Here is a 57,671-nt window from a genome sequence, read left to right as displayed (position 1 = left end):
AGGTTTGGCTTTCAATCGGAAGCGGAGTTGATTGGCAAAACGGACTTCGACCTTTTCCCGGTCCAGCTCGCCCGCAACTACCGGGTAGATGATGAGGAAGTCCTCACCACTGGAGAGCCCAAAAGACGCATCGTGGAGCCGTTTTTTAACCAGCAGGGGCTGCCGGACTGGTTCTTCACCAACAAGCTGCCGATGCGCTGCCCGCAGGGCCACATCATCGGTCTCATGGGGATTATTGAAAACTACGCTGCCGCCAGTGCGGTGAAGACGCCCTACTTCCAGCTCGACCGGGCCGTGAACCACATCCGGGAGCATTTTCGTGAACCCATCGCCATCACAGATCTCGCCACGCTGGCGGGGCTTTCCGTGCGCCAGTTCAACCGTCTCTTCCAGCAGGTCTTCCAGAGCAGCCCGCGTGATTTTCTGATCAAGACCCGCATCCAGGCGGCGTGTCAGGAACTGCGGCGAGGTGACCGGGACATCCGCGAGATCGCCCTGCACGCGGGCTTTTGTGACCAGAGCGCGCTGACCCTGCATTTCCGTCATCACATGGGCACGACGCCATCCCGCTACCGCAAGGAGCACCGACAGCGTGCCTCAGAAGCCGCAGATGACTGAGCCGCCGTTCGGTTGCACAAGCCATTGGTTATGCGATTTCGGCCATGAAGTGAAAGATGCCACGGCTTTGCGGTTGTCGCCCGAGGCCCTTGCTCCAGCATCGCCACCATGAACCACGGCGAATTTTTTCCCAACATCCCGCGTATTGCCTTCGAAGGCCCCAAGTCCCGCAACCCGCTGGCTTTCAAACACTACGACGCCGCTGAGCTGGTAGGTGGCAAGTCAATGAAGGAGCACCTGCGCTTTGCCTGTGCCTACTGGCACACCATGCGCAACGGTCTCTCGGACCCCTTCGGTGGCGCGACTGCCCAGCGCCCCTGGGATGATGGCACGGAATCTGTGGCGAATGCGCAAAAGCGCGTCTGGGCCATGTTTGAATTCATGCAGAAGACCGGCATCGAATACTACTGCTTCCATGACCGCGACGTGGCCCCGGAGCTGAATGATCTGGCCAGATCCAATGCCGCTTTTGATGCCGTGGCGGACGAGCTGGAGAAAGCGCAGAAGCAGACCGGCTGCAAGCTGCTGTGGGGCACGGCCTGCCTGTTCTCCCACCCACGGTATAACCAGGGGGCGGGCACCTCCCCATATGCGGATGTGTTTGCCTACGGCGCTGCCCAGATCAAAAAGGCCATTGATGTCACCCATCGCCTGGGTGGGGAAGGTTACACTTTTTGGGGCGGCCGTGAAGGTTATGCCACGCTGTGGAACACGAACATGAAGCGCGAACTGGATCATCTGGCCCGGCTCCTGCACATGGCCGTGGACTATAAAAAGAAGATCGGGTTTAAAGGGGCCTTCTACATTGAACCCAAGCCGCGCGAGCCCTCGACGCACCAGTATGATTCCGATGCTGCCGCCTGCCTCAATTTCCTTCGTGAGTATGGTTTGTTGGGTGAGCTTTCCCTGAATCTGGAAACCAACCACGCCACCCTGGCCGGTCACAGCATGATGCATGAGATGCGCGTGGCGAGAGAGGCCGGCGCGCTCGGCTCGGTGGATGCGAACACGGGGGATGAACTCATCGGCTGGGATACGGACCAGTTCCCGACGGACATCTACCTGACCACGCAGATCATGATCGAAGTCCTGAAAATGGGCGGCTTCACCACCGGCGGCCTGAACTTTGATGCCAAAACGCGTCGGGAATCCTTTGAGCCAGAAGACCTTTTTCACGCCCACATCGGCGGCATGGACGCCTTCGCCCGGGGGCTCAAGATCGCCCACGCCATCGTCAGCGACGGGCGGATGGATGACTTTGTGAAATCCCGTTACGAGAGCTTTGATTCCGGCATTGGTGCCCGCATTGAGGCAGGAGCGGTCACGTTGGAGGAACTGGAGGCTTACACGCTCGGCAAAGGCGAACCCGCCACCCGTAGCGGCCGCCAGGAGATGCTGGAGAATCTGATTAACGACTTCATCTGAGCCGGAATGTGATGATGCCACAGGCTGCGGCCGCCATCGATAGCGGCCGCAGCATTTTTTTGTCTTGGGCCCTGAGATGCATGGGGGGGGCGAAGTGGCTGGCTGCCTGGGTGATCATGAAAAATCACCAGACATCCAAAAAAGAGCAGGGGGACGATGTGTGGGTGTCCAGCCCCATGCTGCTGCCTTGAGAGCAGGATGCAGCGGGCGAGATTCCTTTATCTCCTCATTGAACGATCATGCCCACCTCTTCCAAAGCCGCTTCAACACCTGCGCCCAAATGTCCATATACCGGACAGGCCCCCGCAGAAACGCACCAGACTGCCAGTGACTTGAAACAGACGCTCACCACCAACCACGGCGTCCCCATCTCCGACAACCAAAACTCCCTGAAGGCAGGGCTGCGCGGCCCTACCTTGCTGGAGGACTTTGTGCTGCGCGAAAAGATCACCCACTTCGACCACGAGCGAATCCCGGAGCGCATTGTCCATGCGCGGGGTTCAGGGGCGCATGGTTACTTCCAGGTGTATGAATCTCTGGCTGACATCACCAAGGCGGCTTTTTTGCAAAATCCGAAGGTGAAGACAGAGGTCTTTGTCCGCTTTTCCACCGTGGCCGGTGGTGCAGGATCGGGTGACCTGCCGCGTGATGTGCGCGGTTTTGCGGTGAAGTTTTATACGACTGAGGGTAATTATGACCTGGTGGGTAACAACATCCCGGTCTTCTTCATTCAGGACGCGATGAAGTTTCCGGATCTGGTCCACTCTGTGAAAATGGAGCCTGATCGCGGCTTCCCGCAGGCGGCTTCCGCGCATGATAACTTTTGGGACTTCGCCTCCCTCAGCCCGGAGACCATGCACATGCTCATGTGGACCATGTCAGACCGCGCCATCCCGCGCTCCCTGCGCATGATTGAGGGATTCGGCGTGCACACCTTCCGCCTGGTCAATGCCGAGGGCGTTTCCAGATTCGTCAAATTCCACTGGCGGCCCAAGCTGGGGGCCGCCTTTGTCCTGTGGGATGAAGCGGTGAAAATCAACGGGGCGGATCCTGACTTCCATCGTCGTGACCTTTGGGACTCCATTGAAAAAGGCGACTTCCCGGAGTGGGAGCTGGGACTGCAAGTCTTTGATGAGGAAACAGCCGCCACGTTGGACTTCGATGTCCTGGATGCCACCAAGCTCATCCCGGAAGAAATCGTCCCCCTGCGCATGGTGGGCAAGCTGGTTCTGAACCGCAATGCGGACAACTTTTTTGCGGAGACGGAGCAGGTGGCCTTCCTGCCTTCCAACATTGTGCCAGGCATTGAATTCTCCAATGATCCTCTCCTGCAGGGCCGCCTGTTCTCCTACCAGGACACGCAGCTCTCGCGGCTGGGCGGGCCGAACTTTCACCAAATTCCTGTCAATGCACCGCGCTGCCCGATGCGCAATTTCCAGCGTGATGGTCTGCGGCAGATGGAGGTGCCGAAAGGCCGGGTGAACTACGAACCGAACAGTTTCGATGGCGGTGCTCCTCGTGAAAATCCCACGCACGGATTTGTCACATATCCGGAAGAAATGGATGGGGCCAAACTGCGTAAACGATCCGAAACATTCGCGGACCACTATTCCCAGGCACGCCAATTTTACCGTTCCATGACTGCTCCAGAGCAAACCCACATCATCAGCGCTTTCGCCTTTGAGCTGGCGAAAGTGGAAACCAAACCCATCCGCCTGCGGATGCTGGGGCACCTAGCCAATATTGATTCCGAGCTTCATGACGGAGTCGCCGAGGCCCTCGGGATGAGCGAAGAAGCCGAGGCCATCACACCCGCTGTGGCCTCCCGCGATCTGGATCCATCTCCGAGTCTGAGTCTGATTCACAAAGCACCCGTGACGCTTCAGGGACGCAAGATCGGCGTGTTGGTCACGGAAGGATTTGATTCCACTATGCTGATGTCCTTGCAGCAGCGGGCGAAAAAGGAAAAGGCTTCTGTAGCCGTCATTGCCCCTAAAGTGGGCGGGGCCATGGACAGTGAAGGAACGCTCTTTGAGGCCGATTTCCCCATCTCCGGCGGGCCGTCCATTTTCTTTGATGCCGTGGTCATCCTCGCGTCCGAAGAAGGTGCGCAGGATCTCGCCACCCAGGCTGCGGCGGTAGACTGGGTGAGCAATGCCTTTGCTCACTTGAAAGTCATCGGCCACACACCTGAAGCCCAGCCCTTGCTAGATCGCGCTGGGGTGAAGCCCGATGAAGGCATCCTGCCTTTGCCGACTGAAACCGCCCTTTCCAAATACATCACCACCGCCAAAAAAGGCCGCCTTTGGGAGCGCGAGTGTGCGCTTAGAAGGCCGGGTTAATTGAGTGACAGCCAAGCTGGTAACACTCGTCTCATTGCCGGGAGGTCCCTGGCAATGAGACTTTTTTATGATGCGTTCCTTTTGGTTAGTCGCCCTGCTTCATTACCTCCTCCGCCATCTTTTCAAACTCCGCTTCCTTCTCCGTGCCAATGGCCTGATAAGCCTCCCAGCCCAGCTTGTGCTCCCCGGTTTCGGTGATGATGCCCAGGCGCAGGCCGCCTTCCTGGACGGGCATGTCCTGATAACGGTGCAGGTGATAGGCCTCGATGGTCTTCAGCGGCTGCAGTTTGCGGAACATGTAAATGAGGCCGGCCACCTGGCGGCGCTGGTCCTCCAGGCTGAGTGTGGGTGTATTAAAACCCTGCTCTGACAACAGGATGCCGCGCGGTTTCCCCGCGAACAAAAAGCGTGACTGCTCAAGGAAGGCGGGCAGCACTTCGATATTTTTTGGTGTAATGTAAGGGGTGTCGAAATCCTGCGTCAGGTCCGCGTCTTTCCAGGTGTCCGGATTGCGCAGATCCCGAGGATACGGGTGGTAGGCCACACCCCATTCGAAGTCCCCCTCGGCACGGGCCATTTCGGCGAACAGCTCCAGCATGTCCCTCACGATGTAGGTGCCGCTGCCGCTGCTCTTTTTCGCCCAATGATGCGTGAGCGAGATGAACACACGTGCATGCGGATCAAACAGCCGCGCCGTGTGATGCATGAGCCTGGCGGAGCGCATATAGGTTTCCAAATAACGTGCCAGCGGCTGCGCGCCCATGTTGGTCCATGTGGCACCCTGATCAATTTCATTGTGCATGATCCAGTTGCTTACCCGGCCACAGGAACCGTCCGCTCGTGTCCATCGCTCCGCCATGAGATGCAGCGCGGCACGGTAAAATTGCGCCGGTTCCTCCGCTGTCAGATTGGGGATGGAATAGATACCGCGTAATTCCGCTTCTGGATGAGTGAGAGACATCCCAGGTTTTCCATCGGCACCACGCCCATTGCCCACCAGCAGGATGGCGCTGACGATGATCTTCTTCTCCGCCATGAGGCGCAGCGAGATGTCATGACCTTCGATCTGCTTTTCGTTCAAGTAATAGGTGCGGCCTTCAAACTTCCAGGGCGTCCATCCTGGAGCCGCCGTTTCACGGATAAGCGCATGCAGAACGACGTTCATGGTCGCATGGCGTACGCCGAGGTTGAAGATGTCATGATCCGCATTCCGTACCGGTGGCATGCCGATGCCCTTCTGGTGCGGAGCGGTCAGCTTCGGTATGTTGCGCCCCACCGCCGGGCCGTAAGCCGTCGGCCACATGGCTCGCGAGGCCCATTGACCGTCAGGGCCCAGCAGGCGCCAGCGCCACAGAGCGCGGTCCTTTTGGCTGCCCTCCACCACCCTCGCGATGGTCAGCTTGAAGGCACCTTTGGCATCCGGTTTTGCGTCTGCGTCCACCGCACCTTTATCCGCCTGAAAGGAAACCATTTCCGGCGGAATTCCCACCACTTTCACCGGTCCCGCAGCGCGGCCGATCAGCGTGATTTCCTTTGCACCTACATGCACTGTTTGGAGCGTGGCTTCCGTGTTCAACCGGATATCAGCCAGGATGGCAGCGGCCTGCGCCTCCCTTTCAGCCATGATTTTTTCGCGGTTCGCAGCCAGGGTTTTCTCTTCCGCATTTGTCTCACGCAGCCGGATGCGGCGCAGTTGTACCTCTGTGCCTGCGGCTCCGTTCAGCGCAAAATGAAACCGCATCTCCGGATGTCCCGCCGCCGGTTTCACTTCCAGTTGTCCCAGGTCAAACGCCAGCGGCTGCCAGGTCTCCGCCAGTGGCACGGGCAGCTGCTCCGCCACCGCCATCTCCCCGCTGGCGACGCGGTATCTTAACACCACCGATTCCAGGCCCGAGGGCGCAAAATATTCCAGGGCGAGGACGGTGTGCTCATCCACTTTGTAATCGCCTGACACGATCCCTGTCCAGAAATGCGGATGGCCCTCGCCCAGTTTAAGTTCCAGCACTGTCTCCGGCTGCACACGCACCTCCACATCCTTGTGGGGTCCCAGCCCCAAAGGAATCTCCCCACCCAGTGCGGCTGCCGCATGGAACAAAATCATTACCCTGCCCAAAAATCGAATCATGGCCGCAAACAACGTGTTGCCTGGACCCAATCTCCCCAGCTGCTTTTAATAAAATAGCATTTATCAGGTGGGAAATGAAAGCTCCTCATGAGCCTCGAGGAGCCCTTGATTGCCGGATTTAAACACAAAGGTACAATCTCACGCCAGCGCCATCCCCTCATACCCGCCGGACCTCTCCGCCTCACTGGCCGCAAAGCCCGGATTTTCGATCCGCCAGTGCCGGGGCACCTCCCAGGGGGCCAGCGCTGCGCAGGCTTTGGATTTAAATTCACAGGTGAGCTGCTCAGGCGTCACGCCCAGGCAGGCGACCACGTCCTGCACGCGTTCGGCATCGCGGCTCGGCTGGCCGTGGATGCGCACGTGGCGCACACCTGTGGCGGTGCGGATCTTTTCGGCGATGACTGCCGGGCTCAGCTTACGGCTGGCGACATTGATTCCCGGCCCCTCGCAGGCGTCATACGTCAGTGCATTCCCGCGTAGGGTGATGCGGTCCCAGGTTCGGTGACGGCCCAGGGAAAAAAGCTCCCCGGGCTGGACCGTGTCATAACCCAGGCCCACGGCATCACTGGCCACCACGAGGCGTCCATTTTCGACTGCTGCCTGCACGCCCGGCAGGAGGGTGCCCAGATCCCCCGCCTCTGTTCGCGGCTCATTGCCTGTATCATAGCTGATAGCCCCCGTCTCGCTGGTGCCGTAAAGATTGTGCAGCTTCAGATGAAAAGTTTCCCGCACCTTGGCCTCCAGTTCCAGTGTCAGCGGAGATCCGGCGGAGACGGCCAGCTTCACGCGGGAAAGGTCCAGCCCGGAGAGCAGCCAGGCCTTCCACATCGCCGGCACACCGGGTAAAAACACCCGCTCATGCTGGCCCAGCGCCTCGGTCATGCCGCAGGGAAAGGGGGTGGGCAGCCAGTGCGTGGGCAGGCCGTTTAGCAGCGTCTGCAAAACCGTTGTCGTCAGGCCGAAGCTGTGAGCCACGCTCAGAGGGGCCAGAGCCACATCGCAGCTGTTCAGTCCCATCGCATCGTGCAGCCGGTCCACATCCGCCGCCACTTGCGCAAAGGTAAAGAACTGGCATCGGCGCACGCCTGAGCTGCCCACTGTCTGCTTCACCAGGGCCGCATTCCGTGGCACACAGCAGGCAGGCACCCGGCGGGAGCGGTCCTTTTCCACCAGTTGCACGGGCCGTCCGGTCAAAAAACCCGCCAGCAGCGCCGTGGTAATCTCCGGGCCGTCCCCCTGGGCCAGGTAATGCCGTCCCAGCCGCCCGCAGATCTTTGACGGCAGCGCCCGCGCTGCCGTCTCCAGGGCACGAAAAGACAGGGCACCCCCAGGGTGCCAGAGCGCTACATCATCGCCGCGCAAGTTAAGGATTTGTTTCCAACGGTCAGCAAACATTTGAACTCTCCGCTGCGCACGGCTAAACCAGACAGCACAGGGATTGAGCCAGGACTGTGCCAGCCCGTCCCTGTCAGTTCAAGCCCAGGAATCCATTCCCTGGCCATCAGCGTTCTTTTTCCCGTGGTCTCAGTTCCTTCCCAGCGCATTCTCATCACCGGAGCCGGCATCGTCTCGCCCCTCGGGCTGGACTGGCAGGAAAACGAAACCTCTTTTCGGGCAAACCGCACGGCCTTTCGCCCTGTGACGATGTTTGATGTCAGCCAGCGCATCGCCAAGACCGCCGCGCATGTGGACCTGCCCACCGAGCGCCTCTTTTTTAAAACCCCACGTCGCCGCGAGGCGCTCATTGACCGTGGCACCAAAATGCTCCTCCTGGCCCTGCGGGAAACCTTAGCCATGGCCAAAATGTCCGGCCTGGAAGGCGTGGATGCCATCATCATCGGCACCTCCGCCGGGGCCATGGGCATCGGGCAGGATTACTTCCGCCACGCCACCAGCAGTCCGGCCAAGATCCCCGGCCAGATCTCGCGGCTGGAGTTTTACCAGCCGCAGCGCCAGCTCAATGCCATCGCCCAGGAATTTGGGTGGCATGGCCCCATGATTATCGTTTCCAATGCCTGCGCCAGCGGGGCCAATGCCATCGGCGATGCCATGGCCATGATCCAGACGGGGAAGGCCCGGCGCGTCATCGCCGGCGGTTACGATGCCCTGGCCGAGCTTGTCTATGCGGGGTTCGATACCCTCCGCGCCCTCGCCCCCAGCGGCATTCCCCGGCCCTTCGATGCCGCCCGCGACGGCCTTGCCCTGGGCGAAGGTGCCGCCCTCGTCCTCCTGGAAAGCGAATCCGCCGCTGCCGAGCGCCGTGCCGAGGCCATCGCCGTCGCCGCCGGATATGCCACCGCCACCGACCTCCACCACCTCACCCAGCCAGATCCCGCCGGCAAGGCCGCCATCCGCACCATGACAGGTGCCTGCGCCATGGCGGGCATCACTCCGGGTGAAGTCAGCTACATCAATTCCCACGGCACCGGCACTCCTTATAATGATGTGGCGGAAGCCAGCGCCATCCAGGCCTGGGCCGGAGCGGATGCCGCCAAAATATCCCTCAGCTCCACCAAGTCCGCCATGGGCCACCTCCTGGGCGGAGCCGGAGCTGTGGAGGCCGTCATCTGCCTCATGGCCATGCGTGGCCAGTGGATGCCCGGCAGCCTGAACATCCGCGAAACCGACCCTGCTGTCAGCTTTGACCTCGTCCACAGCTTCCGCGAAGCCCCCGTACCCATCGCCCTCACCAACAGCTTCGGCTTCGGTGGGACCAATGCCACCCTTGTTTTTACCCAATGCGAGGCCGCCCCCGGCAAGGCCAGGAATGACGAATGCAGAATGACGAATGACGAATCTGAGGCGCTGGCGGTTCCTCATTCGTCATTCTCCCCCCTCCGCATCTCCGGCGTTGGTGCCGTCTCACCTGCCGGTTGGGGCACCGCCTCTCTCGCTGCCACCATGCAGGAGCGCACCGCCCTTCCCAGCACCAACTGTGCCCGCACCGTCGGTAAGCGTGACTGGGACTGCCCCGTCCGCCTGGCCCCCGCTTCGCCTCCAGACCGCCTGCCAAAATTTCCCCGACTCCGCCGCGCCAGCCCCATCACCAAATTCACCATGGCCGCCGCGCTGGAGGCCCTGGAGCAGGCGGGTTTCCCGCAAGGCCAGGGCGCGGGCCGCCTCGGCATCGTCCAGCTCATGTTCAACGGCTGCGTGCAGTTCAGCGGCAAATTTTACCATGAGGTCATTGAGACCCCCGCCCTGGCCAGTCCCCTCATCTTCCCTGAGACCGTCTATAACGCCCCCGCCTCCCATGTAGCCGCCTTCCTGGGTGTGGACGGCCCTGCCACCACCCTCATCGGGGAATCCAGCGCCATCATCGAGGCGGTCTCCATGGCCCACACCTGGCTGCTTCAGGAGCTTGTGGATCACGTCCTTGTCATCGGATCGGAGGAGTGTGACTGGCTCGGAGCCGAGGCCGTCCACTATTACCACCCGGATCTCCATGCCACAGAAGGTGCCGCCGCCCTCCTTCTCAGTCTCAATGGCCCCGGCTTAAAGCTCATCCACACTTCTGCTCTCCCCTTTCATAGCGAGGCCGAAAGAGCCGCCCACCTCCTCGCCCTCGCCCAGCAGCCGCAGTTTAACCAGGCCCACCACCTCACCGGCCTCTCTGGTATTTCCCTCCTGGACCAATCTGAATCTGCCGCCCAAGCAGCGGGGATAGACTGCTCACCGCCCGCCACCACCCATCATCTCCGCCAGGTTTTGGGTGAAAGCATGGGTGCCTTCGGTGCCCTTCAGCTTGCTCTCGCCGCCACCCTCGCCCGCCAGACGGGTGACTCTGTATCCATCACTCTTCCCGGCACCCTCTGTGCCGCCTATGGGGCCGTTGTGGAGGTGCCGTAGACAGTCAGTCGTGCCTGCGCCATCCGCTTGCCAAGATAACGACAGGATAAAAAAACCGCAGCCCCTTTCTCGGTAAAGGGCTGCGGTGATACAAGAGACCTTCAAGCCTGCCTGGTCAGTCTGCCGCTGGCAGATCAAAACGGACATCGCCGGATTGGATCTCCTTGGTCGGGTCTGTCGGCAGGGCAGGCAGGAGGAACCGGCCACGGCCGATGATGCCGGTGAGGTCCGTGCTGGGTGCCTGCCGAAGGACGCCCGTGAAGTTAACTTTCCGGGTCTTGGCATCTGCCAGGGAGAAGGAACCTGTGAAGGCGCCGGTTGAGGCATTGAACTTCACTTTCCATTGGGTCGGGTTTGCAGCCGGGTCCGTCACGGTGACGCTGTTCTTGACGACATCCATGGCCAGTGCCACTGGCAGATCCGAATCCGACGGGCTGGCGATGCTGCTGTGCGATACCGTGAATGCACCGGTCTGATCCAGGCCCAATAGGGCTGCCAGGGTGATGGCGGGCAGGTCCTTCTTCGCTTTGGTGGGCTTGATCCAGGGGTCGAGAGTGACCTGGGTATCCAGAACACCAAATCCGCCGATGTAGGATTTGTCTTTCGGACCAGCGGCTTTGGCCCAGGCGAGCTGGGTAGCCGACTGCACGGAAATAAAGCTGCGCTCTGGCATGTCGGGATGGATCGCCAGATCCAGTCCGCCGGCGATATAGCTCTCCGCCCGCTTGTAAGGCTGCGCAAACAGACGGTAACCGGCCTGGCTGTCCGGGGCCAGGGAGGCAGTGAAGGAGGTGCCATCGGCAAGGCGGCCAACGACTTTCATCACCGCTTTTTTATCCACGGTGACGATGCCATGACCGGAACCTTCTGGCAAAGGCAGCTCTGTGTCCGCTGCGGGCACCCCCGGTGCGAGAACCAGTGTATGCGCCCCGGCAAACTCAATGACGTCACCGCGAGCCGGTATGTAAATCAACTGGCCGTTCAGTGTGCCGGCAAAAGCCACATCATCCACGGCGAGCTGAGCACTGAAGGCTTCCTTAAGCGGCAGCGCCAGGGCCAGATCATAAACCAGACCGGTTTTTTTCGAGGTGATGCTGATCTCCGCCGTCGCATCTTCCAGTCCGGGATCCACCGTCAGGCTGCCTTTGAAAGGCAGTGCCGCAGCCTCCTGGGGGACCGTCAGCTTGCCGGTGAAAGAGCTGCCGTTTTTCGCCACGGTGAGTTCCACTTTGGCACCGGGACGGGAGTCAGAGATTTTGGCCAGCAGCGCTTCATAGCGCCCGCCAAAGCTTTCCACAGTCATGATCCCGTTCACATAGGTCAGGGCATAATTCACGGACGCGGCCCCGCTGGCCTTGATGGGGTAGCTGCCGCCAGGGCTCTTCAGTTTGGCCGTGGTGGTGATCTTGGGCTGTTTGGTCAGCGCGGTTTCAGCGGTGTCTCCGTTCACAAAACCCGAGTAGCTGAAAGTCAGTTCCGGGTTCTCCTGGCCCATGAACCGCTGCTTGTTATCCACCGTTAGTGTCAAGGGTGCTTTCGCGATGACCAGCTTGCCAGTTTTTTTGGTCTTCGTGCCCTCAACCGTGGCCACCACGCTGTAGCTGCCCGCATTCGTCGGCGGAGTTGTCTCTCCCTTGTAGGTGACGATGATGGTGCTGCCGTCAGGCCCGCCGGTGACCGTGACCGGCCGTGGGGTTCCGGTATAAGTCTGCTGCAAATTTTCCAAGACCAAGGGGCCGCCGCCGCCTGTTGCGGGAGCTGTCACCTGAAAGGACTGGTCCACAAATGGGGCAGCAGCATAGGTGGCATTACCGGCCTGGCTGGCACGCACAATGACTGTGCCGGGTTCTCCCGTCAGAGTGATGGTGCTGCCGGAGATGCTCGCCGGACCAGAAAAGATGCTGAAACTCACGGGCAGTTCGGAGGAGGCCGTTGCCGCCACATCAAAAGCCCCGTCCGTGGTCAGCTTCGCGGGCAGCGGATCAAAGGTGATCGTTTGAGAGAGCAATCCTGGCAGCCCGGTGCCAGTCAGCGTGACGCTGAAGCTCGGTGTCAGAGGATCATCACTCAGGATGTTCAGCGTCGCCGTGCGCACCCCTTCCGCAGTTGGGGTAAACTTCAGGGACAGAAAGGAGGTCTGGTCCGGATTCCGGCTGTCGGGAAGGTTCACGGTATTGATGCTAAAATCATCCTCATGGGTCCCTGTGATCGTGGCCGAGATACCTCCCAGAACCTCCAGACCGCCATTCTGAAGAACCAAGGAGCGATCATCTGAGGCTCCAATGGCACGGTTTTGGAAAAGCAGCGCATCCCCAGGAGCAAGCTGTCCGCCGACGGAAAAATTAAAGACCGTCATCAGTCCGTCCTCCGGCAGGTCCAAGGGCTCAGGCAGCTCAATGACCCAGCCTTCAGACTGGTTGATGCCATTGGTGGAAGTGCCAACGAGGACGCGCCGGTCGGGGGAGATGCTTGTGACCTGCCTCAAGATATGCCCGGGTGTTTCCAGGCCATATTTGTTTTTTAAATAGACAGCAAGCGGTACGCGGGTGCCATTGGGCAGCCAGACCACGGCCTCCTGCAAGGAAAAAACACTGGCCTGCCCCATGAACCCACCCGCAGTGCCGTCATCGTTCACGGTGAAGGCATCCGCCGCCGTCATGCCATATGAGCGTGTGAAAGGAGCGGGTACGGGCGCGCCCAGGGATTCCCCCCGGTCCCAGCGCTGGCTGGTCGTGCCTGAGAAGCCCTGCCCGTTGATCGCCGAGGAGAGGCCCACGATGTAACGTCCGCTGGGGGAGATGGCCCGGACGTCTCCGAGAGCCGCAAAGGCGGCCGAATCTGGCAGCACGGTAAATCCATTCTCTTCGGTCCAGATGAAAGGACCATTAAATAGTCCCGTGCGCTCGTAACCCGCCACCGTCGTTCCATCCGCAGACAAGCCGACAGGATTGCTGGCGATGTCTCCATTCGGCAGGGTTCCCAGCAGGGTGTAGGTCTCCGTCTCAGCGTTGTAAAAGATGCCACGGTTCTGGCCATTCTGGTCCTGGATCTGGCCCACGAAATTGCCGTTGTCCGCAAAGGCGACTCCATGAAAGAAATTGATCCCGGTGATCTCTCCCCATGGAAACGAAGGAAGGGCCGGATAGGCCGTGCTCTCGCCGGTGGCGATTGTGTATATTCGCGGAGGATGGTTCCCTGAGCCAGCACTGATCAAAGCCAGCGTTCCGTCATCACTCAGGTCCGCCAGTTTGCTGTAGAGAACCCCGCTGACAAAGGTGTTTTCCAAATAAACTGGCCCTGTTCCCGGCACAAAATAGCTTGTGGATTCGCCAATGCCAACCCGGACCGGACTCGCCTCTGGCGCAAGTGAACCACCAAAGGAATTGTTGATGCCAAAAGGGTAATACGTCGCCCCGCCAGCCGTGGCGGTCAGCTTGACGTCAACGATGTTGCTGTAGGCAATCGTGCCATTGTTCGCCAGCAACTGATACTGGCCGGCATCGGCCAAGGTGGCATTGGTGATCGTCAGTTCGGGCGTGGCGGCCCCGGAGATACGCTCATTATCGGTCACCGGCACTCTGTTGGAGTTCACAATCTTGTTCCACTCCAGGGTCGGAGCCGGATCTCCTGTCGCTGCAGCGGTCAGAATGATCGTCTGGCCCGTGGTGGTGGTCACCGGCAGGGGCTGCAGGGTAAAACTGGGGGCGCTTTGCGCGAGGATGGGCTGGGCAGAACCCATCAGCATCAAAGCCAGAACAGAAGTGAGTTTGGTGTATTTGTTCATGAGCATGGGTAGGGCAGGGAACAGCTATCTTTCGAGGCTGACCGCATCGCAATAAGCAATCAGCTTAGCTGGCACCCCTTTCATCACCCCCTTGGGGCGGAAAGGTTACAGTTTGGACCGATATAAATTCCGGGAGACCGGCTCCTGCGACTATTGCTTGACGCTTTCGCGCCCTGAGCCATCGAAAGGGGATGTCAGCCCAGCCTGTTTCCAACCGCCGCATCCTCCACACCGAATGGTCCCTCGGCTGGGGAGGCCAGGAGATCCGCATCCTGCGGGAGATGGAGGCTTTTCGTGATCGCGGCTGGCACATGCAGCTTGTTTGCCGGGAAGCGTCCACCATCTCCAAACGCGCGCAGGAGGCCGGGTTCCAAGTCTCCCACCTGCCTTTTAAATCCGCCGTCCACCTGCCGACGGTCTTTCAACTGGCCCGTCTGATCCGTCGTGAGAAGATTGATCTGGTACATAGCCACAGTTCCGTGGATGGCTGGGTGGGCGGCATGGGGGCCAAGCTGGCGGGCGTGCCCATGGTGCGCAGCCGCCACCTTTCCTCCCCGGTACGGCCAGGACTGAACTCCAAACTGCTCTATGATCTGCTGCCGGAAGCGGTGATCTCCAGCGGTCATCACATCCGCGACCACCTCATCCAGGTGGGCGGTTGCCATCCGGCCCGTCAGTATTCGGTTCCCGCTGGGGCGGACACCTCGGTGTTTCATCCGGAGGTGTCCATTGACGGCCTGCGTGCTTCGCTTGGCTTTGCGGAAGACGACCAGGTCATCGGCATCGTGGCCGTGCTGCGGAGCTGGAAGGGGCATGACGTTCTGCTGGAGTCCTTCACCAGTTTGGCGAAGGACATGCCAAAACTGCGCCTGCTCATCGTGGGTGCCGGACCACGCCGCCCGGCACTGGAAAAGCAGATCAAGGACACCGGGCTGGAAACCCGAGTTGTGCTCACCGGCCATCGCACGGATGTGGCCAGTCTGATGCGAATCATGGATGTCTGCGTGCTTCCTTCGCTAAAAAACGAGGCTACGTCCCAGGTGCTGCCCCAGGCCATGCTGGTGGGCACCCCGGTCATCTCGTCCTCCGCCGGCGGCCTGACGGAGGTGGTGGAGGATGGAGTCCGTGGCCGCGTGGTCCCGCCTGGGGATGCCGTGGCCCTGGCAGGGGCATTGCGGGCCGTTTTTACCGAACCTGAAGCGACGAAAAAAATGGCCGTTGAAGCCCGTGCCCACGCCCTGCGTGAACTGACCTTCGAGACCCAAATTGACCGCACGGAGGCGGTCTATATCAAGCTGCTGAGCTGACCGCTCAGAGCTTGGCCGGTGCTGGTATCGTCGAGGTATCCTTTGGCGGATTGCGCCCGATGAAGGGATGCTGCTCCAGGTCCATGACCTGGCCGCTGATGGGGCCGCTTTCATCCGCCAGCCAATAGACCGCCGCCGCGGCGATCTCTTCCGGCCAGAGGATGCGCCCGGCTGGCGCATAGATCTTCGGCAGGTCCTGATACCACGTTTCATGCAGGCCATGCTCGCGCTTGCGCTTGGCTTCATTTTCCGTCAGCACCCAGCCGGGGTTGATCTGGTTAACCCGCACGCCGTCCTCTTGCATCAGAGTGTCTCCCAGGTTACGCGTCAAAGTCATCAGCGCACCTTTGGAGACGCTGTAGGGCAGCAGGTTTGGCTCGCCGCACCAGGCGTTCACGCTGCCGATGTTCAGTGCACAGCCGCGCACTTTCCGCAGTTCCGGCAGGGCTGCCTGGATCAGCAGGAAAGGCACCACGGCATTCACATGCAGCATCTTGGAAAAGAAGTCCGCCGTCGTGGTGTGGATGTTGCCCTGGCCAACCATGGCGGCATTGTTCACCACGGCATCCAGGCGGCCAAAACTTTTCACCGCCACCTCCACCAGCCGCTGCGGGCAGCCTTCGGCATTCAGATCCTCAATATGCGACACCGCCTTGTCCGCTCCCAGCTCGGCCACTACGGCCGCAGCCAGATCCGCCTCCAGCCCGTGGATGACCACGCGTGCGCCTTCCGCGACGCAGCGTCTGGCGATGGCGCAGCCAATGCCGGTGGCGCTTCCAGTGATGAGGATGACTTTGTTTTCGAGGCGCATGGGAGGATAAAAGATGACCGCCATTAAACCCTGGCGCAGGGTTGCTGCCACGTCAGTTTCTATGCGATTTACGACGTGGCCATCGGCCACAACAGATCTCAGGGTTTGGCCACGCCTTTGATGCTGAAGTCATCATACTCCACATCCACGGCGTTCGTGGTCAGGCTGATGAGGGACTTCGTTTCATGGGCGATGCCTTCGGACTTGAAGCTGCCCGCTTTTTTTCCATTGATGGTGACTTCGATCTCATCGCCCTTCGTCTGCACCACTAGCGTGTGCCATTTCTCCAGGCTCAGCTTCACTGGCTCGCGCTTGGCTTTGGCGGCCAGCATTTTCTTTTCATCATCGGTGAGCTGGTTGGCCTTCTTGCGATCATAAAGTCCGCCTTCCAGGGTGAAGGCTCCAGTCTTGGCATCCGCCATGTTCACACTCGTGGGGGAGACTGTCACCTGGCAGATGTGCCCGGCGTGGGAGCCCTTGTAGCCTTTGTCATCGAACCAGACATTGAAGCTTTTCGCCTTGTCAGAAACGAAACGAAACTTCACCGAAACCTCCAGATCCTTCTCCCCATCAATGCGGATGTTATCCACGGCGGAGTGGTCAGAAGTCGGGGCCGTGATGCCCACCAGCACGCCGTCCTTCACCACGCTGGAGCTTTTATAGTGCCCCCAGCGCGGCCCGAAACCCTCGGCAGAAAAATCATCCGCAAAGATGACGCGTGTATAGTCAGCGGCAAAAGCACCGGTGGCAAAAAGGGAGGCAAGGAGGAGTGGCTGGATGAGTTTCATGGGGATTGGGTGGAAGATAACGTATGGTGCGGCAGCAAATAGCGAATACCCGGCAGAAAACCATCACGAAAGCGAGGAGGTCAGATCTCCTGCTGGGCACACTGAGATATGAGAATGCTAAAATAGGTCTCGCCGAGGAACCGGGGGAACTTATGCTATCTGGATGAAGCCCCACGCCCTGGTGATTGCCCTTGTTATCCTTGCCACAGGTGTGCTGGGGGCAGTGTTTTGGTACTTGAACCTGGGCCCGGCAGCAGCGCCGTCCCAGCTTGCCATCAGCCCCACCTCCCAGGTGCCAAACCCTGCCACTCCGATGCCCGTTCCCCAGGAAGACTGGGAGGTGAGGCTGGAGAAGATTGTCCATTCTGCTCTTGAGATGGAGGACATTGCGGACCGCCTCATTGTGCTCTTCCCCACCCTTCCAGTCAGGGGCAAGGAGGATGCCGCCCAGCACATTTGTGACAACGTTTCCGATGAAACTTATGCCAAGATGCGCCCGCTGACGGTGGATGCCGGGCTGGGGGAAGAAGTGCTGGATGTCTTCTATACTGACCTGGGCAACCGGGATGAAAGGGTCCGGCTTCCGGTGCTGCTTGAGATCGCCAAGAATACCCGTCATCCCTTTCGCACGGAAGCGGCTGAGGAATTGACCTTCATTCTGGACACTGACCCGGGAAAAGATTTTGCCCGGATGGAGGCCGCCATGATTTCCTATCTGAAAGAGCTGGAGGATGAGATGTAGGATATGAGTCCCGGTCCATAATCCGGGATGTCCTTTCTCACACCGGCCTCAACACGCTCTTCACCACCTCGCCTTTGTGCATTTTTTCAAAGGCCTGATGCCATTCGGTGACGGGCCATACACCGCCGATAATGGGTTTCACATCAAACTGGCCGCTGGCCAGCAGGGCGATGACACGCTCCCAGATGGGCCAGTTGTGGCTGAAGCTGCCTTGCAGGGTGATGTTCTTCTGCACCAGCGGGTCCATGTTAAAACCCAGCGGTTGTGGCCCCCAACCCACTTTGCTGATCCACCCGGCGGGCCGGACAATGTCCAGGGCGATCTTCAGCGTGATGCTGGCGCCGGCGGCATCAATGACGCCATCGCAGCCCAGGCCGTCGCGCTGCAATGCCCAGGGTTTGGCATCGCCGATGATGACTTCGCAGCCGTAACCTTTGGCGATCTCCAGCCGGTGCGCATCCTGTGGCAGGCCGACGATGGCCACCTCCGCCCCGCACAGGCGGGCCATGGCGGCGCAGAGGATGCCGATGGTTCCAGGGCCAAGCACAACGACGCGGTCCCCTGGCTCAATGCGGGCATTTTTCACCACGGCATTATACGCCACACAGCAGGGCTCCGTGAGGCAGGCCTGCTCAAAGGGCAGTTGATCCGGCACGTGGTGGAGGATACGTGAGGGCACACGCACATACTTGGTCATGGCTCCGTTAACGCCGTATCCGAAACCTTTGCGGGTATTGTCCAGGTTATAAAGGCCCCGGCGGGTCATGGGGTTGTCCTTGGAGATGATGGCGGCGGTTTCAGACACGACGCGGTCGCCCTCCTGCCAGCCTTCCACGTCTTTGCCCACCTGGACAATACGCCCTCCAAACTCGTGGCCGAGCACCACGGGATAGTTCACCGGCCAGGAATGGTCTGCGGTCCATTGGTGAAGGTCGCTGCCGCAGACGCCGACATTGGCCACCTCCAGCAGCACATCCTCCGCACCGATTTCGGGTTTCTCGATTTCACGGATTTCGACCGAGCCCTTTTCCGGGGCATAATTGACAACGGCAGCGGATTTCATGGTTAGGTTTAAGCCAGCATACGTCAAAGCCCGGCGGCTTGACCACGACAAAGAGTATGCGATTTACGACAAGGCGGACGAATACCTGCACCCGAGGCTATACACGCGGCAGCGTTGCGTTTTATAACTTACTCATGCCCACCTTGTCACCATTACCCTCCTTTTGGCGGACAGCCCTTTGCCTCGCAGTCCTCTTATTGACCTCATTCGGAGCCCACGCCGCAGGCCCGAATGTGCTCTTCATTGCCGTGGATGATCTGGGCAATGTGCTGGGCTCCGCCGGCCATCCGGTGGCGAAGACGCCGCACCTGGACCGCCTGGCGGCCAGCGGGGTGAGGTTTGACCGTGCCTACTGCCAGATCCCGCTGTGCAATCCCAGCCGCGCCTCCGTGCTCACCGGTCTGCGGCCGGATGCCATCCGCGTCTATGATCTGGACCGGCATTTCCGCGAGGAAAAGCCGGACCTGGCGACGCTGCCGCAATATTTCCGGCAAAACGGCTGGTTCTCCGCGCGCGTGGGCAAGCTGTATCATTACGATGTGCCCAAAGGCATCGGCACCGACGGTCTGGATGACAAACCCTCCTGGGATCTCGTCATCAATCCCAAAGGCCGCGACGTGACGGATGAAGCCCTCATCATCAATCCCACACCGGCAAAACCCGTGAGCGCGGCCCTGAGCTGGCTGGCGGCAGACGGGAGCGATGAGGAGCAAACGGACGGCATGATCGCCACCGAGGCCATCCGCCTTTTGGAACAGCAGCAGACGACTGACAAAGCCTTCTTCCTGGGGGTCGGTTTCTTCCGGCCGCACACACCCTTTGTGGCTCCGAAACGTTACTTTGATCTGCATCCTTTAGAGGAAATGCGTCTGCCCACTGCCCCGCCGGATGACCGTGAGGACATGCCGGCTGCCGCCTTTGCCCATAACAATCCCACCCCGCATTACGGCCTGGATGAAACCACCTGCCGGCAGGCATTGCAAGCTTACCACGCGAGCGTTTCCTTTGTAGATGCTCAGATTGGCCGGGTGCTGGAGGCGCTGGACCGGCTTAAGCTTGCAGAGAATACCATCGTCGTTCTCTGGAGCGACCACGGTTATCATCTGGGCGAGCATCTGGGCATGTGGCAGAAGCGCAGCCTGATGGAGGAATCCGCACGCACACCGCTCATCATTCGTGCACCCGGCACCCGTGGCCAGGGCCGTGCCTGCAATCGCATCGTCGAACTGGTGGACCTTTACCCCACTCTCACAGCCCTGTGCGGACTCGATACCCCGCCGCAACTTAGCGGGCGGAACTTGCAGCCCTTGCTGGACGATCCCGCCGCTGAATGGGACTGCCACGCCCTCACCCAGATCCTCCGGCCTGCTGATGCCCGGTTCCCAAAACCCGTTATGGGCCGCAGCCTGCGCACCGCCCGCTGGCGCTATACCGAATGGAATGAAGGCCGCGAAGGCCTGGAGCTATACGACCACGAAAAAGACCCCGACGAATTTACCAATCTGGCGAACACCCCGGAAGGCAAAGAGGTCATCCAAACACTCAAGCCTCTATTCTCCCCCAAAGCCGAAGGCAAGGTGCCAGATTCGCCCATCGTGCCAGCAAGGCTGTGACAAAATTTCCTGAAAGCGCCTTTCTGAAAGCGTTTGTTGGAGATGCTTCCGATGCGCACCTCCCTAGTCGCCCTCGTATCCGCTATGGCCCTGCCCTTGTGGGCCCAGGAGCCGCTGCCAATCGGCAGCCGACGTGAGCTCTTCGTGGATGACCACCTCATCAGTGAGTTCAAAGGCCAGGCCACGCAGCGGCTGCACCATCCGCAGCCTCAGGAGATCGCCATCGTCCACGATGCACCGTGGGAGGGCAGCGGCAGCGGTTATCACAGTGTCTTCAAAGATGGCGGCCTCTACCGCATGTATTACAAAGCCTGGCAGCTGGAGGTGAAGGAGGGGAAAATTGATACCAGCACCCATCCGCTTTATACTTGTTATGCCGAAAGCGACGATGGCATTCATTGGCGCAAACCAGAAGTCGGCCAGCATGAATTCAACGGCTCCAAGGCCAACAACATCGTCATCCCCTACGGCATGATGGGAAAGGTGAATCCGGATGGCGGGCACCCCGCAGTCTTCAAGGATGAAAACCCGGCCGCGCCTGCGGATGCGAAGTACAAGGCCATCGTGCGCTCGCACAAACCCACCGGCCTGCTGGCCCTCAAATCTGCCGATGGCCTGCGCTGGTCTCCCATGGCCGATGCCCCCGTCATTACTGACGGCGCGTTCGACTCGCAGAACCTGGCGTTTTGGGATGCAGAAAGCGGGGTCTATCGGGCCTACTGGCGCTATTTCAGCGCCGATGAAAAGGAGGGCAAAAAAGGCAAATATCAGGGCATCCGCTCCATCCGCACCGCCACGTCCAAGGACTTTCTCCACTGGGAAAATGATGAGAATTTGAGCTATGAAGACAGCCCGGAGGAGCAGCTTTATACCAACCAGATCAAGCCATACCATCGCGCCCCGCATCTGCTGATTGGCTTCCCGACCCGCTACATCGAACGCGACTGGAACTCCGCCAGCATGAAGGCCCTGCCCGAGCGCGAGCACCGCGAGGCAAGGGCCACCGGCAGCCAGCGATACGGCAGCGCCATCACCGAGGGGCTTCTCATGGTCAGCCGGAATGGGGTGAAATTTAAACGCTGGAACGAGGCTTTCCTGCGCCCCGGCATTGAGCGCGAGGGCTCCTGGAACTACGGGCATCAATACCTCGCCTGGCATGCGGTGGAAACCAAGTCCACCATCGAAGGTGCGCCTGACGAGCTTTCCTTCTATGCCACGGAAAGTTATTGGACCGGCAACAGCAGCGCTCTGCGCCGGTACACCCTGCGCCTGGATGGATTCGTTTCCATCCATGCCCCCATGAAGGGCGGTGAGCTGATCACCCGCCCGCTTACTTTCACCGGCAAGAAACTGACGCTGAATTTCGCCTCTTCTGCCGCAGGCGATATCCAGGTGGAGATCCAGGATGCAAAGGGTCAGCCCATCCCCGGCTTTGCCCTTGCCGATTCCGAACCTCAGTTTGGCGATTCCCATGCCCGCATCGTCACCTGGAAAGGCGGCAGCGATGTCAGCGCCCTGTCAGGAAAGCCTGTCCGCCTGCGTTTCATGCTTCGGGATGCGGACCTTTATTCGCTAAAGTTTGAGTGACCCTTGGTTAAACCCAGCCTGCCGCACGGGTCAGCTCCAGAGATTGCGGTCTAACGAACGATAGTTCACGGCTTCCAGGACGCTGTCTGAATCAATTTTTTCCAAGCCTTTCAGATCTGCCAGGGTGCGGGCCACTTTCAGGATGCGGTCATGGGCACGGGCGCTGAAGTTCATCTCGCCCATGTTATGCTCCAGAAAGGCGCTGCCTTCAGCATCCAGCTCACAATGTTTTTTAATGAGCCGGGAGGACATGTCGCTGTTGGTGTGGATGCCTTTGAAGCCTTTAAAACGGGCCGACTGGATGGCGCGGGCCTGTTCCACCCGCTTGCGAATGACTGCGGAAGATTCGCCTGGCTCCGTGCGCGTCAGGGCTTTGAAGTCCACAAGCGGCACTTCGACATGCAGGTCAATGCGGTCCAGAAGAGGCCCGCTGATGCGCTGCCGGTAACGCTGCACCATGGGCGATCCGCAGCGGCACGCTCTTTTCGTATCGCCGAAATAACCACAAGGGCAGGGATTCATGGCGGCGACCATGAGAAAAGAAGCCGGAAATGTGACGGTGCCTGCCGCGCGGGAAATCGTCACACGTCCGTCTTCCAATGGCTGGCGCAATACTTCCAAAGTGCTGCGGCGGAATTCCGGCAGTTCGTCGAGAAAGAGCACTCCATTATGGGACAGGCTCACTTCACCTGGCCCAGGATTGGTGCCTCCGCCCAGCAATCCTGCATCGCTGATGGTATGGTGGGGGGAACGAAAAGGGCGTGTGGCCACGAAGGCCTGCTGCTCCGTCAGCAGGCCTCCCACGCTGTGAATCTTGGTCGTCTCGATGGCCTCTTCCTCTGTCATTCCGGGCATGATGGTGCCCACGCGTTTGGCGATCATGGACTTGCCGGTTCCCGGCGGGCCGACCATGAGGATGTTATGCCCGCCGGCGACAGCCACCTCAATGGCATGCTTGGCATCGCCCTGGCCTTTGACGTCGGCAAAGTCGATGTCGTAGTGGGCAGCGGCGGCAAAGAACTCAGTCGCCCGGCAGGGTTCAGGCGTGAGTTCAATGTCCCCTTTGAGATATTCCACGACTTCACGCAGATGGCTGACGCCGATGATGTCAATGCCTGCCACCACGCTGGCCTCGATGGCGGCGCGTTTCGGCACCAGCAGCCTTTTCCGGCCCCTGGCCCGCGCTTCCAGGGCCACGGCCAGCAGTCCCCGCACAGGACGCAGTTCCCCGTTCAAGGCCAGTTCGCCGATCATCGCCGTCTCCGCCAGGATGGGAATGGGGATCTTCACCCGGTGGGCGATGAGGGAGATGGCGATGGGCAGGTCAAAACCCGGACCCTCTTTTTTCAGATCCGCCGGTGCCAGGTTAACCGTCGTCACGCCATCATTCATCGCAAACCCGCAGGAGGAAATGGCCGCCGTCACCCTCTCCCGGCTCTCCTTCACGGACGCATCTGGCAACCCCACAATGAACATCTTTTGTGTGCCGCCACTGTCGTAAGATTCGATTTCCACCTCGATCGCATTAACGCCGAGGAGGGTGGCTGAGTAGGTACGGGCGACCATGAATGGTCAGTATAAAAATGGACCCTCAGGCTGCAAGCTTCGTTTTGGTGCGCATAAAACCAAAAGTCTTGTGAAGGGATGGAAAGCCCGCCAGCAATAGCCCAGCCATGCGCAGAGGCGCATTGCCGTCTTCGGGGTCAACACAGCAGACAGAATGTCTCAGGGCCTGCGCTCTGGCAAGGCTGTCCGGAGTTGAGGCCGGAGGGATTATTCCAGCCAGGGAATGACCCGGAAATCACCGGCCGCCTCAAGGGTTCGGAAGAAACCTCCCATGGACTGGCTGCCCTGGTTGACGACGCCTTCCAGGAGCAGCCGCTTGCCTGTGCCAGTGTCCACAAAGGACCCGGTGACCTTGCCGGTCGTGCGGTTGAGCGTCATTTTGATCTTCGCCTCCGTCACGGGGTCTATGACGGCCTTGTTCGGAGGTGTCAGCCGCAGCCAGCGGGAAATGTCTCCACCCGCCAGAGGCCCCTGAATGGACAGCGCATACAGTTCGGCTCCTGAGGGGAGGGTGAGCACAGGCAGCCCAGCGGCAGGCCGTACAAACAGGGAGCCTTCAGCCTCCAGCACAGCGATAAACGGTTCTGGCAGCAAGGGGGAATTCACCTTCGGCAGGTGGCGCCAGGCCAGTTCCCCCTGCACAAGAGGCACCTCATGATTCAGGTCAATGGACAGCCTGCCGCACACATCGCCAAAGAGCTTGCCCAGCATCCGGTGGAAAGGCAGTCTTCCGGTGTCATGAATGAATCCTGAGCTGGTCAAAACGGCTCCGTTGGGAAGCTTTCCAGCGAGGGTGACTTTGCCGTCGGGCTTGACCTGGGCGGTCAGATAACCCGGTGCGGATGGGGCACCCACAATTCCCTCTTCCGGCTCCAGCAGGACCGTATAGCGTCCCTCCTGGGGAGCGGGGTTGATTTTTTTCACATACACATGCTTTGGCAGCAGTCCGCTGCTCTGCACCAGGCCCGTGGCATCCGTCAGTGAAAGCGACGCATCAATGGTGTGATCCAGTGTATCGAGCTGGATGCGTACCGCCAGCGGGACGCGTTTCCCACGGGAAATGCTGCGCTCAATCACGAGCTGCGAATCCAGCTTGCCTGCGAACCGGTGGGTGCTCCCGTCATACGTCAGCACAGCAGTTGCACTGCCCAGACCCGTCAGTGTCACCGTCAGCCTGGCGGGGTAGGGGGAGGCATCCACAGGTGCATCCGGCCGTTCCAGCACGTCCTGATAAATCCCGCGTACATCCAGCCAGGACAGCACCTGCAGCTCCGCAGGCTCGCTCTCTGCCGTAGCCCAGCCATTGCTGACCCTCACGGTATATTGGCCCATGGTTTCTTCCGTCAGGTCATCAATGACCAGGATGGCAGCGGTGGCGCCCGGGACTGCGGAGCCGTTTTTGTACCACTGGTAGGTAAAGGGTCCCGCACCCTCCACGGTCACCTCAAAAGTGGCGGGGCGCAGCTTTTGAATGCCGATGGATACAGGGTTGGAGGTAATGCGCGGAGCCAGCCTCACTGTCAGATCAATGGGGGCTGATGGCTCTGGCCCGACGATGTTGGTCACCACGCAATGATAGATGGCACTGTCACTGTCCTCGAGATCCTCCAGGTGCAACTCGGGAAAGGTTTCATCCTGCATGACTTCTTCGTCTTTATACCATTGGTAATCCAGACGGCCGGTGCCCGTGGCAGTGACGGATAACGTAATCTCTCCGCCTTCATTCGCCGATGTGTCTCCCGTCTGGCCGGTGATGGTGACCGGATCGTTCACACTGACAAAAGCGGTCCCGCTGGGCTTCGAATCAGCGGTGTTGGTGATCACGACATCATAAGTGTTTTCATCATCTTCCGTGACCGAAGGCAGAGTGTAGCTTGCCTCCCTGGCATTGGGGATGTCCTGGCCTCCTTTGCGCCACTGGTAGTCCAGTTCCAGGGAACTGACTGCGATGACCGTCAAGGTCACCGGGCTGCCGGGATTCACCGTCACCGGCTGGGGGTCTTCAGCAATGACGATCTGCGGCAGCGGGCCGAGGATGTTAAGGGTCACGGTCGCGACTTCCGAATCGGCAAAGAAATTACGGGCCGTGTATTGGAACGACCAGGTGCCGGTGCTGTCGGCAACGGGTTCATACGTCAGGCTGTCCAGCCCGTCCGCAGGAATGACCGTATTCAAAACAACCGGTTCTCCGGCAAGCTTGAGCACGCCGGCAGCAGGCAGTTGTACAACGGTGATCTCCGTCAGAAAACCTCCGTCCGGATCAGTGTACGCTGCTGCAAAGCCGGCACGGGTAAACTGGATGGGATAATTCTCCGGAGCAGATTTTGAAAAGGAGCCGGCGATGGGGAACAGCCTGTCGGTCGCCAGGATGGAAATGTCATCAAGGGCCACGCCCGCATACTGGTAGGCCTCGTCACTTTGCAGCCGGAAGCGCAGCCGGAAGGTCGAAGTCGCAAAACTGGACGGGATGATGACATGCTGCGGCATCCAGCCGTCAGTACTCAGCGCACCGCTGCTGGTGCTGGCAGGCGTCCATTCCGTGCCGCCATCGGCGGATATTTCGACGGTCACCAGGTCATAGTTTTCCTCGGTTTCGAAAAACTGCTGCCAGCTGAGGGCCAGCAGCTTTCCTGCAGCACTGGAGAGATCCAGTGCCGGGGAGGTGAGGGTGCTGTCCTCATCGGCATTGTAGAAGCCGTTCAGGTTCGTGGCCCAGGCAGCAGCCCCGGAAAAGGCACCGCCAGGGGCAGATACAGGCGTGCCATATTCCCAGGAGGAATTCACGCCGTCCGCCACATAGCCGCCATCATCGGTCTCAAAGTCCTGAACGGCAGTCGCCGGCTCAAATTCCGCCGTTGCGATGCGGATGTCATCAATGAAAAAACCGCCTTCAGCCGTGCTGTGGTCGGTGACCAGAATGAAACGGATCTGGAACTGCGCCGTCGCATAGGAAGGGTCCAGCAGAACCGTCTGCTGCTGCCACTCCGCGCTGACCGCTCCATCCCGCGGCCCGGCCACGGTCTGCCACGTCCCACCACCGTCCTTGGAGACCTGCACCTCGGCATAATCATAGATCTCTTCAGTGACAAGGAACTGCCACCAATGCAGGATCACATGCTGGCCCGCCGCCGCGCTGAGGTCATACATGGGGGAAAGCAGGTCCGCATTGAGATCGGCTGCATAGCTTCCAGTCAGATTCGTGCCCCACACCTGTGTGCCCGAGTGCGCCTGCCCAGGTCCTTCAGGTGAGGTGGTCGCACCCCACTTCCAGGAGTTCAGGCTGCTGGTCGTAAAGCCGCCCGCATTCGATTCAAAATCCTCACGCACGTTGACCCCTGCCGCCGTGGCCGGCAGCAGGTGGCACATCCCGGCGAGGATGAGGAGAAACAGTTTCATGGATACGCTCATGGAATGGATGGAGGGGTTTTTTCGGCAATGGCCGCATGGAGGCCTTGGAGCCGCTCTGGGTGAATCTCGACAGTCAGCCCCTCACGGAGGCCGGTCTCAAAATGGGTCTGCACTTGGGCTTTTTTCTTCTCGGTCAGCTGATGCGTGAGCGTCGGCGTGGCCTGCGCCAGCGGCACCGGGGCGGCCGGCTTCCGGTCCAAAAGTTTCACCACATAAAACCCTGCACGGCCGATGATGACATCACTGTACTGGCCGGGCTCTGTGAGGGCGAACCCGGTCTCGATCACCACCGGGTCCAGCCGTGCCGGAAAACGCTCCCGCTCCACCCAGCCGATGTCCCCGCCACGATACCGGGTTTCCTGGTCCTCGGAAAAAGAGGCAGCCAGGGCGCCGAAGTCCTTGCGTGCACCGGCCTTGGCCTCGGGTTCAGCCTGTCTGGCCATGTCCAGGGCGGATTGCAACCGCCTGCGGGGGGCCAAAGCATCCTCACCTTCGGCCCGGGAAGAGGAGCTTAAAAACAGGATCGCCAGCCTCACCCGTTCAGGCATGATGAATTGGTTTTGTTGTTCTTCGTAAGCAGCCTTGATCTCCTCTTCGGTCACCGTCACGGCCTCCAGCTCAGGCACGAGCTGCCGCTGCTTGTATTCGGCGATCAGCAGGTCGCGGATCATTTCCTGCACTTTGGGATCCTCCCTCACGCCTGCCTTGACGGCATTTTGCACCAGCACTTCACGGTCCACCCATTCCTGCAGCACCGCTTTCGGATCGGCCTCGGTCTCATTGGGGCGGATGCGTTCCTGAAGCTGGAGCAGCTGTTTGAAATCCCCATCACTCAACGACACATCGCCCACGCGCGCCAGCACGGCCCCCTCTTCATGGGCCTGCCGGGAGCAGCCGGTAAGCACCACCAGTCCCGCACCTGCGGCAAAGGCCAGAACCCTTGTCATTGGAATCACCCGGCACATCATTTGGGGAGCAGTTTCACAGAGCCCGAGGAGGGCGCGTTGAGGAAGAAGCCATACCCGGCATTGGCATTTTGAAGAATCACCCCCTGAACCGGATACGAGGCCCCGTCCACGAGGGCAGTACCTGTGAACAGGCCGCTGGGCCGTTTGATGGCCAGCTTTTTCACCGGGAGCACCGGCGTGACACGGTCACTGTTGCCAAGGGTCAACACTTGCTCAACAGGCAGCAACAATCCTCCGTCCTGCATCTCAAAGTCCACCTTCCGGTCAGTGCCATTGGGGAAATCGAAAACGCTGACGGTGGTCGCAGTCGGCGGCAAGTATAGGCTGATTTGCGCAGGCAGAGCGGCGACAAAGGCGGGCTCAGCACCGTCCGGTTTGGACCACTTCAGTGCAGCCGTGGGTTCCTGCCCGCCGCTGTCAGCCACCGACATCTGGCCCAGCACCCAGCCGCCACCTTTATACAGTTTGCGGGTCCAGTGGATGCCGCCCGTCTTGTCCTGTTTGCTGGACGCCGTGAAGGCTGTGCCATCGGCCAGCCTGCCTGCGATCTTGGCGATGTAGGTCTTGGAGACGGTCATCGTCGCGATGCTGTGCCCTCGCAACGCCGTGTCACCCTCCGGTGGCTGCGCCATGACGGTATATCGCTTGATCACCGTCGGAGCCAGCCTGGCATTGGCAGTGGCAAACGAGACGGCCAGCGTGCCTGCGAGAGTCCCACCCGTCACAGTGCCCGTGAGCGGATACTCCGGGTCGCCCAGGTCAATGGTGAGCGCCACATCCACCGTCCCTTTGCCGCCTTTCAGCGTCACCAAGGCAGCGCCGCTGGCACCGAAGACGCCTTTGCCCGCGTAGTTGATTCCGCCGAAGTTAAGCTTCGCAGAAAAATGACCCGTGCGCAGCAGCGTCAGTGTCAGCTGACCGATGGGTGCGCCTTCAGTGTCAAACGCCAGAGTGATGTAGGTGCCTGCGGCAGCAGGATACGGATACGAGATGGCCACCTTGCCGGTGGCCGTTCCATTGCGTCCGTCGTTCACCGTATAGGTAAATGAATCCGAGCCTGCAAATCCAGGTCCTGGCTGATAGACCACAACGCTGTTGAGAATCTGCACTGTGCCTGCGGTTCCCTGGGTGACACCGGACAGGGTCAGGGAATCACCGTCTGGATCATAGTCATTGGCCAGCACGGAGATGGAGACCGGCTGGCCTGCAACGACATAACCCTCATCGGCCACCGCCTCTGGAGAACGGTTGGTCGCCAGCGCAGCCCCGGCCTGCGCACCGCTGAAGAAGCGGCCCTTCTTCCGGAGAGCCTCCACCTGCTTGGCCGTGAGATTGAGGCCTTTCAGAATGACCACTGCCTCATCCTCATCCGACAGGGCGAAGGTCAGCCAGGTGTTGCCGGCATTCAGACTGATCTCCATCTTTTCATCCAGCGGTCCGGGCCATCCCTTCAGGATGCGGCTCAGATCCAGGAGATCCCCTTCAGCAGACTTGTAGTCTTCAATCGTCGTCTGGTTTTCCGAGACCACAAAAATGTCCGCCCCGGCGTTGCCTTTCAGGGCAGTTTTCAGGTTGCCGGCGATGAGCACATCATCATTCATGCCGCCCTCGATCCGGCTTTCGCCATGACCCGCAAAAAGCACGTGCTTGCGTGCCGGGCCAAAGCTCTTGACGAAGGACTTTTTATAATCCGCAGCCGACATCCCGGCACTCGGCACGGCGATGTTGCGCGCAGGCATTTCCGCTGTGCCGTCCCAGACGGTGTAGCCATGCCAGCGCGCCAGAAGAAAAGCGGCGATCCAGTCCTGCTGCAGCGCGCCCCCGGTCCAGTCATCGGCAAAGGCCTCCGTGGCACGCCGCGTCCAGATGCCCAGGACACTGTCATTCTTCCGCAAAGAAAAGGTTTCACTCAACCAGGCTTCACCCCCGCGCCCTTCGGCTGCAACAGGCCGGTAAACATTAAAAGCCACCTCTCCCTCCACAGGCTCCATCTCCGGGTCACTGCTGCTGATGGCCACTTCCAGCGCGGTGGTGCTCACCGTAGGATCCTCATGAATAAACTCCACCAGCCCGGCATCAAGATCGGCCTGGGAAAAGGATTCCCCTTCCAGCAGCTTCCGGTGGGAGCGCACAGGATCCGGCCGGGCATTGCGCAAAACCAGATCTCCGCCATCCGGCAGACTGGTGATGCGATAGACGATCTGGGCCGGCGTGCTGGTGGAGGCGACGGTGCGCAACAGCAGCCCGGTGGCGCCGTTTTCCATGATCAGCACTTCGGAAGTCAGCAGAGCCGGCACACGATCATCCGTCAGGGGATTCAGCCCCAGATCATAGGCTTGACGATACGTATAAAAATTGTCACCCCACCGTTCGGCGGCGTCCAGCGGGTCCTGTTTGTCCAGGCCATAAAGCTCCTCCCACCAGTCCGGGATGCCGTCTTCATCGGTATCCTCCAGGTCAGTGAAGACCTCCAGATCCAGGCGGTGGGCCTCCCCACGCTTGGGCTGGGAGGCAGTAAACAAAGTGCTGTTGCTGCCCAGCGGGCGGGCCACCTGGCCATCCACCCGGATGCTGATGTTTTCAAAACCCCGGTCGGAAGTGTGCAGCGGCAGCTGCCCGGCTTCCACGTTCAGGTCCAGGGACTTCGCCTGGTGCGGCATCTTCAGCACATACGAGTATTTGCCATCCGCATGCGGCTGGATCTGGGAGGTCAGCTCCACCGCCGGGATACCTTCCCCCGCCACCGTCACTTGCAGGGTGCCGCTGGTCACCTGATACATCTGCCCTGAACTGCGGTTGACGATCTTCCCGTAGAAGACGGTTTCCGGTTCGGGGACCTCTGCATGGAGAGGCTGCAGAGCCATGGCCCCCAGCATCGCGGCGACGAAGAGCCTGGGGGATTTAGTTTCCGGAGTAGCCATAGGTGTCGAGGTGAAGCTTGATGTCAGTGACGCGGTTGATGAACTGGTCGAGGGCCTTGTTCCCGTCATTCAGCATGGAGCCGCCAGGAATGATGAGCAGCCATTTGGTGTTCCAGACCGAGCGTCCCGCCAGCCGGGTGTCATACGCCAGGGGAGGCTCTGCCGCGGTGATCCCCGCGCGGAAACTGGAGAAGCGGCGGATGGCGGCCATGGGCCCGGTGAGGCCGTCCGTGACCGGTATCCAGTCGGTGCTGGCCAGATTGCTGCTGTTCACCGGATAGGGAACCGGCAGCGCCTGGTCCACCACGGTCCAGGAGCGGGTCTGCAGGTCCGGGCTGTTAGGCACCGTCATCACATCCAGCCCGGCAGGCACCAGATAGACCTGCGGGGTCGCGGCCAGGGAGGCCACAGGATAACCGTCAAAGGAAATGCCCGCTGCCATGATCTTGTTGGCAAAGTTGGTCGGGTTAAACGCCGTGTCACCAGCACCCAAGGGACGCCCGAAGAAGTTGCGGCCAAAGAGGGTTTCCGAACTGAACTCAAGGACGATGCCCGGCAGCTTCCCGAGGCTGCGTGCCTGCGGCGGGCGGCAGAACCGCCGGAACTCCGGCACCTCCCAAAGATCCGTCTTGCGGCTGTTCTCCAGCAGCTGCTTCCAGCCGGTGGCATTGGTGCGCGCCTGCTCATTGCGCAGGGAGAAGCCGCTAGATTCCGTCTGCGGGTTGTTCAGCCCCATGCGGCCTTTCAGCACATCGTAGTTGGCCCGCAGTTTCACCAGTTGCTCTGCCACCCCGCCCCTGGCTGGCGTGATGCCAAAGTACCATTCACCGATCATGCGGGACCGCACGATTTCCTGGAGCATCGGCTGTGAGGAACCGGGATCATCAGGTGCCAGATTCGTCTCATAGTCATAGGCTTTGGCCGCCAGGTAAGTGTACCTTTGAGCCAGGTCAAAAGCCGCCCGGTATTTCTGCAGGGAGTCATTGCGGAAAACCCGGAAGCCCATGTCCTGATAGCGGAGCTGCTGCACCGCCCCCGCCGCCTGGCGGTTGAAGTCTGCACGCTCATCCACCAGGGCCAGGCCTTTTTGCAGCACAGAACGGTAGCGGTCGGAAATTTGCCTCATCGCTTCCAGTTTGGCGAAGACATCCACCCGGAGTGCCGCCTCATTCCACATCATCATTTCGATCTCCTTCAACTTCTGCTGGATCTCCAGTTCGTAACCGAGCTTCTCAATCGCGATGTCAGACTGGGTGGCCAGGTCATCCCGCGCGATCCCGATCCCCTCAATGATCGTATCTGTGGCGATCTTGAGAGCCGTGAAACCGGTGGACGAGATGAAACCGCCCGTCTTGGCGGCACCACGTGCGGCCGAGGTGGCATCTGTTGCCACGCCTACGACTTTTGGAAAGAACTCGGCAAGTGCATCGCTAAAATCACTGGTGAGGCTGATTTGCGTCTCAAAGGAAGACGATACCACGTTCAGGCCGGCGATGACCAGATTGAGGGCCAAGGTCACGTCCCTCACGTAGTTCTTCACCTGGATGCTTGCCGAACTCAGACCGTGCTGGGCTCTCAGTGCCTGCGCAGCCGCCTGGATGTCCAGAATCAGATAATCATAATCACCCACAGCATAGCCGAGGGCCGCCTGGGCCTGCACCAGTTCTGAAATGACCGCCTGGAGCTCCCCCGGAGCCTGGCGGAATCCCCAGCCCTCAGGCGCCCTGAAGGTGTACCCGGCGGCGCTGATGGGCAGGTTCATCTCCAGTGACATGCCGTTAAAGTAACTCGTCACTCCCGTGATGTTCCCATACGCCGTTTCCCTGGAGGCATTGCTGAAGGCATCCGAGATCTTGTTGCCAAATCCGTCAGCTTTTGCCTCGATCACATCCGCCAGGAAGTAATGGCTGAACACATCTTTGAACTGCTCCTCAATGGTCAGGTTGGTGACGCCCAGTTGGAAGGACCGGGGATCAATTTCCACCATTTGCGGGAAGGAAGCCCAGACATCCTTAAACATCTCGTTCGGAGGAGGGACGGTTTCATCACTCAGGTCATTGACGTCCACATACATGTGGAGGGCCAGGTCCGGCCCGGTGTATCCGGTCGGATAGGCCTTTCCAGGCCCGATCTGCCCGGTATAAGGTGTGCCAAAGATCTCGATGAGCCGGTTTCGGTAATCCCGGTCCTGCTCATAAGTTTGCTTGGCAAAGTCATGCGCCTCCACCCCCTGCATCCGTAGCCGGTTGGAATGCTCATTGGCATGATTAAAGATGTGGAAGGCATTGGTGATGGCCTGTTCCGCACGTGCCGCAATCTGCTCAAAATGCGTCTGCCCACCCGGCCCAGCGATCACGGGATCAAAATCAAACGGCACCGCATCCGGAGAGATCCCTAGCGGATTAAGCCCGGCGCTGGAGTTGTCCTCCGTCGCCTGGATCCTGGCCAGTTGGGCGGATACGTTATGAATGGCGGTGACCGTGCTCCGGTCCACCTTTTGGATACCGGTCTTCACCGTGTCTTCAGCCGGGATCAGCGCATTCGCGGTGACCCAGTCCAGATACGCACCCTGCCCGGCTCTTTTCGCCCAGCCGTCCACACCCCAGGCGCGGTCGGCGTCCGTATCGCTATACCCCTGCCACTGGCCGTCCGGATCCTCCACATAGCGGGAGCGGTACGTCATGTCCACGATCTCCGCACCGGCCTTGGCGCGGGCAGAGGCGGCATCGGCAAACTTGCGTTCATCGTAATAATCCACCGCGACCACGACATCCAGCAGGTTATAAAACTCTGATCTGGACACCCAGTTGAAGTAAGGATGCTTCAGCAGGTTATACTGGCTCTTGATCGCGCTTAGATAATGCCCCCAGGCGTCTCCATGGCCTTGCGGGAAGAAGATCATCGCATCGCTTTCGTTGATGAACCCGTCCTTGTTGATGTCGGTCAGGTTGTAGTTCATCGCGTAGGCCACCTCGCCCTCGCTCTTGGTGAAGTTCCAGAACAGCCGGTTATAGACGGGTCGCCCATAGCTCTGTGGAATGCCGCGCAGCAGGGCCAGCTCCTCATCCAGCAGGCTAGGAAGCTGGTTCTGGAAGGAGAAGATGTTCGTCACCGCCTGGCCATACTCCGTGCTGTTGGAGCCAAAGCCGATGGTGGGGTCCAGAGAGTCCGCATAGGCTTCATTCCCCAGCAGCAGGTAAAGATCCGTCACCCGTGTGGCTGCCAGGAGGAGCGCGTTGTTAATGCCGCCCGTGACCACCGGCGTGCTCAGGTTGATGCTGAGGTCGGAGGCACGGTCCAATACCGTGCCGTAGAGCTCGATCAGCCCGACGTTCTCCACCACATTCTTGTCCGGATTCAGCGCCACCGGCCCTTCATAACGCTGCCCGGCCTGAAGGATCATGCTCACATAAGTGGAAGGGGCGCTGTTGTTGCGGAAGTCGTTAAACCGCGCCTCATAGGGGTTGATGCGGTCCAGCACACGCTTCACCCAGCCCATGGCCAGTTGCGGCTGGTAGGCACCCGGACGGGAGTTGGCTGCCCCGGCCCATTCAGAGCCGTACTCTTCCCATTGCGTGCCTGCCCAGTTGGTGGAGTTTGGACCTCCGGCAGGGTCTTCATTCTTGTGACGGTAGCGCAGGAAGAAAAGCTGGTCGGCCAGCAGCAGGATGGGATTCCCCTTCAGCTCGATCTGATACATGCCCAGACCGCGCGGCTCATTGTCACTGTCGTCCGCATACAGGTTCCAGGCGGCGGCCGGCGGCAGCGGGGCCTCCGTACCGTCTTCCTCCCGGTAGTACCACTGGTACACCAGGTCATCAGCATTCCCGCCAAAGTCGCCGCTGTGTCGCATGGTGAGCTGCTCAGAAAAGACATTGTCCGAGGTGATGGTCTTGATGGCTCCGCGGAAGCGGCTGTTCTTCACCACCTTCACCACCCGCAGCGTCACCGGGCCGCCAATGTCCTCGTCGTTGTTTTCGACCAGGGTCACATAACTCTCAGGCAGGAGCCGGTCCGGATCCATGAATGCCGGTCCGGGCACCAGGGCCAGGCCGGGGCCAAAGGTTTTGGCCGGCATGGCCGAATTGGGTTCCATCACAGGCTCTCCCTCTGCATCATAAACAATCTCCCCGGTGCTGCTGTCACGCTGATAGGCCTGCGTCAGTCCCGCATAATAAGGAGTTTGTCCGATGTCAGCCGCGCCCTGGGTCACCTCGTTCGGGTTGCGGCTGAAAGCATAGAGCTCATTCACCGCCGCCCGCCACGCGGCGTTCGTCTCCAGTTCCGGGATGGCCAGCATGGCCGCCCGTTCCGCAGGAGTGATGATGTTCGGCTCCAGCACATACACCGGCGGTGGGGCCGCTGTCAGCGTGCTGTCGCCCAGCGTCTTGTCATTCACATAACCGACCATCCCCAGCTCTTTGGACAGCGGATCATAAAACAGCCGCCGGGCCAGCGAGGCCGGCAAGGTGGTGAATTTCCACTTTGTACCTGCGGCTTCCGTAAGGCCGGAGGCTGGCTGGATGATTGCGGAGATCTCCAGCGCATCTTCATCTTCAATCGTTACTGCGCGGGTCTCAAGCGGCGAGATCAAACGCGCCGTATAGTCCCTGAAGACACTGGGCAGCCCGCCGCTTGCCGTGCTGCGCATGGTCGGGTTCATCGAGTCGAAAATGACCTCGCCCACCCCCCATCCGATGACGCCCGGAAGCCCCGGATACGTCGGATTGTCTGCGCGATATTCCCCGCCGGCGAAGGTGAGTGTCTCCCCAGCTTTCAAGATGGGCGGGTTCGTCGGCCATTGGGCAAAGTAACGCACCTCCTGCACTTCAAAGTGGGTCTTCGGCGTGATGCCGGCGATGGCCAGGGGGCTGCCGGTACCATCGGTCAGGGTCAGCGCCGGGAGGTCATTCCCCCGGATGATCATGTGATTGTCCGCATCCACCGTGGCGGTCACCTCACCGCCAGGAAAGGCCGCATTCACCGCCTGGACAAAATGCGCGGCCGTGGAACCGGCGAGGGTGATGGTCACCGTGTTGTTTCCAACAGGAAGCCCCGTGTCGATTTCAAAGCTGCTGCCTGGAGCAAAGGCCAGCGGCCGGGTGGTCGTGGAGGTCACTGTCCGGGTGATGTCATCGTCGGAAAAGCTCAGCGGCAGAATGCCCGCCTGCTCCATTACGAACCCGCCGTTGCCGTCCCTAAAGTCAGTGACGGTGATGGTATCGCTGCCAAACACCAGCAGCTCCAGCCGGCTCTGCGCCACATTATACACAGCGAAGACCTGCCCGTCCGGGAAGGCCGTCGCCACACTCTGCACAAAATCCTCCGGTCCTGGACCCGCCATCGTCACCGTCACCACCTCCGTAGCCGCACCCACCTGGATGTCAAAACGGTCCCCCACATTGAAGGTCGGGGCATTGCTGCTCCCGTCAAAGTCAGGCTCGCCTTCAAACGCGTAAGCAAGGCCCGCCGTCTGATCAATGCGGCCTTTGATTTGGATCAGCGGCTCATCGCTGGCGAAGCCGAACGGGATCGGCGTACCTGCAGGCACCGCGTCCTCCCCTTCGCCGTGCCAGAAGGTATCGTTCATCCGGTAATAGTAAAAGCTGCTGAAGGCACCCTTGCCCGCTGCATAGGGCACCCCGTTATAGTCCTCCCAGTAAATGCGCGACGGGCTGGTATTCACCCCGAAGGTATCCGGCGGCGGGTTCAGACCGATGACCCGGGCCAGCGGATACGGCGGCTGCACAGGCTCCGCCACCGTCATGGTATAATCGAACGTATAGTTATACGCACGCTGGTTGCGCGGGTCTATCCACGGGTTCAGCTCCCGCGATGCATCCTCTCCCTGGATGGTATAGACCTGCATTTTATCCTCATCCGCTTCCACATCCTTATACTGCACCAGGACATACGGGTGCGAGGTATAGGTCTCATCCGTCGCCAGCACGTTCAGCGCCCCGGTCTGCAGGGCATAGGCGGCAGGCGGTGGATTCGCCTCATCCTGGAGTTTCAAAGAGGGGGCGATGAGGGCATGCTCCTCATTCGGGTTATAACCGGGCAGCTCACGGTCCGGCTGGTTGTAGATGATGACATTGGCGTGCTTGTCCTGGGTGAAGACCAGCTGGTCATCCCCGTCCGCATCCTTGCCTTCGGATCCGAGGCGGCTGGCCATCACGATTCGCGGCGGATCCAGCGGCCACTGCGGCTCAAAGCGCTGGATGCTGTGCGTCCAGGAAATGCCCGTGGCCGCATCCGGCTTGTCAAACCAGATGACCACCAGCTCGTCTTCCGGGAAGGTGGTGAACTGCTGGTTCACCGGAATGATCGGCCCGGAGCCGACGGTCAGCGTGCGGTCATAAATGGCCGCGTTATACCGCGCGTTTTTATGCACCACAAACCCTGTGTCCAGGACATCATTCGTCGGTGGTGGCAGGAGGCGCGTCAGCCTTTTGCCGATCTCGGCGCTGACCGCAGGCGTCGTGCCAAGCACCTCGTCCCACTGCCGGGTTTCCACGACTTTCACCACCAGGGTTTCCTTCTCCAGATTGCCATTGGCGGAGCTGGGGTCCAGGCTGTCCCGCTGGGAGAAGAGGATGACCGCCTTCCCCGTCTGCCGGGAGATGAACTGGCCGCCTTCGGCCGTGGCATCACCGGAGCTGTAGGCGAGCTGCTGCCAGGCGATCTTGTCGGTGCTGTTCGGGTCCAGGTTGATGCCCGGAAGATCCGGATGGGTGATGTGCGAAATAAACGTCGCTGGATATTCGCTGGACACCTCCACAATCACCGGGTCCTCCTCGCTGCCGTATTCATAGAGGGTCTTGCCCGGCCGCAAGGGATACATTTTCTTGGCCAGAGCGTCCCAGATGAACATCTGGTCAGGCGAGCTTCCCGAGGGCCCTTCCACCACCCGGCCGCGGTCCGGAGGGAAATTCAGCGCCACATTCAGCGGGGTTCCCACGGTGGTGCCAGGCCCCGTGAGCGGAGGAGCCGTGGAATCAAAGGAGACTGCATTGCCGATCTGCGTGAGCACGCGGTGAATGGTGCCGCCGTAGTCCCATAGCACCCGGATGGGGAACTCCAGGCTGTCCACCGGCACATAAAAGAAGGCACCCGGGCTCCCGCGCGTGCCGCCGGAGGGGATGGCCACGTTGGGATCCGTGGCGAAGTTGAAGGCTCCCTTGTCCGTTGAAAACGGCGGTGTGGTGGCGTTTAGCCAGCCCTTCAGCTCGCGGGAGTTGGTGCCGCCGCCAAACCTGCCGCCAATATTGACCCGTGAGCCAATGTCAAACCAGTGCTCCCCGGCGCCATATCCCGGCTGGTCCGCCGGCACAGGCACTTCCGGGTCCTGCCGCACTTCAGGCAGGTTTTGCGCCGTCGTCACGGAGGTGCTCACCATCACATGAAACTGGGTGATCCAGCGGTAGGTCACCGTAGCGGGCCCGCTCATGATCCACTGAGGCACCTGCTGGCGCGCATTCTGATCGTAAAACGCATAGCTGCCGTAGTTGGAGAAAAAGGTGATCTGCGGGGTGGGATTGAAGAAATCCAGCATGAAGGAGCCCGTCTGGGTTGGTGCCTGGGAGATCAGAATCGTACTGGGTGCCTGCACGCTGCTGACCACTGTGCCGGCTGGGATGCCGGGTCCGCTCACCTGCATCTGCGGCACAATGCCTTCCACGCTGCTCAGGCGCACCGTCGTGGCCGTGCCATCCGGCGGAAAAGCGTACACCAGCGGCTCAGCCGTGTTGGCCACCGCCCCGCCCAATGCCGCCTGGCTCAGGGTCAGCGTCCGGGTCAGAATGTAGGAGAGGGTCGGCGTTGCCGTGCTCGTCGCTGCATTGGACAGAGTCAGCTTCAGCGTGGTGATGAAATTCAGGTCCTGCTGGCCGGTCACTGTTGCAGACGCCGAAAGCGTCAGGATCTTGGCCAGGGTGAAAGTCAATGACGCGTCTGTGCTGGGGGTGCCGGCTAACGCCGCATTGCTCATCGTGAGCTGGATGTAGGAAAAAGTAAGGCTTGCTCCCGTGCCGGCCGCAGTCGTGAGATTGGACAGAGTGATGATACTCCCCGTGATGGAGGTCACTGTCGTGTTGGCAGGAATGCCGGTCCCCGTCACCACATCTCCAATGCGGAGGGGGTTGGCATCCGGAACCAAAGTAATGGAGTTGATCCCAGAGGCATAAGTGGCCGTCCTTGTATTCTGGATGGTCTGTTTGTTTGTGACGGCCGTTCCGGCCAGGAAAAACGCGCTGCTGTTGAGCACGGCTCCGACCGTAATGGGGGTGCCTGCACTCACCGTGGTGCGGACATTGGCATTGCCTCCCAGGATCAATCCATTGAGACTGGTGTTGTCATCGGCGCTGCTGACCAGTGTGGTCCCCGACGGGATGCCCGGGCCCGTCACAGGGATGCCGGAGACCAGAACGTGAGTTGGGGGGATACGCACCTCATCGTTGCCGCTGCTGAGAGTCGAATTGATCGTCACGCCCGTTCCTTCCGTCGCCAGCAGGATCGTATTGGTGGGAATGAACGAGCCGCTCACCGGCGTGCCTTCCGGCAGGAAATCGCGATATGGCACGGTCGCTTCCGCACTCCCGTTGGTCAATGTTGTTGAAATGGTGGTCACATCGTCCGTGACCGCATTCACCAGCGTTCCCGCACCGATCTTGTTGGCGACGGGTGTGATCTGCATGCCCACCGCTACCTGGGAAACACCCTCGATGGTGGCGCTCGTGGTGCCTGCTTGCAGCACGGTGGGAACCGTCAGTTCCGGCATTTGCTGGGGGGCGGTTGTCCGCGCCGTCCGCCTCAGTGGCACCGTGGGTTTGGAAAGGGTGAGCTGGGTCGAGCTGGCCACCGTGGACACCAGGGTGCCTTCTGCGATGCCGGGACCGGACACCTGCCATCCGGGCTGCACCCCCGTCGGAACCGCCAGCGTCGCCGATGTCGTGTTCTGGACCAGGGTGGAACCCACCGTGACCTGGATCTTGGTGTTTTCAAAAGTCAGCTTCACATCCGTCCCCGGCGTGGCAGACTTGGACAGCTCAAAGCTGGTAGCATTGTCCCCCAGTAGCACGATGGACACAATCGTGGTGTCTGCGGCCACCCCAGGACCCTTCACCACCCAGCCTTTTTGCAATGGCACCGGCTGTGTGGGTGTGACCGTTGTGCCGTTCGCCCCGATGGTCCCGACGATGGTCCTCAGCACCCGCCCTGGCGGCAGCGGCGGCAGCGCACCGCCGGAGTCTCTTTTCAGGATGGAACCGGTCGCATCAAATCCGGTCACCCGGTAGCGTTTCCCATAAACCGAATAGTCCATTGCCGCATTGTCAATGAAAGCAGTCACGGGCTCATTGGCCGGATACCAGTGCTTGTTGACCGTGGGCTGCGGATCTCCCAGCGCCGCTGTCGAGCCTGGCAGCCCCAGGTCACTGGTGACGGAGGAGAACACCTGCAGCGCGTGCTCGCTCTGCCAGTTGAAGATCACTTTGGTATCCGTGCTGACGGCGAAGGTGTAGGTGTTTGTCGCCCCGGTGGTGGCTTCGCCTGAAACGGAAAAGCCCGTGCACTTGTGGCGGGACACCGCCTCCGGCGGGGCGACCTCGTTGCCATTCTGAAACTCGGGAAACACCTGGGCTCCCTGGGCATTCATATACACGTTCTGTGGCACCGTGATGGTCACGGCGGCACCGGCAGCATCACTCAGCAGACCGACCGTGCCTTCTCGCGTCACCGGGTCAAAGTTGGTCAGCGGGATGGCCGGGTTGTCACCCAGCCGGGTCAGAATCTGGCTGCCCAGGACAAACTCGGACCGGACCACCACGTTGATCTGGTTGATCAGCTCCCCGTCCGCGCCTGCCAGCGCGTAGTAGTTCACGTCTCCAGCCACAGCCCCTGTGGGCACCAGGGCAGGACGGCTGGGATTACCCAAACTGAGCTGGCCTGTGGTAAAAGTACCCACCACCTGCGCATGATTGGATTCCGGATTCCATCTCAGGATGGCTGGCCGCAGCGCAGCAGGCGCGGGCGAATTGGACTTTTTCACACTCGTCCACCCGAGGTTGCTGTTGAGCTGGCCAATGAAGATGCCCCGTCCGCCCAGAGTGATGTCTGTCGTCGTTCCGTCCGTGTCGGTGAAAAGTGTCGAGCTATCTTCGGTGACGCCGGTCACATACACCTTCCCGTCCGGGGCCACATCCAGGGAATACGCCGGGTGCGTCGAGCCCGTCGCGGTTGCTTTGGCACGTTTATCCAGCACCAGGCTGGAATTGAACTTCAGCACATGAATGTTGGACGATGTCCCGACGGTCTGCTCATTGCCATAGTCGCTGTATCCCTGCCAGTTGCCCGTGGCATACAAAAAACCGTCCGCCCCAAAACGCAGGTCTGTCATCTGGGAGACGTTGGACGCAAAGTTTCCAACCGCCCAGAAATCACGGAACGGAACCTGCCCGGTGGTGTGGGTATATCTTGACGGGGCCAGGGAAGAATTAAACTTCACCACGTAACCCGTCCGGTTTTCTGCATCTGCGCCGATGTTGTAAGTCTGCGAATAGAGAGGGATGCCGATGAAGAAAATGGTTCGGGAGTACTGGCCGATGGATGTCTGCACCGTGGGAGCCCCCGCCACCCCGGCGAGGCCGACAGCAGAATCCGTGACACCCCAGATGGATGAGCGGGTGTAGAAGTCAAAAAAGTTGACGATCTGGGTGGACCTGACGGAGGGCCACTGGGCGGAGACATAGACATTGCCGTCCGGATCCGCCGTGATGGCATGGACCTTGTTCTCCCCGCTGGATACCCGGGTGCCTGCCGCAAAAGACGTCGGCACACCCCATTCGCGCGTGGAACCCTGCTGCACCAGGGAGGTGTCGAACTTCATCAAAAAGGCTCTTTGGGCCAGCGGCGCGCCAACCGTCCCGGCCTTCTTATGTCCGCTGACGAAGATCCCTCCGGCCACCCCTCCGGTGCCGTTGGGTGCCACCGTAATGGCGACCGGCTCATGAACCGGGCTGGTGGGAAAGGGAAAGCTGAACAGCACAAGCGGGGAGAGCTCCCGCGTCTCCGTGTTGTAACTGACCTTGTTCACCGCCGTGTCAGTGATGACATAAAGATCCACCATCGTGTCATCAAACTCACCGGACGGCGAGGTGGCGATCCCGCGCGGATTGGCCAGCGCCTGATGCTCAATCGGAGCACGGACGATCTGGTCCGGACCGGCCACGATGAGCTGGCCGCTGGAAAGCAGCATGAAGGTGTGGCCATTGCGGGCCACCGTCACGCCCCGGACCGCTTCATCGGTGCCGAGCTGTTGCAAATACGGTCGCGGACCGCTTTGTGCCAGGATCGCACCCGAGGAGGCGAACAGGCACAGCCCGGTCAGAAGCTGCAGGAGCATCCGGGGTTTCCGGAGGAGGGGAGTCAGTTGGCAGAGCATGATTACGGAGCGTTCAAAGTGGGCACGGTGCTGATCCGGTTCAGGGTTACAATTCCCTCGGTCTTCAGCGTGATTTTATGCAGTCCGGCGATGGATTCCCGGTACACACCGGTGATGCGGTCCACCCCGTATCCAGGGGCCGCCTTCAACGGGTCCGCAGGCACGCCGTCAAATTCCAGGCTGAACACGCGGATGATGTCAAAGCCCTCTCCATGGTCCGGATGGAACTTGTGCCGGTAAGGGTTCGTCGGCGCGTTTTTGGCGATGTCAATCCGTCCGCCACAGGCCGCTCCAGGCCCAATGCCGCCAATCATCGTCATTTCGAATCCAGGGAAGTCAAAAGCCACGGTGGAATAGCGCAGCCCCACCCTCTTGCCGCTCCTGCGCACTACCCCTTCATACAGATGGATTTTGGACGGGTCCGTCACAAGCACCGGCCTAGCCGGAGGGAGCGGAACCCCCTGCGCCTGGGTCTGCATTACGATGAGATCCTTCAAAAGCCGCACTTGGCCGGAGGCGTCCACATGCAGCAAGATGCGGATGGTCGCTTCCTTGCCCGTTGGCGAGACCGCCTCCGCAGCACCGTTCACCGCCTTTTGCACTTCATTGACATGGCTCAGGACCACCTCGCCGATCCACAGACCGGCGGCCCGGGGATTCTGGGTCAGGTTCAGTCCTTCAGGCAGCGTGGTCACCTGTGGGAAAATCGGCCCGGCTTTCCACACACTTCCCGTTAGTCCGGAGAGCGTGGCGGTTTTGTTACCGGCATTGTCAGCCACCGTGCTGCCGCTGCCTTCCGTGAATGACCAGTGTCCCGCCAGACCGGCCGTCAGGCCGCCCAGCTCGCTGAAGGCCAGCAGCAGGATCTCCGTCGGCGTGCGCACGCTGTTCCAGATGCGCACTTCATCAATGCCGCCATGGAAAAAGTGCGACAGCACCGTGCCTCCCGTTTTTCCAATGCACAGCGCTCCGGTGCTCTGCGGGATGACGGTGGAATTGAAGGAGCCTGCGGGTTTTCCATTGATGTAAAACGTTGTCGTTCCCGCCGTGGCATCCACGACGGCGGCCACGTGGTTCCAGACTCCCTGCGTGACCTTGGCAGTGGATTTCAGTGCGTTCCCGCTCACCATGTAACGCAGGTACATGTCCGCATCCACGGCCAGTCCATAACCCGCTTCGCCCTTGCGGAAGATCATCATCATGTCCGGGGACTTCGGTGCCAGCGGCTTGATCCAGGCCTCCAGTGTCACATTGGTGAACCCGTTCAGGGCCGGGGCGTTGGCGATGGTCAGATACTGGTTTAAGCCGTTAAAATCCACCGTGTAGCTGGCCAGCCGCGGGGTTCCCAGCGCCACACCGTCCACCCGGTTCAGAGAGGACATGTCCGCCGAAGGCTGCCCTGCGGCTGAGCGGCCGGAGCTTTCCACTGCCGTCGTTCCAGCAGCTTCGTCAAAGCTCCACACACCGGTCAGGCCCGGTTCCGTTCCGTTCACCCCCAGCGGGCTGTTATTTAAAATCTCCTGCCCGGTCCGCACGATGCTCCACAGGCGCAGCTCATCCACGGCCCCGAAGTAGGCGTTCGGCGGCACCGTGGCCCCCGGCTGCAGGCCCACCGTCAGCGGCAGCACCGTCTGTCCCAGGGTTCCTTCAGCAGGCGTACTGGAGTCCAGCGTGCCATTGATATACAGGCTCTTCAGTTTCGCCACCGGGTCCCACACCACCGCCACATGCGTCCACACATTGGGCTCCACACGCGTTTTGCTGATCAGCTCCTGGACGTCCCCCTCTGGCACGTTGGACTGCACTCCCTCGGTGTAAAAGGTGACTTTTCCAGTGTCCCTGTAGCGCACTTCCCAGGCGGCCTCCCCCTTGGACAGGACCGCCACATAGCCGCTGCCCACTTCAGGCAGGGCCTGAGGTTTGATCCACATCTCCGCCGTCAGGCCGCTGGCGAAATCATAAGTTCCTGGCAGTTCCACGTGCTGAAGAGTGGCCACCGGCGGTGCTCCTAGAGCGGAAGGGAACTGGACCGTCCTGTTGTTAAAATACACCGCCAGACTTCCGCCGGAAGGCGCAGCCAGGGCCAGCCCGTTCACCCGCTGCGGCAGGATGCCGGTCCCGGAAGCCGGTTTGCCAGCCCGCAGTGTCGCATCCCGGTTTCCTGCCGAGTCATCTTCCGCCACAGAACCTGCGGCTTCATTAAAGCGCCAGTCTCCGGTCAACCCTGCCTCGCTGCCCCTCAGATTCTCCGCCCGGTACAGCTTGATCTGGTTGGCCGTGCGCGTGACAGACCAGAGCCGGACGCTGTCAATGATGCCATTGAGTGTGCGGTCAGGATACTGCGCATCACCCCCGATCATCACCGGGAAAGTATTCGTCGTCACTCCGTCCGAGAAGGCAGCGTCAGCCACCAGCTCACCGTTCATGTAAAGCTGCTTCCGCGAGCTGGTCCAGACGGCCGCCACGTGCGTCCATTGTCCCAGCGGAAAATCCACCGTGCTCACCAGATCGTGAAATCCCTCCCCTTCTCCCGGGAGTTTTGTACGAAACGCCAGCCGCGGCAGCGCATCGGCACGCACCAGGCCCCAGGCATCCCCCTTCGTCACCACCGCCTGGAAGCGTTTGGTCCATGAGGTCACATTCACCCAGGCCTCGATCGTGAGAGCCTGTTCAACATTGTAAGGGGAAGGCGTCGTTTCAGGAATCTCCACGCCTTGCGCACGCTGGCCGTTAAACTGGAGGGCATTAGTGGGCACATTCGCAGGCGGAACAGCCGGGGCCTGGGCAAGCAAGCCTGTTGGAAAAACGGCTGCTGCCAGCAGGATGAAGAGTACACCGGGCAGGCTTCTCCTGATGTGCGCAAGACAGCACGCAGCCGCCGGAGGATGATAAGCAGAAAGGCTCATGATAGATAAAAAAGGCAGACAGGCAGGGGCAGCAGCGAAAGCAGAGATTAATCCGCCTGATAGCGGACGGGCACACGGAGGACGACACCATTGCTCGCCGCCAGCTTGAGGATGGCGGATCCACCCGCCTCCTCCAGAAATTCCGCCCTCAGTTCCAGGCGCAGGGCAGTCGTTTTCCCCGGGGCCAGCGTGCCCAGCGGCAAGCTGCCGTTGAATAGCGCCGACTCCGCCGTGAACTCCTGAAAATCCACCACCTGATGGTAGAGCGGCAGGCCGGTGTTGGCCTCAATGCTTGCCTGCACGGTGAATGGTGTATTCACCTGGTTCCGCAGGTGGATGGTCGTCACGCCGCTCCGGGCATTAAAGTTGATGCTGCCCGTCCCGGCCAGTTCCAGCGACAGCGGCCCCGCATAGTCCGTGCTCCCTTCGCAATAGACCCAATAGGCCTCTCCGGGCCGGATCTGCGTCGTTGTCAGATTCGTCACCTTCTGCCAGCTCCCGTTATTCAGGCGGTAAACCCGCGTGCCGATCCGGTTTCCCGACCCCGCAAAATACTGCGCAAACGTCAGCCCAGCAGTCTCCACCGGAAAGCCGGTGAGGTTGAAGGAATTCATCTTCCAGTTCACCGGCCGCAGGATCGTCTCTCCCTGGATGGTCAGGGTGCCGGCCTGCACCGCATGCACCAGATAGGCCGCCCCGCCATGCACCGCATGCAGGCTGTTTAGGAAAGATTCCTCCCGGGAGGGCGCATACCACACAGACCATCCCGCCGTGTTCCACGGCTCCTCCAGGCTGTCTTCAATGAACCGCACCGGCGTCTTCGGGATGAAATAACGCGCCACCACATCCACCAGCCCGGATTGAAAATTCGCCGCCACCGCATCATTTGCAGGGTCTACATCCAGGTAAATGGCGTTCCATCCGGCCACCAGTTGGAATTCCTGAGTGCGCTCGGCGCCAAAAGCACCACCGTGTAAAATCATTAGTAAAACGGCTCCTCGGGCGGCCGCCTTTACCAGGTCTCCGGCCCAACCCGCAGCCTGTTGAAAGGTTTTTCGACAGGCGCAAGGAGAGAGGGAGAGGGACGCTGGAAAAGAAAGATTCATGGCGGAAAATGCATAAGAAGGTGGCAGCCTGTCTGAAAATTTGCTTCAGGCCTGGAGTGACCTTTGAACCAAACCAGTCGTGTCATTTTATATCAGGGACTGCCTTGCAACCTCCGCATATCCTGAAAAGGAGATGTTGGGAATGTGAACTCGGAGCACGAGATTTTTATGGTATGTATAGAAAAGCAGGGGCGTCTCTTAGACAAGCTTAAACTGGAAAATTTCGGTGCAGGATCTTAAAGTCACAATAGGAGTCTGCTTTATTCCATCACATCCGGCAGCCCCCACAATGGACATCTTTTCTGTGCCATCACTGTCGTAAGATTCGATTTCCACCTCAACGCGTGTACTGTCAAAGCCGTTTAAGGCATCAGCACCGTAGGCGGGAAAGGCCTGGGTTCCCCTTGGGCAGGGATTTCATCGGGAAAGATGACGGTGATGCTTTTGACCTGGCTGGCCGGGGTGAAGGTCTGCTGGAGCAGCCAGTTTTTGACAAATTCGGCGACGGATTTGCGGGAGGATTCGCGCACCAGATTCAGGTGGGAGCGGTTGCCTGCGCGTTTTTCCAGTGTGGGGGTGAGGTTCTTTTCCAGCGCTGCCAGATTTTCAGCCGCATTGAACCGGAACCACCCGGCTTCTGATTTTTTTTCCATGCCTTCGGTGCGGATGGCCGGGGGCAGGGAAGGCCTTAAGGCGGGAGCGTGGACGATGCACTGGCCTCCCTCATCCACACGCAGCTTCCATTCATCCGAAAGCTTGATGTGATACCTGTAAACGACCGGCACCCGGATTTCTGAGATGGTGGTGCCCAAATAGACCGTACGGTCAAAGAGCGTCTTCATGTCGTAGTTGGTCACCGTTTCATCCGTCTCCATGGTGGCCACCTCCAGGATGTCTCCTTTGGTCGAAACAATCTCCGTCACGGACTGGCGGAAGGTGACATTGATATCCTGGGTGACCAGCGTCTCCCCCATCCAGGCGAGTCCTTCCCGCGCCGTATCCATGAATTTCCAGGCGATGACACCCCCGGCGACGACTAGGAGCAGCAGCAGGATGCCCAAGAAGCGCAAGCAGCCGGAGGGCCGGTTTGCATGCGGGGGCGCGGTTGGAGGTGGGGTTTCCTCAGCCATGGGATACCATGCCCCAATGTGGGGCGGGGGCCAACAGGCATTTGCCTCCCGCCCCAGGGTGGGGAAACGTAGAATCCAGATGCCAGCCCAGCCCATCCAGTTCTACAACCGCCTGACCCAACGCCTGGAAACGGAGGCCGTGTATGGGGAGGGACCGCTGCGGTTCGTTTATGAAAATGCCCTGGGAAAGGTGGCCCTGCACGGGCTAGTGAAGCGAGCCTTGTTTTCCGACTGGTATGGCCGGCAGATGGATGCGCCCAAGAGTGCGGCGCGCATCCGCCCCTTCATCCAGCAGTATGGCGTGGACGTGGGAGAATTCGCAGAGCCGGTGGAGAGCTACGGCAGCTTCAATGACTTTTTCTACCGAAAGCTGAAGCCGGAGGCCCGGCCCGTGGTGGAGGAGGCGGCAGCGGTGGCCCTTCCGGCAGACGGACGGCATTTTGTGATCCCGGATGTGACGGTGGGACCGGATTTTTTTGTCAAAGGAGTGCGCTTCAATCTGCCTGCCTTGTTGCGGGACGAAGAGCTGGCCAAAAGGTATGAAGGCGGCAGCGTTCTCATCTCACGCCTCTGCCCGACGGACTATCACCGCTTTCACTTCCCCTGTGATGGCACGCCGGATACCCCCCGGCTGATCAATGGCCCGCTTTATTCGGTCAGCCCAATCGCCTTCATGAAACGCCCCAGCCTGTTCTGGGAGAACAAACGCTATGTGACGCGGCTGAGCACGCCGGACTTTGGACTGGTCACTCTCCTGGAGGTCGGAGCCACCTGTGTGGGCACCGTGGTGCATACCGCGCAGCCGGGCGTTCCGGTGCGGAAAGGGGATGAAAAGGGCTATTTCCGCTTTGGCGGCTCCTGCTTCATCACGCTCTTTGAGCGTGGCCGGATCCGCTTTTGCGAGGACCTGGTGGAGAACAGCGCCGTCGGCCGTGAGGTGTATGCCAGGGTAGGGGATGTGGCTGGTTGGCGGGTCTGACGACCGTATCGGAGGGGCTACTATCTGAGGTCCACCGGGGATTCTAGCTTGCCAAGGGGGCTTCGTTCGTGAAAAACAAAGGTATGGAGTCTCACGAAGTCATCCGCCAGGCCTTGGACAAAGGGCATGTGAAAGAAATCGCGGCCAAAATGGGCGTGTCATTGTCCCTGGTCTATAAGTGGGGACAGCGCGATGAAGAGGAAGGCAGCGGTGCCTCCAATCCCCTGGACCGCGTGCGCCAGCTTTACGAGCTGACAGGGGATGACCACCTCATCCAGTGGCTCTGCCACAAGGCCGAAGGCGTGCTGGTGAAGAACCCGCCCACCTGCAAGCTGGCCGGTCGCGAGGTGATGCTGGGCACCCAGGAGATCGTCCAGCAGTTTGCCGATCTGCTGGCCGCCATCAGCCATGCAGCTTCTGACAACAGCATCACCCAGGATGAGTCCAAAAAAATCCGCCATGAATGGGATGAACTGAAACGGCTGACCGAGCGCTTTGTGAAATGGTGTGAAGCGGGAGACTTTGCCCACCTGGCTGAGGATCTCAGCCGCAACCATCATTGATCCTTCCCTGCCGCTGCCGATACTGCTTTTTTAGACTGAATGTCCGACCTGAAAACCTATCTGACTGACCGCTGCGCCTATGTGGACGCAGTCCTTGACCTGCTGATCCCCTCCGCCGAGACCGCCCCGGCGACGATCCACAAGGCCATGCGTCACAGCGTCTTTGCCGGCGGCAAAAGACTGCGGCCCATCCTCTGCCTCGCAGCGGCGGAGGCCAGCGGCGGCAGCAAGGAAAGCGCCTCCTTTGCAGCAGCGGCGGTGGAGTGCCTGCACACTTATTCTCTGATCCATGATGACCTGCCCAGTATGGACAATGACGATTTCCGCCGGGGCGTGCCCACCTGCCACAAGGTCTATGGAGACGGCATCGCCATCCTGGCCGGGGATGCCCTGCAGGCGCTGGCCTTTGAGATCTTGGTGAAGACACCCGTCACTGTCCGCTATGGTGCCGGTGCCCTGGTCACAGAACTCGCCCGCACCGCCGGCAGCCTGCACCTTGTGGGTGGCCAGGTGGCGGATCTGGAGGGTGAAGGGCAAAAGCTCCCTCTGGAATCCCTGCGTTTCATTCATGAAAATAAGACTGCCGCCCTGCTGACCACCAGCCTGAAGCTGGGCGGCATGTGCGCGGACTGCCAGCCTGAGGAGCTGCAGGCCCTCCAGGACTTCGGCATGGCCACCGGACTGGCCTTCCAGATCATTGATGACATCCTGGACGTGACCCAGACCAGTGAAAAACTGGGCAAGAGCGCCGGCAAAGACCTCGCTTCCGAGAAGTCCACCTATCCGGCCCTCATCGGCCTGGACGCCTCCCGCGATGAGGCTCACCGCCTCACCCAGGTGGCGCACGATGCCCTGGCCGTATTTGGCAACCGGGGAGGCAGGCTGCGCGAGCTGGCAGACTACCTGCTCGCGCGGGACTATTGATCACGGGAAGCTCGTGCCCGCCAGGAAGGTGTTGTTGCCCTGGGTGAAGCTGTTGGTGCCCGCTCCCAGGTTCACGCTGATGTCTTTGTAGAAGATGTTGCCGGCATTGGGCACGACCGGGTTGCTGCCGAGCACCACGGAGTCATCCCCGGAACCGGTGATGATTTTCACAGTGCCAAACCACTGGCTTAAAACAGGTGAGCCAGGAGTGTGATCGAGTAAAATGCTGCTGCTACCTTCTCCAGCATTCAGGAGAAAATTCCCGCGCACCACCACATCGATAAAGGCACCAACAGAGGTCCCGGCGCCATGGATGGCATTGAGATGGCCATTGAACGAACTGTTATTGGCGATAAACTGATCCGTTTCCACTGACTTGCTCGTTGATTTTGTCGTCACGTTGCCCTGAACCAGGGTATCAGTCAGATAGAGCAAGGAAGATCCAGAACCCAAATTAGCCAGCATGGCTCCATTGATGGCCACCAGGTCAGATGCCCCGCCAGTATCTCCTAAAGCTATGAAGTCATCACCTGTTCCCCCCGTGTATTTGAGGGATCCGATGATTCCATCGGTGGGCCTCAGATACAGCGTATTGACTCCCGCGCCGCCGTTAAAATTGACGGCACGTTGAACAAAAAACTCCGTATTGGTGCTTTCAAATGTGTCTGTACCGATGCCTCCGGTATAATTGACAGCGCCTCCGATCCTCGCAGTCGCTCCGGTAAAGGTGGTGGCATTGTTACCACTTCCCAGTTTTAAATTCAAGCTGCCCAGCACATTAAACGATGGGGTGTTCACTGTCAGGATGTCGTTTCCATTCAGACTGGTGACTCCTAGACTGCCCCCCACAAACAGGGAGGCCGTCGGGGCCAGGTCCAGGATATTGGCACCATCCCCGAGGAGGAAGCTGGACACACCATTGGTGCGCAGGCTGGCCCCGTCGAATGCGATTCCGTCCACGCCGGCCCCGCCTTTATACACCAGGCTGCCTGCCGCCAGTGTGCTGCCGGCCAATGCCCCGAAAGTGTTGTCACCCGCACCCAGGTTGAGGTTGAACTGGCCGGCCAGTTGCAGCGCATAGTTGGGATCCATCCGCAGCTCGTCATTTCCTGTCAGGCCTTTGAACGTGAGCGTCGTGCCGCTCATGCTGCCGTTGTTTTCCATGATCAGGGAGTTGTTGCCTGCTTTCAAGTCCACCAGGACCGCCGCGCTGTTGAGCATCTGGCCGTTAAAATCCACCGTGTCATTGCCGGTGCCGCCGATCACTTTCAATCCGGACCCAAAGTTCAGGACGTCCGTGGAGGTGTTGCCAATCTCGATGGATGAATTCCCTGCCAGCACCGTGATGTTTACGGCACCCGCCGCTGAAAACTGGCTGCTGCCAATGGTCAGGGAGGGGGTGGTGCCTGCTCCGCCTGCGGCCTTGATCGTGAGGGCGCCGCCAGTCACTGAAAAGGACGTGGCGATAATGTCCAAATCATCATTGCCTGTCCCAAGATCCACGTTCAGACCTTTGGTCAGGACGAGAGTGCCGCCACCTTCAAAGTCCACATTGTCATCACCCGTGCCCGCCAGGATCTTCACGGCAGAAAGGATGGTGGAGGAGGCATTGAAATCAAATTCGTCATCACCGTCCCCCATGTTCACCTGAAAAGCGCCGCCAATGATGAAATTCTGCGTGCCGCCGGTACCGATGTCGATGTTGTCGTTGCCGGCCCCGGTGACAATTTTGATGCCCTTGGAAAGTATAAAGGCATTTTCCGCGCCGCTGCCGATGAGCCGGATGTCATCATTGCCATCTCCTAGATTGGCCTTGATGCCCAGCTGGGCAGGGATGCTGAAAGGAGCGGCCTGCACCACACCATTAAGGACGTAGCTGGTTCCGGCCAGGGGGTCTGTGATGTCCCATTCGCCATTCAGCGGATCATCAGTGATGCGGATGCCATTGTCAGCGCCATCACCGGTGATGGTCAGGACGCCGCCCGCCACAGTAAGGGTGATGATGCCCGCCGGAGCCAGCCGGGGCTCAAGATATTCAATAAGACCGGAACACATTGAGGATGACGTTTTCATAACTTTCAGATCACGGATTAGAGCTTTGAGGCACGGCTGAAACGAATGTGCAGGTTCATTGCGGAGCCTCTGTACAATTGGTTATACCCTGTTCAAAATTCAAGATTTCTGTTTATCCGGTTTTTTCCCGGACATCCTGCGTCTATCATTCCCCCCATGCCAAAATTGCCCCCCGCTGTGCTGCTGCTCATCCTTGTCTTTGCAGGGCTGGGTGCAGGCGTCTTTGTATCCAAACCTCCGGGAAAATCTGCCCTTACCGTTGAAACGGAGCTCGCTGCGGAAGCCGATGATCTGCCGGCCCAGATCACCTTGCTGGAAGGCCAGGTGGAATATCTTCAGGGCCAGGTGAATGCGCTGCAGGAGGAAAATTCCATGCTGCTGCAAAAGCTTGGCACCCTCGGCATGAAAGGCATCCCGCTGATGGATCCCGTGGCTGGACCTGAGGGTGACGATGTGGAGCCGGACTACGTTGGAATGGGCATTGAGCTGATGAAATTCCGCAAGCTCCAGGCGCTGCCCACCCCGACGGTGGGAGCCACTCAGACGGAGGTGGAGACCGCCATCCTCGCCTGGCTGCGCAAGCAGCAGCCGGAGGATGAAGGGCCCCGTTTTGCCCTGGCGCTGACAGCCCTCGGCTGGATAGACAAACCGGTGGACCCGCTGCCGCTGCGCGCCGCCCTCTGGGCCCGGCAGCTTGGCGGCTGGTATGACCAGGATAGCGGTACGCTGCTCATCACCGAGGAAAACCCCGTTCCTGGAAAACCTGCACCTGACCGGCCGCTGGCCATCGCCTTTGGCCAGTTGTTGCGGGAATTTGGCGGCACGCTTTTCCCGGAGGAGCGCAAAGAACCGCTGACCACGGATGAGCGGCTGGCCCGTGAATCCCTGCTGGCCGGGGATGCCGGGCTGACGCGCTTTTTATACAGTCTCCAAAACCCGCAAGCCTCACCCAAAAGTGACCTGCCCGCCGAGGACCCGGACCATCCATTGAACGAGATTCAGATACCCGTTTTCCTGAAAGAGCTGGCCATGTTTCCCTTCCGCCCCGGCTTTGAATTTGCCCAGACTCTCCACAGTGCCGGGGACTTTGCGCAGCTAGATGCCGCCTATTCACGCCCACCACGTGACTGTGCGGAGATCATTGAGGTGGAGAGGTATCTGGACAACAGCGCCCTTCCGCCCAGCCGGCCGCAATTCCCCAGTCTGACCGTCGCGGGTAACGAACCCTACTGGGATGATTCCCTGGGCCGCTTTGCCATCTTCAATGCACTGCGCACCTACAACAGCGATGAAGACGCCGGCCAGGCCGCGCGTGGCTGGCAGTCGGATCGTTTGTTAGCCTATGCAGCGCCGGATCATCCGCGTGACCACGCCGCCTGGCAGACCCAGTGGCTGACACCGGAACACGCCACCGCCTTTTTCAAAGCCATGCGCAACTGCCTCCTGCAACGGTACGATGTGAAGGCCGCGACAGACACGCCTGAGGAACTGGTCCTTGATGCCCAGGGACGTCACATCCGCCTGCTGCGCAACCGTAACGGCCAGGGCGTGCTGCTGCTGGATGCGGCCACGGCGGACTTCGTGAAAAACTTGCGCACCACCCTGGATGGAGACTCCAAGGCCGCCGAATGAGGCGAAGCCCCCCGTCATTTTTCCTAAGGGATCACAGGCAGGATGATGCGGGAGGAGCGGATGCCTCCGTGATGAACTGTTTGTTCGGCGTTTTCCAGCCGTGCATTGCTGTTGGGATCAGCAGCCGTGTTGTGGTTGCGGTCGTAATTGGGGAAGTCTGAACTGGTGATGTCCAGACGGATGCGGTGGCCCTTTTGAAACTGGTTGGCCGTGGGTCGGAGAGTGATCTTGTATTCGGTGACTTCACCTGGCGTGAGCAGTCTGGGGTCCGCCAGGCCATTCCGATAACGGGCACGAACCATGCCCATGGTGATGTCCCGGGTGCTGCCATCCGGGGCCACATCAATTAACCGCGCGAAGAAGTCCGTATCTGGAGCGGTGGAAGCCGCATGGAGAATGACCTGCGGATAACCGGTGACCTCCAGCGGGGCTGTGAGGGGCTGGCTTTGATAAACGAGAATGTCCTGTCGCTCCGCGAGAGGAGCCTGCTCCGCCGGGACGGTGAACATGGCAGGCGTCCAGAGGGTGGGGACAGGGTCGCGAGGATCGTAAGTATAACTGTTTGTGCCAACGGCCGAAGGCTCCTGACTGAGCTGGCCACCCCCGGCAGGGGTGTTGGCACTGCCTTTGCCGCCCAGGTAAAAAGTGTGCGGCACCGCACGGCTCAGCGGCCATTCGTTTTCATCCCGCCATTGATTGGCCCCCATGATGAAGATGCGCACGGGCGGCGCGGGGGAGGCATCTGCCGTTTTGCCTTTGAGCCAGCGGTCAAACCAGCGGATCTCCTCCGCTGCCAGGTTCAAGACTGCAGCGGGGCCGAAGTCCACCGTACCCTGCTTGCGCTTGCCACGCCCGCTATGACTCCAGGGGCCGATGATGAGGCGTGTCTGGCGTGCTGCAGCAGTGCTTCCATGCTGCATGAGGGCCTGGTCCAGCTCGATGGAGTCATTGCAATGGTCAAACCAACCGATGATGTCCAGATTGGGCACGGCGACTTGGGGACAGCCGTCGAGGAGGGCACAGGGGTCCAGATGCGGGTTTCGCAGCCAGTGTTTGACGGCGGCGGCTTCCCCCTCAAACACGCTGTCCGGCAGGTCCAGCCAGGGCAGAAATTGCATGAGCCGTTTTTCCTCGCCACTTTTCCACAGTTTCTGCGCCTCGGCCTTGGTGACGGGACCGGGGGCTCCGGAGCGCTTGCGCATGTCCGGTGACATGCCGGCATAAAACCAGGACAGACGCCGGCCTGGCCGAATGGTTCCAGGTCCCTCAAGCTGGGTGAGGCGGGGCGGAATGGAGCTCGCCGCCATGGCGACCAGGGAAGGTGGCCGGAGCGGGGCAAGCCGCCATTGCAGGAAAGCATTGTATGAAGCCCCAAAGGTACCGGTCTTGCCGTTGGAACCTGGCAGCCGGGCGGCCCACTCCACCGTGTCATAACCGTCCTCGGCATCATGAGTATCGAAGCGGTAAAAAGATTCATATTCCCCCTCCGACTCATATCGTCCGCGCGCATCTTGGCAGACGACGATGTATCCCGCCTTCACATACGCATCGAACTTTTTCCCCTGCTTGCCATAAGGCGTACGCATCACCAGCACCGGATAGGGTCCTCCCGTGGCTGGCCGGAAGACATCCGCTCGCAGGACCACCCCGTCCCGCATCGGTACGGCGACATTGCGGGTGACCTCAACAGCCAGGTCTCTGGCGGATACCAAGCCGCCAGCGAAGAGCGCGTACCATAAAAACGCAATTCTGGTTAGGTGGACATGAGGCTTCGTGTTCATCAAAGATGAAAACGCCCGCCCATTCATCAGATTGCGGACAAAAGCTGGCGGACGGTGAAAAGACAGCCAAGGTCTTGCACTCAACGTCGGATTCGGTATCCAGGACAGCCATCATGATTGCCAAGCAAGTGCTCTACACCGGCCGTGTCCAAGGTGTCGGTTTCCGTTATTCCACCAAGCAGATCGCCTCCGGCTACGATGTCACCGGATCGGTGAAAAACCTGCCCGACGGCCGGGTGCAGCTCCAGGCCATGTCCTATGATGCTGACGAGCTGGAGGCCTTTCTCGCCGCCATTGATGAAAGCAGTCTGGGTTCCCTGATCAAGGAACGCGAGGTCTCCGTCATTCCTGCGCTGGTGGGACAGAGAAGCTTCGTGATCGAACGGTAGGACAGAGGGCAGCGTGTTTCAGCGCGGCTCAGCCTGCCCATTCTCAAGGGAGGCGGGCCTGCTGGCAACCAGTGCCGCCTCAAAGGTCCGTGGCAGCACGACCTCAAACCGGCTGCCTTCCCCAAGGGCGGATTCCAGCCTGAGCTCCCCCTTCAGCAGCTCCACCAAGCGGCAGGATATGGCCAGTCCCAGCCCGACGCCACGCGCCTGGGAGGTGCTTTCGGCACGGTAGAACTCTGAAAAGATCTGCTTTTGATCCTCCTTCGAAATGCCTGACCCCGTGTCCGCCACCGAAAGGCTCCACCGGTCATGTTCCACAGGCTTGAATGATAGCCGGATCTCTCCCTTGGAGGTATATTTGATGGCATTGGAAAGCAGGTTGATCACCACCTGCTCAATCTTCCGCTCATCCCCAAACACGGTCTCAAGGCTCGCATCGCAGTGCGCATGCAGTGCGAGGCCTTTCTCCTCCGCCATGAGGCGGTAAACGGCCAGGACATGCTTCAGCAGGCTGGCCGGTTGAAACGTCACCGGCCTGACGATTTGCTGTCCATTGACCAGAGCAGAGAGATCCAGAAGATCATCCAGCAGCTCCTTCATGTGGCTCACGCTGCGCGAGAGAGTCGTCTGCATTTCACGGACTGGTTCCGCCGTCTCATCTTCAATCAGTTCCGCCGCCAGGCTCAGGCCGTTGAGCAGATTGCGCAGCTCATGCGACATGTTATGAAGGAGGCGGGCACGCGAATCACTGGCATGAATCAGATTCCGCTGCTGCTCATCCACAAACTGCTGGGTGGAACTCCAGCTCAGCTCATCCAGCATCTTGTGAAGACGCTCCGTCATCACCAGCCGGATCTCTGGCGAGAGGGGGCCGTGCTCCTTCTCGATGCGGAAGATGTGGCGGATCATGACCGTGCGGAAGATGGTCAGCTCCCTGACAACCTCTTCCAGCCTGTAACCTTGCTCCCATCGGTAGCTGCCGTGCTTGCGGGCATTTTCAGCGATGATTTCTGAATTCTCCCGGCTTTCCCAGCGGAGAAGTTCGGCCACGGATTCCAGAAGCTGCGGCAGATGGTCTTCCAGGCCTGATTTGGAGATGTATTCGGATGCCTGGATGCTGCGATCTGCATGCACTGCACGCAGCCAGTCATCCATGATCTCACGTTTGGCCTGCTGCAGGGTTTGCGAAAGTTTGAGTAGGAGGGCGCGGTCAGCGGGGGTCACGCTGTTATCATCGCACTTTGGCATGGGGGTGCCAGCAAGATCGTCTGTTCGGGCTTAATGCATCATTTCACTTTCATCGGATATGGCAGACTGAACTGGTGCTCGGAACGCTCCTCCACATATCGGCTCTTCTCCACCAGCTCGTTCAGCGTCGTGTCATAGGTGAGAACCTGGACGCGGTTTTCCCCTGGCAGAAAGCGATAAAGCCGCAGCGGCCCTGAGGAAGTGTAATCGGAAAGAAGAGCGTGTACCGTGTTCCCATGATCGCCTTGTGTGGAAAGCTTCATGGCCGTGCAGCGGCTCTGGTCGCCACAGAAGATGAAGCCCAGATTGGCGTGCTTGCGGTATAGCTTGTCCCACATCTGCTCCGCCGTATTGCCGCGGCTGCCATGGTTTTTCGTCCAGTTCATTCGGCCCTTCGGGTCTTTGATGTAGCCTTCAGTTGTCTTCGGTTTTTCCCGGATGCCCAGGTCCATGTGGGTGGTGATGAGGGCGCGGCGGGCGGCATGCTTCGTCAGCAGGCTGTCGGCCCAAGCCAGCACGTCATCCGGCGCGTTGCACTCCAGGCTCAGGTGGATGAAGTCCAGCCCGCCAGCACTGAAAAGCT

The 57,671-nt window shown here is 60.1% G+C and carries 31 protein-coding genes (2 of these 31 only partly in view); 13 read left to right on the top strand and 18 right to left on the bottom strand.

The features are described from left to right. The 3 genes from WJU23_RS10400 to WJU23_RS10390 form a co-directional block, all read left to right on the top strand. A protein-coding gene (locus tag WJU23_RS10400) for an AraC family transcriptional regulator (protein WP_346332494.1) crosses the window boundary here: on the top strand, window positions 1-618 show its 3' portion. It extends 156 nt beyond the left edge of the window; 618 of the gene's 774 nt are visible here — the last part of the coding sequence; the start codon falls outside the window, past its left edge; the stop codon is at window positions 616-618. Window positions 619-726: 108 nt separating this feature from the next. Beyond that, window positions 727-2,043 carry a xylose isomerase gene (gene xylA / locus WJU23_RS10395; RefSeq protein ID WP_346332493.1) on the top strand — a complete coding sequence of 439 codons (1,317 nt, stop codon included), beginning with the start codon at window positions 727-729 and terminating at the stop codon, window positions 2,041-2,043. A 239-nt stretch (window positions 2,044-2,282) separates the two neighbouring features. Next, window positions 2,283-4,385: a catalase gene (locus WJU23_RS10390; protein ID WP_346332492.1), complete on the top strand. Its 2,103-nt coding sequence runs from the start codon at window positions 2,283-2,285 to the stop codon at window positions 4,383-4,385. Window positions 4,386-4,470: 85 nt separating this feature from the next. On the opposite strand, the gene WJU23_RS10385 is transcribed toward WJU23_RS10390, so the two are convergent. Together WJU23_RS10385 and WJU23_RS10380 are read right to left on the bottom strand one after the other, a co-directional pair. After that, window positions 4,471-6,510: a DUF5722 domain-containing protein gene (locus WJU23_RS10385; protein WP_346332491.1), complete on the bottom strand. Its 2,040-nt coding sequence runs from the start codon at window positions 6,508-6,510 to the stop codon at window positions 4,471-4,473. A gap of 138 nt (window positions 6,511-6,648) precedes the next feature. Beyond that, a complete protein-coding gene (locus WJU23_RS10380) occupies window positions 6,649-7,905 on the bottom strand; it encodes an AMP-binding protein (RefSeq protein ID WP_346332490.1) in 1,257 nt (418 codons plus the stop codon). 123 nt (window positions 7,906-8,028) lie between these two features. On the opposite strand from WJU23_RS10380, the gene WJU23_RS10375 reads away from it, so the two are divergent. Then, on the top strand, window positions 8,029-10,359 hold the full coding sequence (locus tag WJU23_RS10375; protein ID WP_346332489.1) for a beta-ketoacyl-[acyl-carrier-protein] synthase family protein: 2,331 nt from the start codon (window positions 8,029-8,031) through the stop codon (window positions 10,357-10,359). A gap of 115 nt (window positions 10,360-10,474) precedes the next feature. Here WJU23_RS10375 and WJU23_RS10370 read toward each other — a convergent pair whose 3' ends face one another. Continuing rightward, window positions 10,475-14,143, bottom strand: coding sequence for an MBG domain-containing protein (locus tag WJU23_RS10370; protein WP_346332488.1), 3,669 nt, complete (start codon window positions 14,141-14,143; stop codon window positions 10,475-10,477). Window positions 14,144-14,334: 191 nt separating this feature from the next. Here WJU23_RS10370 and WJU23_RS10365 point away from each other — a divergent pair, with 191 nt between their 5' ends. Beyond that, window positions 14,335-15,450 (top strand): glycosyltransferase family 4 protein, encoded by a 1,116-nt coding sequence (locus WJU23_RS10365; protein ID WP_346332487.1) that lies wholly within the window; start codon window positions 14,335-14,337, stop codon window positions 15,448-15,450. 4 nt (window positions 15,451-15,454) lie between these two features. Here the strand turns inward: WJU23_RS10365 and WJU23_RS10360 are convergent, their stop codons facing one another. Both WJU23_RS10360 and WJU23_RS10355 read right to left on the bottom strand, forming a co-directional pair. After that, window positions 15,455-16,261, bottom strand: coding sequence for an SDR family oxidoreductase (locus tag WJU23_RS10360; protein WP_346332486.1), 807 nt, complete (start codon window positions 16,259-16,261; stop codon window positions 15,455-15,457). A gap of 98 nt (window positions 16,262-16,359) precedes the next feature. Next, window positions 16,360-17,049, bottom strand: a complete 690-nt coding sequence (locus tag WJU23_RS10355) for a family 16 glycoside hydrolase (RefSeq protein WP_346332485.1) — start codon at window positions 17,047-17,049, stop codon at window positions 16,360-16,362. A 163-nt stretch (window positions 17,050-17,212) separates the two neighbouring features. Between WJU23_RS10355 and WJU23_RS10350 the strand changes: the two genes are divergently transcribed. Beyond that, window positions 17,213-17,791 carry a hypothetical protein gene (locus WJU23_RS10350; RefSeq protein ID WP_346332484.1) on the top strand — a complete coding sequence of 193 codons (579 nt, stop codon included), beginning with the start codon at window positions 17,213-17,215 and terminating at the stop codon, window positions 17,789-17,791. Between the two features lie 37 nt (window positions 17,792-17,828). Here the strand turns inward: WJU23_RS10350 and WJU23_RS10345 are convergent, their stop codons facing one another. Further along, window positions 17,829-18,854, bottom strand: a complete 1,026-nt coding sequence (locus WJU23_RS10345; RefSeq protein ID WP_346332483.1) for a zinc-binding dehydrogenase — start codon at window positions 18,852-18,854, stop codon at window positions 17,829-17,831. Between the two features lie 197 nt (window positions 18,855-19,051). On the opposite strand from WJU23_RS10345, the gene WJU23_RS10340 reads away from it, so the two are divergent. Beyond that, window positions 19,052-20,467 carry a sulfatase gene (locus tag WJU23_RS10340; protein ID WP_346332609.1) on the top strand — a complete coding sequence of 472 codons (1,416 nt, stop codon included), beginning with the start codon at window positions 19,052-19,054 and terminating at the stop codon, window positions 20,465-20,467. A gap of 51 nt (window positions 20,468-20,518) precedes the next feature. After that, complete coding sequence (locus WJU23_RS10335) at window positions 20,519-22,054, top strand: hypothetical protein (protein ID WP_346332482.1); 1,536 nt, start codon at window positions 20,519-20,521, stop codon at window positions 22,052-22,054. A 30-nt stretch (window positions 22,055-22,084) separates the two neighbouring features. Here the strand turns inward: WJU23_RS10335 and WJU23_RS10330 are convergent, their stop codons facing one another. From WJU23_RS10330 to WJU23_RS10295, 8 genes are all read right to left on the bottom strand, one after another. Further along, window positions 22,085-23,620 (bottom strand): YifB family Mg chelatase-like AAA ATPase, encoded by a 1,536-nt coding sequence (locus WJU23_RS10330; RefSeq protein WP_346332481.1) that lies wholly within the window; start codon window positions 23,618-23,620, stop codon window positions 22,085-22,087. 207 nt (window positions 23,621-23,827) lie between these two features. Then, entirely contained in the window at window positions 23,828-27,016 is a 3,189-nt protein-coding gene (locus WJU23_RS10325; RefSeq protein WP_346332480.1) for an immunoglobulin domain-containing protein, read from the bottom strand. A gap of 8 nt (window positions 27,017-27,024) precedes the next feature. Next, window positions 27,025-27,975 (bottom strand): peptidyl-prolyl cis-trans isomerase, encoded by a 951-nt coding sequence (locus WJU23_RS10320; protein WP_346332479.1) that lies wholly within the window; start codon window positions 27,973-27,975, stop codon window positions 27,025-27,027. 17 nt (window positions 27,976-27,992) lie between these two features. Then, the gene (locus WJU23_RS10315; protein WP_346332478.1) at window positions 27,993-30,917 is read right to left on the bottom strand and encodes an Ig-like domain-containing protein; all 2,925 of its coding nucleotides are present in this window, start codon (window positions 30,915-30,917) and stop codon (window positions 27,993-27,995) included. After that, a complete protein-coding gene (locus WJU23_RS10310; protein ID WP_346332477.1) occupies window positions 30,898-42,318 on the bottom strand; it encodes a hypothetical protein in 11,421 nt (3,806 codons plus the stop codon). The genes WJU23_RS10315 and WJU23_RS10310 overlap by 20 nt, the downstream gene beginning before the upstream one ends. A gap of 41 nt (window positions 42,319-42,359) precedes the next feature. Beyond that, on the bottom strand, window positions 42,360-45,263 hold the full coding sequence (locus WJU23_RS10305) for a LamG domain-containing protein (RefSeq protein WP_346332476.1): 2,904 nt from the start codon (window positions 45,261-45,263) through the stop codon (window positions 42,360-42,362). A gap of 47 nt (window positions 45,264-45,310) precedes the next feature. Next, entirely contained in the window at window positions 45,311-46,246 is a 936-nt protein-coding gene (locus WJU23_RS10300) for a hypothetical protein (RefSeq protein ID WP_346332475.1), read from the bottom strand. A gap of 485 nt (window positions 46,247-46,731) precedes the next feature. Then, complete coding sequence (locus tag WJU23_RS10295; RefSeq protein WP_346332474.1) at window positions 46,732-47,499, bottom strand: hypothetical protein; 768 nt, start codon at window positions 47,497-47,499, stop codon at window positions 46,732-46,734. A 79-nt stretch (window positions 47,500-47,578) separates the two neighbouring features. Between WJU23_RS10295 and WJU23_RS10290 the strand changes: the two genes are divergently transcribed. The 3 genes from WJU23_RS10290 to WJU23_RS10280 all read left to right on the top strand — a co-directional run bounded on the left by WJU23_RS10290 (window position 47,579) and on the right by WJU23_RS10280 (window position 49,965). Then, window positions 47,579-48,478, top strand: coding sequence for a phosphatidylserine decarboxylase (locus WJU23_RS10290; protein WP_346332473.1), 900 nt, complete (start codon window positions 47,579-47,581; stop codon window positions 48,476-48,478). An 83-nt stretch (window positions 48,479-48,561) separates the two neighbouring features. Next, window positions 48,562-49,041: a helix-turn-helix domain-containing protein gene (locus WJU23_RS10285; RefSeq protein ID WP_346332472.1), complete on the top strand. Its 480-nt coding sequence runs from the start codon at window positions 48,562-48,564 to the stop codon at window positions 49,039-49,041. 39 nt (window positions 49,042-49,080) lie between these two features. After that, window positions 49,081-49,965: a polyprenyl synthetase family protein gene (locus WJU23_RS10280; RefSeq protein WP_346332471.1), complete on the top strand. Its 885-nt coding sequence runs from the start codon at window positions 49,081-49,083 to the stop codon at window positions 49,963-49,965. On the opposite strand, the gene WJU23_RS10275 is transcribed toward WJU23_RS10280, so the two are convergent. After that, the gene (locus tag WJU23_RS10275; RefSeq protein WP_346332470.1) at window positions 49,966-52,020 is read right to left on the bottom strand and encodes a hypothetical protein; all 2,055 of its coding nucleotides are present in this window, start codon (window positions 52,018-52,020) and stop codon (window positions 49,966-49,968) included. A 174-nt stretch (window positions 52,021-52,194) separates the two neighbouring features. Here WJU23_RS10275 and WJU23_RS10270 point away from each other — a divergent pair, with 174 nt between their 5' ends. Further along, window positions 52,195-53,670: a hypothetical protein gene (locus WJU23_RS10270; RefSeq protein ID WP_346332469.1), complete on the top strand. Its 1,476-nt coding sequence runs from the start codon at window positions 52,195-52,197 to the stop codon at window positions 53,668-53,670. A 23-nt stretch (window positions 53,671-53,693) separates the two neighbouring features. On the opposite strand, the gene WJU23_RS10265 is transcribed toward WJU23_RS10270, so the two are convergent. After that, complete coding sequence (locus WJU23_RS10265; RefSeq protein WP_346332468.1) at window positions 53,694-55,382, bottom strand: CocE/NonD family hydrolase; 1,689 nt, start codon at window positions 55,380-55,382, stop codon at window positions 53,694-53,696. Window positions 55,383-55,564: 182 nt separating this feature from the next. On the opposite strand from WJU23_RS10265, the gene WJU23_RS10260 reads away from it, so the two are divergent. Further along, complete coding sequence (locus tag WJU23_RS10260) at window positions 55,565-55,840, top strand: acylphosphatase (protein WP_346332467.1); 276 nt, start codon at window positions 55,565-55,567, stop codon at window positions 55,838-55,840. A gap of 18 nt (window positions 55,841-55,858) precedes the next feature. On the opposite strand, the gene WJU23_RS10255 is transcribed toward WJU23_RS10260, so the two are convergent. After that, the gene (locus tag WJU23_RS10255; RefSeq protein WP_346332466.1) at window positions 55,859-57,088 is read right to left on the bottom strand and encodes a sensor histidine kinase; all 1,230 of its coding nucleotides are present in this window, start codon (window positions 57,086-57,088) and stop codon (window positions 55,859-55,861) included. Between the two features lie 38 nt (window positions 57,089-57,126). After that, window positions 57,127-57,671, bottom strand: partial view of a metallophosphoesterase gene (locus WJU23_RS10250; RefSeq protein ID WP_346332465.1) — the 3' portion only. Its footprint extends 523 nt past the window's final position; the window shows 545 of its 1,068 coding nt (coding positions 524-1,068); its start codon lies off the right edge, out of view — the gene reads right to left on this strand; its stop codon occupies window positions 57,127-57,129.

It is taken from the genome of Prosthecobacter sp. SYSU 5D2, assembly GCF_039655865.1.
Taxonomy (GTDB): domain Bacteria; phylum Verrucomicrobiota; class Verrucomicrobiia; order Verrucomicrobiales; family Verrucomicrobiaceae; genus Prosthecobacter.
Note: the sequence above shows the minus strand (reverse complement) of the source record. Positions and strands in the feature narration are given on the sequence as shown.

Bases quoted from the DNA above. Each gene is read 5' to 3' on its own strand.
- WJU23_RS10295 (WP_346332474.1), bottom strand. From the start codon at position 47,499: ATGGCTGAGGAAACCCCACCTCCAACCGCGCCCCCGCATGCAAACCGG.
- WJU23_RS10260 (WP_346332467.1), top strand. From the start codon at position 55,565: ATGATTGCCAAGCAAGTGCTCTACACCGGCCGTGTCCAAGGTGTCGGT.
- WJU23_RS10335 (WP_346332482.1), top strand. From the start codon at position 20,519: ATGCGCACCTCCCTAGTCGCCCTCGTATCCGCTATGGCCCTGCCCTTG.
- WJU23_RS10310 (WP_346332477.1), bottom strand. From the start codon at position 42,318: ATGCTCCTGCAGCTTCTGACCGGGCTGTGCCTGTTCGCCTCCTCGGGT.
- WJU23_RS10325 (WP_346332480.1), bottom strand. From the start codon at position 27,016: ATGAAACTGTTTCTCCTCATCCTCGCCGGGATGTGCCACCTGCTGCCG.
- WJU23_RS10345 (WP_346332483.1), bottom strand. From the start codon at position 18,854: ATGAAATCCGCTGCCGTTGTCAATTATGCCCCGGAAAAGGGCTCGGTC.
- WJU23_RS10370 (WP_346332488.1), bottom strand. From the start codon at position 14,143: ATGAACAAATACACCAAACTCACTTCTGTTCTGGCTTTGATGCTGATG.
- WJU23_RS10300 (WP_346332475.1), bottom strand. From the start codon at position 46,246: ATGATTTTACACGGTGGTGCTTTTGGCGCCGAGCGCACTCAGGAATTC.
- WJU23_RS10285 (WP_346332472.1), top strand. From the start codon at position 48,562: ATGGAGTCTCACGAAGTCATCCGCCAGGCCTTGGACAAAGGGCATGTG.
- WJU23_RS10355 (WP_346332485.1), bottom strand. From the start codon at position 17,049: ATGAAACTCATCCAGCCACTCCTCCTTGCCTCCCTTTTTGCCACCGGT.
- WJU23_RS10290 (WP_346332473.1), top strand. From the start codon at position 47,579: ATGCCAGCCCAGCCCATCCAGTTCTACAACCGCCTGACCCAACGCCTG.
- WJU23_RS10255 (WP_346332466.1), bottom strand. From the start codon at position 57,088: ATGCCAAAGTGCGATGATAACAGCGTGACCCCCGCTGACCGCGCCCTC.
- WJU23_RS10350 (WP_346332484.1), top strand. From the start codon at position 17,213: ATGAAGCCCCACGCCCTGGTGATTGCCCTTGTTATCCTTGCCACAGGT.
- WJU23_RS10385 (WP_346332491.1), bottom strand. From the start codon at position 6,510: ATGATTCGATTTTTGGGCAGGGTAATGATTTTGTTCCATGCGGCAGCC.
- xylA (WP_346332493.1), top strand. From the start codon at position 727: ATGAACCACGGCGAATTTTTTCCCAACATCCCGCGTATTGCCTTCGAA.
- WJU23_RS10275 (WP_346332470.1), bottom strand. From the start codon at position 52,020: ATGTGTTCCGGTCTTATTGAATATCTTGAGCCCCGGCTGGCTCCGGCG.
- WJU23_RS10380 (WP_346332490.1), bottom strand. From the start codon at position 7,905: ATGTTTGCTGACCGTTGGAAACAAATCCTTAACTTGCGCGGCGATGAT.
- WJU23_RS10390 (WP_346332492.1), top strand. From the start codon at position 2,283: ATGCCCACCTCTTCCAAAGCCGCTTCAACACCTGCGCCCAAATGTCCA.
- WJU23_RS10320 (WP_346332479.1), bottom strand. From the start codon at position 27,975: ATGACAAGGGTTCTGGCCTTTGCCGCAGGTGCGGGACTGGTGGTGCTT.
- WJU23_RS10330 (WP_346332481.1), bottom strand. From the start codon at position 23,620: ATGGTCGCCCGTACCTACTCAGCCACCCTCCTCGGCGTTAATGCGATC.
- WJU23_RS10280 (WP_346332471.1), top strand. From the start codon at position 49,081: ATGTCCGACCTGAAAACCTATCTGACTGACCGCTGCGCCTATGTGGAC.
- WJU23_RS10270 (WP_346332469.1), top strand. From the start codon at position 52,195: ATGCCAAAATTGCCCCCCGCTGTGCTGCTGCTCATCCTTGTCTTTGCA.
- WJU23_RS10305 (WP_346332476.1), bottom strand. From the start codon at position 45,263: ATGAGCCTTTCTGCTTATCATCCTCCGGCGGCTGCGTGCTGTCTTGCG.
- WJU23_RS10315 (WP_346332478.1), bottom strand. From the start codon at position 30,917: ATGGCTACTCCGGAAACTAAATCCCCCAGGCTCTTCGTCGCCGCGATG.
- WJU23_RS10365 (WP_346332487.1), top strand. From the start codon at position 14,335: ATGTCAGCCCAGCCTGTTTCCAACCGCCGCATCCTCCACACCGAATGG.
- WJU23_RS10360 (WP_346332486.1), bottom strand. From the start codon at position 16,261: ATGCGCCTCGAAAACAAAGTCATCCTCATCACTGGAAGCGCCACCGGC.